Annotated in this window: 46 protein-coding genes and 3 tRNA genes (2 of these 49 cut by a window edge); 26 read left to right on the top strand and 23 right to left on the bottom strand. The window is 40.5% G+C overall.

The window, feature by feature from the left end; all coding sequences use genetic code 11:
- The 3 genes from EHW67_RS20900 to EHW67_RS11020 form a co-directional block, all read right to left on the bottom strand.
- A protein-coding gene (locus EHW67_RS20900) for a polysaccharide lyase family 7 protein (protein ID WP_126162431.1) crosses the window boundary here: on the bottom strand, positions 1-1,702 show its 5' portion. It extends 353 nt beyond the left edge of the window; 1,702 of the gene's 2,055 nt are visible here — the first part of the coding sequence; the start codon lies at positions 1,700-1,702; the stop codon falls past the left edge of the window.
- A gap of 566 nt (positions 1,703-2,268) precedes the next feature.
- Positions 2,269-3,039 (bottom strand): SDR family NAD(P)-dependent oxidoreductase, encoded by a 771-nt coding sequence (locus tag EHW67_RS11025; RefSeq protein WP_126162430.1) that lies wholly within the window; start codon positions 3,037-3,039, stop codon positions 2,269-2,271.
- Positions 3,040-3,140: 101 nt separating this feature from the next.
- Positions 3,141-5,450, bottom strand: coding sequence for a chondroitinase-B domain-containing protein (locus EHW67_RS11020; protein WP_126162429.1), 2,310 nt, complete (start codon positions 5,448-5,450; stop codon positions 3,141-3,143).
- Between the two features lie 138 nt (positions 5,451-5,588).
- Here EHW67_RS11020 and EHW67_RS11015 point away from each other — a divergent pair, with 138 nt between their 5' ends.
- From EHW67_RS11015 to EHW67_RS10985, 7 genes are all read left to right on the top strand, one after another.
- Positions 5,589-6,554, top strand: coding sequence for a sugar phosphate isomerase/epimerase family protein (locus tag EHW67_RS11015; protein ID WP_126162428.1), 966 nt, complete (start codon positions 5,589-5,591; stop codon positions 6,552-6,554).
- A 26-nt stretch (positions 6,555-6,580) separates the two neighbouring features.
- Positions 6,581-7,300, top strand: a complete 720-nt coding sequence (locus tag EHW67_RS11010) for a ribonuclease activity regulator RraA (RefSeq protein WP_126162427.1) — start codon at positions 6,581-6,583, stop codon at positions 7,298-7,300.
- A gap of 462 nt (positions 7,301-7,762) precedes the next feature.
- On the top strand, positions 7,763-8,815 hold the full coding sequence (locus tag EHW67_RS11005) for an exo-alpha-sialidase (protein WP_126162426.1): 1,053 nt from the start codon (positions 7,763-7,765) through the stop codon (positions 8,813-8,815).
- 3 nt (positions 8,816-8,818) lie between these two features.
- Entirely contained in the window at positions 8,819-9,997 is a 1,179-nt protein-coding gene (locus EHW67_RS11000; protein WP_126162425.1) for a sialidase family protein, read from the top strand.
- A 42-nt stretch (positions 9,998-10,039) separates the two neighbouring features.
- Entirely contained in the window at positions 10,040-11,803 is a 1,764-nt protein-coding gene (locus EHW67_RS10995; RefSeq protein WP_126162424.1) for an arylsulfatase, read from the top strand.
- Between the two features lie 132 nt (positions 11,804-11,935).
- The gene (locus EHW67_RS10990) at positions 11,936-12,559 is read left to right on the top strand and encodes a YkgJ family cysteine cluster protein (protein ID WP_126162423.1); all 624 of its coding nucleotides are present in this window, start codon (positions 11,936-11,938) and stop codon (positions 12,557-12,559) included.
- A 178-nt stretch (positions 12,560-12,737) separates the two neighbouring features.
- Positions 12,738-13,550, top strand: coding sequence for an alpha/beta hydrolase (locus EHW67_RS10985; RefSeq protein ID WP_126162422.1), 813 nt, complete (start codon positions 12,738-12,740; stop codon positions 13,548-13,550).
- Positions 13,551-13,611: 61 nt separating this feature from the next.
- On the opposite strand, the gene EHW67_RS10980 is transcribed toward EHW67_RS10985, so the two are convergent.
- Together EHW67_RS10980 and EHW67_RS10975 are read right to left on the bottom strand one after the other, a co-directional pair.
- A complete protein-coding gene (locus EHW67_RS10980; protein WP_126162421.1) occupies positions 13,612-15,249 on the bottom strand; it encodes an ABC-F family ATP-binding cassette domain-containing protein in 1,638 nt (545 codons plus the stop codon).
- A 210-nt stretch (positions 15,250-15,459) separates the two neighbouring features.
- A complete protein-coding gene (locus tag EHW67_RS10975; protein WP_126162420.1) occupies positions 15,460-16,170 on the bottom strand; it encodes a hypothetical protein in 711 nt (236 codons plus the stop codon).
- Positions 16,171-16,355: 185 nt separating this feature from the next.
- On the opposite strand from EHW67_RS10975, the gene EHW67_RS10970 reads away from it, so the two are divergent.
- On the top strand, positions 16,356-16,790 hold the full coding sequence (locus EHW67_RS10970; RefSeq protein ID WP_126162419.1) for a hypothetical protein: 435 nt from the start codon (positions 16,356-16,358) through the stop codon (positions 16,788-16,790).
- Between the two features lie 90 nt (positions 16,791-16,880).
- Here EHW67_RS10970 and EHW67_RS10965 read toward each other — a convergent pair whose 3' ends face one another.
- Positions 16,881-17,420 carry a DUF2911 domain-containing protein gene (locus EHW67_RS10965; protein ID WP_126162418.1) on the bottom strand — a complete coding sequence of 180 codons (540 nt, stop codon included), beginning with the start codon at positions 17,418-17,420 and terminating at the stop codon, positions 16,881-16,883.
- Between the two features lie 240 nt (positions 17,421-17,660).
- Between EHW67_RS10965 and asnB the strand changes: the two genes are divergently transcribed.
- From asnB to EHW67_RS10950, 3 genes are all read left to right on the top strand, one after another.
- The gene (gene asnB, locus EHW67_RS10960; RefSeq protein WP_126162417.1) at positions 17,661-19,331 is read left to right on the top strand and encodes an asparagine synthase B; all 1,671 of its coding nucleotides are present in this window, start codon (positions 17,661-17,663) and stop codon (positions 19,329-19,331) included.
- Positions 19,332-19,751: 420 nt separating this feature from the next.
- Positions 19,752-21,713, top strand: coding sequence for a DNA topoisomerase (ATP-hydrolyzing) subunit B (gene gyrB / locus EHW67_RS10955; protein ID WP_126162416.1), 1,962 nt, complete (start codon positions 19,752-19,754; stop codon positions 21,711-21,713).
- Between the two features lie 73 nt (positions 21,714-21,786).
- Positions 21,787-22,797, top strand: coding sequence for a DUF6588 family protein (locus EHW67_RS10950; protein WP_126162415.1), 1,011 nt, complete (start codon positions 21,787-21,789; stop codon positions 22,795-22,797).
- Positions 22,798-22,834: 37 nt separating this feature from the next.
- Here the strand turns inward: EHW67_RS10950 and EHW67_RS10945 are convergent, their stop codons facing one another.
- Positions 22,835-23,206 carry a hypothetical protein gene (locus tag EHW67_RS10945; protein ID WP_126162414.1) on the bottom strand — a complete coding sequence of 124 codons (372 nt, stop codon included), beginning with the start codon at positions 23,204-23,206 and terminating at the stop codon, positions 22,835-22,837.
- A 297-nt stretch (positions 23,207-23,503) separates the two neighbouring features.
- Here EHW67_RS10945 and mdh point away from each other — a divergent pair, with 297 nt between their 5' ends.
- Positions 23,504-24,430, top strand: a complete 927-nt coding sequence (gene mdh, locus EHW67_RS10940; protein ID WP_126162413.1) for a malate dehydrogenase — start codon at positions 23,504-23,506, stop codon at positions 24,428-24,430.
- A gap of 170 nt (positions 24,431-24,600) precedes the next feature.
- Entirely contained in the window at positions 24,601-27,567 is a 2,967-nt protein-coding gene (gene secDF, locus EHW67_RS10935; protein ID WP_126162412.1) for a protein translocase subunit SecDF, read from the top strand.
- A 51-nt stretch (positions 27,568-27,618) separates the two neighbouring features.
- On the opposite strand, the gene EHW67_RS10930 is transcribed toward secDF, so the two are convergent.
- The 7 genes from EHW67_RS10930 to folE form a co-directional block, all read right to left on the bottom strand.
- Entirely contained in the window at positions 27,619-28,857 is a 1,239-nt protein-coding gene (locus EHW67_RS10930) for an ATP-binding cassette domain-containing protein (protein ID WP_126162411.1), read from the bottom strand.
- Positions 28,858-28,896: 39 nt separating this feature from the next.
- The gene (locus EHW67_RS10925; protein WP_126162410.1) at positions 28,897-31,080 is read right to left on the bottom strand and encodes a carbohydrate binding family 9 domain-containing protein; all 2,184 of its coding nucleotides are present in this window, start codon (positions 31,078-31,080) and stop codon (positions 28,897-28,899) included.
- Positions 31,081-31,184: 104 nt separating this feature from the next.
- Entirely contained in the window at positions 31,185-31,676 is a 492-nt protein-coding gene (locus EHW67_RS10920; RefSeq protein ID WP_126162409.1) for a DUF192 domain-containing protein, read from the bottom strand.
- A 45-nt stretch (positions 31,677-31,721) separates the two neighbouring features.
- Complete coding sequence (lgt, locus tag EHW67_RS10915) at positions 31,722-32,687, bottom strand: prolipoprotein diacylglyceryl transferase (RefSeq protein ID WP_126162408.1); 966 nt, start codon at positions 32,685-32,687, stop codon at positions 31,722-31,724.
- A gap of 149 nt (positions 32,688-32,836) precedes the next feature.
- The gene (gene yidD / locus EHW67_RS10910; protein ID WP_126162407.1) at positions 32,837-33,058 is read right to left on the bottom strand and encodes a membrane protein insertion efficiency factor YidD; all 222 of its coding nucleotides are present in this window, start codon (positions 33,056-33,058) and stop codon (positions 32,837-32,839) included.
- A gap of 131 nt (positions 33,059-33,189) precedes the next feature.
- Positions 33,190-34,671: a cysteine--tRNA ligase gene (cysS, locus tag EHW67_RS10905; RefSeq protein ID WP_126162406.1), complete on the bottom strand. Its 1,482-nt coding sequence runs from the start codon at positions 34,669-34,671 to the stop codon at positions 33,190-33,192.
- A 14-nt stretch (positions 34,672-34,685) separates the two neighbouring features.
- Positions 34,686-35,366, bottom strand: a complete 681-nt coding sequence (gene folE, locus EHW67_RS10900) for a GTP cyclohydrolase I FolE (protein ID WP_126162405.1) — start codon at positions 35,364-35,366, stop codon at positions 34,686-34,688.
- Positions 35,367-35,503: 137 nt separating this feature from the next.
- On the opposite strand from folE, the gene EHW67_RS10895 reads away from it, so the two are divergent.
- Both EHW67_RS10895 and EHW67_RS10890 read left to right on the top strand, forming a co-directional pair.
- Entirely contained in the window at positions 35,504-37,309 is a 1,806-nt protein-coding gene (locus tag EHW67_RS10895) for a T9SS type B sorting domain-containing protein (RefSeq protein ID WP_126162404.1), read from the top strand.
- A 232-nt stretch (positions 37,310-37,541) separates the two neighbouring features.
- Complete coding sequence (locus EHW67_RS10890) at positions 37,542-38,957, top strand: T9SS type B sorting domain-containing protein (RefSeq protein WP_126162403.1); 1,416 nt, start codon at positions 37,542-37,544, stop codon at positions 38,955-38,957.
- A 193-nt stretch (positions 38,958-39,150) separates the two neighbouring features.
- Here the strand turns inward: EHW67_RS10890 and EHW67_RS10885 are convergent, their stop codons facing one another.
- The 3 genes from EHW67_RS10885 to EHW67_RS10875 form a co-directional block, all read right to left on the bottom strand.
- On the bottom strand, positions 39,151-41,424 hold the full coding sequence (locus tag EHW67_RS10885; protein WP_126162402.1) for a DUF7133 domain-containing protein: 2,274 nt from the start codon (positions 41,422-41,424) through the stop codon (positions 39,151-39,153).
- Positions 41,425-42,016: 592 nt separating this feature from the next.
- A complete protein-coding gene (locus EHW67_RS10880) occupies positions 42,017-43,525 on the bottom strand; it encodes an OmpP1/FadL family transporter (protein ID WP_126162401.1) in 1,509 nt (502 codons plus the stop codon).
- 45 nt (positions 43,526-43,570) lie between these two features.
- Positions 43,571-44,797, bottom strand: a complete 1,227-nt coding sequence (locus tag EHW67_RS10875; RefSeq protein WP_126162400.1) for a hypothetical protein — start codon at positions 44,795-44,797, stop codon at positions 43,571-43,573.
- Between the two features lie 99 nt (positions 44,798-44,896).
- Between EHW67_RS10875 and proS the strand changes: the two genes are divergently transcribed.
- From proS to EHW67_RS10850, 5 genes are all read left to right on the top strand, one after another.
- A complete protein-coding gene (gene proS / locus EHW67_RS10870; RefSeq protein ID WP_126162399.1) occupies positions 44,897-46,372 on the top strand; it encodes a proline--tRNA ligase in 1,476 nt (491 codons plus the stop codon).
- Positions 46,373-46,451: 79 nt separating this feature from the next.
- A tRNA-Glu gene (locus EHW67_RS10865) sits at positions 46,452-46,523 on the top strand.
- A 71-nt stretch (positions 46,524-46,594) separates the two neighbouring features.
- Positions 46,595-46,666, top strand: a tRNA-Glu gene (locus EHW67_RS10860).
- Positions 46,667-46,715: 49 nt separating this feature from the next.
- Positions 46,716-46,967, top strand: coding sequence for a 30S ribosomal protein S20 (gene rpsT / locus EHW67_RS10855; RefSeq protein WP_126162398.1), 252 nt, complete (start codon positions 46,716-46,718; stop codon positions 46,965-46,967).
- A 171-nt stretch (positions 46,968-47,138) separates the two neighbouring features.
- Positions 47,139-48,644 carry a purple acid phosphatase family protein gene (locus EHW67_RS10850; protein WP_238389898.1) on the top strand — a complete coding sequence of 502 codons (1,506 nt, stop codon included), beginning with the start codon at positions 47,139-47,141 and terminating at the stop codon, positions 48,642-48,644.
- Positions 48,645-48,658: 14 nt separating this feature from the next.
- On the opposite strand, the gene EHW67_RS10845 is transcribed toward EHW67_RS10850, so the two are convergent.
- A complete protein-coding gene (locus tag EHW67_RS10845) occupies positions 48,659-49,504 on the bottom strand; it encodes an AraC family transcriptional regulator (RefSeq protein ID WP_126162397.1) in 846 nt (281 codons plus the stop codon).
- 135 nt (positions 49,505-49,639) lie between these two features.
- On the opposite strand from EHW67_RS10845, the gene EHW67_RS10840 reads away from it, so the two are divergent.
- The 4 genes from EHW67_RS10840 to EHW67_RS10825 all read left to right on the top strand — a co-directional run bounded on the left by EHW67_RS10840 (position 49,640) and on the right by EHW67_RS10825 (position 54,607).
- Positions 49,640-50,566 (top strand): dihydrodipicolinate synthase family protein, encoded by a 927-nt coding sequence (locus EHW67_RS10840; protein WP_394343588.1) that lies wholly within the window; start codon positions 49,640-49,642, stop codon positions 50,564-50,566.
- Between the two features lie 211 nt (positions 50,567-50,777).
- On the top strand, positions 50,778-52,304 hold the full coding sequence (locus EHW67_RS10835) for an aldehyde dehydrogenase (NADP(+)) (protein WP_126162396.1): 1,527 nt from the start codon (positions 50,778-50,780) through the stop codon (positions 52,302-52,304).
- A 28-nt stretch (positions 52,305-52,332) separates the two neighbouring features.
- Positions 52,333-53,340: a 4-hydroxyproline epimerase gene (locus EHW67_RS10830; RefSeq protein WP_126162395.1), complete on the top strand. Its 1,008-nt coding sequence runs from the start codon at positions 52,333-52,335 to the stop codon at positions 53,338-53,340.
- Between the two features lie 22 nt (positions 53,341-53,362).
- Positions 53,363-54,607, top strand: coding sequence for an NAD(P)/FAD-dependent oxidoreductase (locus EHW67_RS10825; RefSeq protein WP_126162394.1), 1,245 nt, complete (start codon positions 53,363-53,365; stop codon positions 54,605-54,607).
- A gap of 344 nt (positions 54,608-54,951) precedes the next feature.
- On the opposite strand, the gene EHW67_RS10820 is transcribed toward EHW67_RS10825, so the two are convergent.
- A tRNA-Arg gene (locus tag EHW67_RS10820) sits at positions 54,952-55,025 on the bottom strand.
- Positions 55,026-55,109: 84 nt separating this feature from the next.
- Between EHW67_RS10820 and EHW67_RS10815 the strand changes: the two genes are divergently transcribed.
- Positions 55,110-55,622 (top strand): adenine phosphoribosyltransferase, encoded by a 513-nt coding sequence (locus EHW67_RS10815; RefSeq protein ID WP_126162393.1) that lies wholly within the window; start codon positions 55,110-55,112, stop codon positions 55,620-55,622.
- Here EHW67_RS10815 and EHW67_RS10810 read toward each other — a convergent pair.
- Complete coding sequence (locus EHW67_RS10810; protein ID WP_126162392.1) at positions 55,619-55,771, bottom strand: SsrA-binding protein; 153 nt, start codon at positions 55,769-55,771, stop codon at positions 55,619-55,621. The two genes, EHW67_RS10815 and EHW67_RS10810, sit on opposite strands and share 4 nt — an antisense overlap.
- A gap of 205 nt (positions 55,772-55,976) precedes the next feature.
- Between EHW67_RS10810 and EHW67_RS10805 the strand changes: the two genes are divergently transcribed.
- Entirely contained in the window at positions 55,977-56,396 is a 420-nt protein-coding gene (locus EHW67_RS10805; RefSeq protein ID WP_126162391.1) for a nucleoside-diphosphate kinase, read from the top strand.
- A gap of 74 nt (positions 56,397-56,470) precedes the next feature.
- Here EHW67_RS10805 and EHW67_RS10800 read toward each other — a convergent pair whose 3' ends face one another.
- The 3 genes in view from EHW67_RS10800 to recF are tightly spaced (at most 2 nt apart) and all read right to left on the bottom strand, a layout consistent with a single transcriptional unit that may run on beyond the window.
- Entirely contained in the window at positions 56,471-56,767 is a 297-nt protein-coding gene (locus EHW67_RS10800) for a DUF721 domain-containing protein (protein WP_126162390.1), read from the bottom strand.
- A 2-nt stretch (positions 56,768-56,769) separates the two neighbouring features.
- The gene (locus EHW67_RS10795; RefSeq protein WP_126162389.1) at positions 56,770-57,186 is read right to left on the bottom strand and encodes a hypothetical protein; all 417 of its coding nucleotides are present in this window, start codon (positions 57,184-57,186) and stop codon (positions 56,770-56,772) included.
- 1 nt (position 57,187) lies between these two features.
- On the bottom strand, positions 57,188-57,671 hold the final stretch of the coding sequence (recF, locus tag EHW67_RS10790) for a DNA replication/repair protein RecF (protein WP_126162388.1). Its footprint extends 596 nt past the window's final position; 484 of the gene's 1,080 nt are visible here — the last part of the coding sequence; its start codon lies off the right edge, out of view; the stop codon is at positions 57,188-57,190.

The following is a 57,671-nucleotide window of genomic DNA, read 5'->3' as shown; positions in this document are numbered from 1 at the left end:
CCTTGTAAACATTTACCTCATAGCTGAATTCTTCACCAAGTTCAATTCCATTGGTAGGCTCAGTGGGATAGTCGTTTTTGGTTTTTCCAATGACAGACATATCGTGTCCCCAAACAGCATAGGAATATTCCCACCTGTCAGAATTGTCGTCCCCTTCTGGATTGATTTCATAATTCCAAAATACGGAACCTTTTGTGTGACCAGGAAATTTTTTGTAGAATATTTTTAGTGGTTCATTTTCATGTCCTTCACCACTGTGAATTTGCCCAACAACAGTTGAATAGGAGGCAGCAACCCTGGCATCCCCAGAAATGGAGACCTGCATTACCTTGCAGGTGCCTGTTAGTTTACCACCATCTTTAGGGAGCCATTCTCTTTTTTCATGTAGTTCGGTTCTTGTATTACTTGAGTTTTTTGAAGTGACACCTGAATTTGGGGTTTTGTAAACTACCCAACGCCTGGTACCGTCAATCACGGTATAAAAGAAATCTTTGTGTTCAAACTCCGTGATATCTTCCACATGGGTTCCGTCACCCAACAATATTTTAAATTTATCCATAAAGGGAATCACTTCATGTGGATAAACAGTTTTCGCACTTAAGCCATCATTGGCTTGGAAATAACCTGCATTGGAAATGGCATCATCGCTGATGGTGATATCTGCCGATTTAAACCACACCTCGGCGTAATTGCCATCGGCATATTGCTTTTGTATATCACCGCCATGGGTTTCGGCACCAGAACACCAGACTTTATTGACCTTAGGGTCTTTTCCGTTGGTTTGGTTGTACGTGCCCAATTTAAAAAAGAGGCCCTCACCGGCATATCCTTCTTTACGCTCAAGGCCATCCTGACCAATGGGTACAAATAATTTTTTGGTTTGCTCTGGCATGTCTGAACGATTCGCATATTCAGAGGAAATAAGATTTTTAGTAAATTTTTTGGTCTCATGGCCGTCACTAGTAAATGTAAGATACATAATACCGTCCTTAATAACCACTTCGTAACTAAACTCTTCACCTAAAGCAATTCCATCTACTGGTTCTGGGGGATAGGTATTTGCATCAGTACCAACAACAGAAAAATCATGTCCCCATACGGGAGTGGAGTAATCCCATCTTTTTGAATTATCATCACCTGCGGTATTTATTTCATAATGCCAAAAGACAGAGCCGTTTTTATGGCCAGGAAATTTTTTGTAAAATATTTTAAGCGGTTCGTTCTCGTGCCCATCTGCACTGTGTATCTGACCAACTACTACGGAATAGGTGGAAGCAACACGGGCATCGCCCGTTGATGAAACGTTCATTATCTTTAGGGTGGCTTTCATTTTAGCTTCGGTCATTGGTGACCACTTCTTTAATTGGGCCAATTCGGTTCTCGTATTATTCGAAGTACCATGGGTATTTCCTGCATTTGGAGCTTTAAATACTACCCAATCCCCACCATCATCACTCGCTGTATAAAAGAAATCTTTGTTCTCATAGTCCATAGCCTTGCCTACATTGGAACCATCACCTAAGATCAAATTCCAATGTTGGAAAAATGGTATGATGTCGTTTGCAGAAGGACCTATCGCTACATTTTTAGTGTTGTCCGTAGATTTTTGTTTTTTGTTTTCCTTACAGCTAAAAAATAGCAAGATGGTACCTATCATGAATAAATGCCGTACAGAAACCGAATGGAATACTTTAGAGTTCATATTATGTGGGTTATGTTTACAATAAAAATCGTATAAAGTCAATGCTTTTATCGGTTATGATAATTTCTTCTACAATCTAAACAAAACCTTCTACTAGATGGTTTTAGCCGTATTTATGCGATAACGAAAGCCGCGAAAAAACATATCGAAATTGAATTTATAAAATTGGTTAACCAGATTGGTTGACCAAAAATACACAAATTTGTGGAACTGCCAAATATTTAACAATAATTACTTCCATTTTATTTATAATTAATAATTGGTAAGGGGGTGAATTGATAATTTGGCAAATGTGTATTTTGGCGTAAAACGAAGGAGGTGTTGGGGTACTTAAAAAATGAATTTATAAATAAGGTCATTTCGTCTAAGATTCCTTTTTCTTTTACCATTTTTACGATACCCACCTTAGTATTTAATTAGATAAGGGGAGCTGGTCACCTATTAGAGTAATTAAAGTGGTGGCAAGATCCCTCGTTTTGTCGTAGAAAGACCATCGTTTTATTCCGATCCACGAAGTTTCATCCAGTAATTTTAAAACAATCATTTATTTATGTTTCAACAAGAAACTACATATTGTAAACACCCCCATTAATGTCTAGTGTTGCCCCAGTAATAAAGCCATCGTATTCTGACGCCAGATACAAAACAGCTCGTGCTACATCAGATGCATTACCAGCTCGTTGGATTGGAATGCCTGCTGTTGTTGCAGCTGCTGATTCTTTAGTTGTATGGGTGTTGTGAAATGAGGTGCCCAGGATAAGCCCTGGGGCAACGGCGTTTACACGTATGCCTTGAGGCCCTAATTCTGACGAAAGCGCTCGTGTTAGTGTTAGAATCGCACCTTTGCTGGTAGAGTAAGCCAATGACCCGGGGTGACCGCCTTTACGTCCTGCTAGAGATGCCAAATTAACAATGCTACTGTTGTCATTTTTAGCTAGGTATGGAGCAGCGGCCCGTGTTACAAACATCATGGATGTAAGGTTTATATCCATTACCTTGTGCCAGAACTCGGCCTTAATTTCGCCAAGCATTTTACGTGCAACAAGTGAACCTGCGTTATTAATAAGTATATCTAGTCCACCAAATGCTTCTATTGTTTTTTCGACCATTGCATTTGCATCGGCTTCGTTTGTTAGGTCACCAGCTATGGCAACCGCTTTTTGTCCTTTGCTGGTTGAGTATTCAACCAATTGGTTGGCGGTATCTGCACTGGAAAAATAATGGATGGCTACATTAGCTCCATTATCAATAAAGTGTCTTGTGATTGATTCTCCAATTCCTTGGGCACCAGCAGTTACGAGAACATTTTTGCCAGCTAATTTATTCTTGTTTTTCATTTTTTCTCTGAAATATAGGTTTTCAATTTTGCTTAGTTCTTTTTTATTGTAATCATTGGACGTAGTCCATGTAGGTCGGTTTAGGGACGGGAGAGATGGATTTAATACATTAATTTCATTTCTAAATTTTCTTCAACCCTGATTTCTCCTGAATTGTTAAATTCATTGTTCCCGTGTGTATTGTTTTTTGCTCCCCAAAGTAAGGCCACTAGTTTTACCGGATTGTTGTTAAAAGTGTTTTTGGAAATATCAACATTTACAATGCCATGGGAGTTGATCAAAATTCCATTTCTTTTTTCTGATCCACAATTGGTAAAGGTGCTATTGGTGACCAATAGATTGCCGCCAATGGTAGATTCGTCATAGCCCCCGCGATAGTAATCTATCACATTGCTTTTTACATTGTGAAACCTGCAATGGTCTATTGTTAGATATTCAGTGTTATAATCTCCTTTGTCATTGGTTTCTTCCGATAGTTCCAAACCATTTTCACAATTGGATATGGAAGTATTTACAAAAGTAATACGCTCTGCAAAGGACTCTTTATAGACCTTTAGGACATATTTAAAATTACTGATGTCACAATTCGAAACTGTTAACCCGAAATGTGTATACATATTTTTCTTTAAACTGGCGAATGCAAATTGGGAATTACTTCCTTTTAAGTCGATATTTTTCAGATTTAAAAAACCCTTAGGTTGAAGTTGGAATAGGGGTGAATTTTCTACTCCTGAATAATTTAGGATAACTTTGGACTTATCAGAGGACTGAATGGTCAACTTTTTATTTATTATCAAAGAATGGGGGATATCATAATTTCCTGCTTCCAGCGAAATGATATCCCCATTTTCCGCTTCATCTATTTTTGTTTGAAGGTTTTCTGCCTTCTCAACAATTTCCGTTTTAGGCTCTTGAACTGCTGTTTCGGCCATATACCAACTTGGACCGTATTGGGATCTATCCATTATATTCGGGTCTTTAAAATCGGTATAAGTGAAGGCTCCAATGGAATTGTTGTGTGCTCTGGGATTTCCAACTAAATCTGTAGATATATTTTCAAATTCGAACCCTTGATAAGGTTCAATATCCAACTTGGACGAAGGGATATATATATATTCTTCAATTTCCTTGATATCAAAATTTATAGCCTCCAATCCGTCATTAGCTTTAAAATCCAAACCTTGATTGTTGATGGCATTACTTTTAAAGCTCACACCATCCGCCTTATCGTGTTCCACAATTGGTGACGCATCACCTTTTTCATTGTAAATTACATTGTTTGCAATAATGGTCCTTATAGGTCGTGCAGAGCGAATTTCGGAGGGTGGCAAAACATCTTGCTGATTTAAATTTTGACCAACCCCAAATTGAAAAGGGGAATCGCAATTTATGTAGGTATTGTATGCTACCACTACATCTGTAACCTGATTGTATCTGTTGAGGGGCGATTTTGGAATTCCGTTCATTACGGCCAATGCACTTCTAAAATTTTTTCCTTTTATATTGTAGAAATAATTGTTGGTTACCCAATGTCCAGTATTGATAATTCTGATACCTCCTATATTTTCGTTTTTACCATCTCCAATAAAGTAATTGCCATCTATAGTGCAATAATTTCCGTGTCTTGTTACCAAAGAACCTTCGCTTTTATAGAAGACATTATTTCTGAACTCGTTGAAGTTTGCTTTACTGGAAATAATTTCAACTTCTCCATTGCAGGCTTCAAACAAATTATTGGCAACCTTGGTATAACTGGGAGACATTGAAGTATAACTATTGCCAATTTGAATGGTCTCCGCACTAGCACCACCTTTGGGAGGTCTTGGTCCAAAATGGTTCTTAATTATTTGATGGTGATTATTTATGCTCTCATTGCCCTCTAAGTCAACTCTAATAGTTGGTCCGCGATTGGTTTTTCCGGCAATGTAACTGTTACTAAGCGTATTATGTCTTCCCCAGAATTGAACCCAAAGATCTGTATCATCACGTTGCATTTTATTAAAATCTTCAATTACGCAATTGGTAACGGTACAGTGATTTCCTATTGTTTTTTCGTCAATTCTAAATTCCAATACGGCATCACTCGGCGAATAGCCATTTCTAAAGTGTAGACCCTTGACCACTAAATACTTTCCCCCTAATTTTAAATCGGACACTCCTTCTATAATGACTTTTCCAGGGGTTTCAGCTTTAATAACTATTGGATTGTCTTCCGTTCCTTCACCTATAAATTTAATTTGAAGATCTTTCCATATACCGTTGGCCATAACAATATTGTCTCCGGCCTGTGCCTTTTTTATAGCTGTTTCCAATTCTTCAGGTGTGTTAACCATTTTGGTATTCTGATTGGTCTTGTCCGTACAAGCGCTTAGAACAAATAAAAAGTACAGTAGCGTTACTTTTCTCCTCATAATTAATAGATTTTTTAGGGCCACTTATAATTACAAACTGGTTAACCAGATTGGTTGACCAAAAATACGTATATTTGTAAGACTAACAAATTTTTAACATAAAAACTGTTAATTAATAAATTAACCAACTTGTAAAAAATGAATAATACTGTAAATTTTTCTAGAAGAGATTTTGTTAAGCTTTCAGCAATGGCAGGCCTAGCCTTTCCGCTGATGGGATTTGAACAATACAACTTAAATTCCTTTTCCAATACACCTGGAAACTTAGAGGTGCATTTATTTTCCAAACACCTGCAGTTCCTGAATTATAATGACATGTCCGAGGTGGCCGCCGAAATGGGGTTTAATGGTCTGGATTTAACGGTTAGGCCTAAGGGGCATGTGTTACCAAGCCAGGTGGATGAGGATTTGCCCAAGGCCGTTATGGCTATGAAAAAATATGGTCTAACTCCTAGGATGATGACCACCAACGTTGTAGACGTTGAAAACAAGGAGCATAGGACGGTTTTGGAAACGGCAAGCAAGCTGGGGATTACTCACTATCGTACTGGCTGGTTAACCTATCCCGAAGATAGGGAAATCTCCCAGAGTCAGAATATATACGGTCAACAGTTCAATAATTTGGAGGAGTTTAATAAGGAGCTTGGACTAATAGGGTGTTATCAAAATCATGCAGGCAATCATGTAGGGGCTCCTATTTGGGATTTGCCCCCAATTCTCAAGGCTACCAAAAATGTGCATATGGGGTGCCAATATGATATAAGGCATGCTGTTGTGGAAGGTGGAAGCAGCTGGGAACTTGGACTGCGGTTGATACAACCGTTCATAAAATCTATAGTTATCAAAGATTTTAAGTGGGGAATCGTGAAAGGAAAATGGAAGCCAGTGAATACCCCCTTGGGAGAAGGGATGGTAGATTTTGACCGCTACTTTTCCTTGCTTAAGAAATATAAGATCAATGTGCCCGTATCCCTTCATTTAGAATACGGTTTAGGAGGCGCGGAGCACGGGGCATCTACTATTACAATTGATAAAAAAGAGGTCTTTAAGCAAATGAAAAAGGACTTGGCCTTTGTTCAACAGGCTTGGCAAAAAGCTGAATAAATTAAAGATAACCAATAAACAATACTATGGATTACAATACCCATTCCACAATAGGAAAACTAAAGGGAGTCAGTACAGCTACCATAGCTACCTGTCTTTTTAAAAAAGGATTGAAAAAACAATTTATACAGGATGTTAAGCCATTAAAAATGGGAAAACCTACCATGGTAGGGGAGGCCTATACCTTGAGGTACATACCGGCCAGGGAAGATTTAAACCCGATAGAAGTTTTCAAGGACCCCAAGCATCTGCAGCGGGTGGCCGTTGAAAAATGTCCAGAAGGGGCTATTCTGGTCATCGATAGCAGAAAGGATGCCAGAGCGGCCTCGGCAGGTTCTATATTGGTTACTAGATTAATGGTAAGAGGGGTAGCAGGAATTGTAACCGATGGCGGTTTCCGGGATTCGGCGGAAATTGCAGAATTGGATTTGCCCTCCTACCACAACAGACCGTCCGCACCCACCAACCTGACCCTTCACCAAGCCATAGCCATTAATGAACCTATTGGGTGCGGCGATGTGGCAGTATTTCCCGGTGATATTTTGGTAGGTGACGATGATGGTGTTATGGTTATTCCGGCCAGAATTGCTGCTGAGGTGGCCGATGAATGTTTGCAAATGACACTGTTTGAGGAATATGTGATGGAAGAAGTGAAAAGTGGTAAATCTATAATCGGACTTTATCCCCTTGTCGACGAAAAGATTAGACTAGCGTTTGAGAACTGGAAGGAAACTAGGACTGTTTAGTGTCATATGTCAAGGTTTTGAAAGATCTATTCCATTGTAGGTTAAGGCTTTATAGGGTGCGGCCGCATTTGTTGATTGGAATAGATTTTGCTTACGCTTCTATTGGGCCATGGCCTATGGGGATATTCCAATAGACCGGAAAGTGGTACACAAAGATTATTTTTTTCCTTATGTTAAATTAGTTTAACTTTAGGCAACAGATTTTGATCCAAAAGTGTGTAGTATTGGTGTCCGCTGCCAGGGAAGATGTGCGCGTTTTTTTGTCTTTTTAAACATGATGGAGCAATGGTCAATACCCAAGCTAGCCTTAAAATATCATCAATTGAATTTTGGCAGGGATATAATGGAGGTTTAAAAGGAGATATCATAAATCTGTCCCCATTGATTTTGATGGGATTATAATACTTGATGTAATATCGCCTTTTGGGCGACTATGACCACAGACCATAACCAAACCAAATAATGAGAAAACACAAAATTGTGGGTGCTTTATGTCAGCTATTTTTTTTGATGCTGCTTTATACCAATGCAACCGCCCAGTCTACCGCCAAGGATATTAAGGTGTCCAAAATCTATTCTGATGAAAATTATAATGCATTTACTTCCCTTATTAAGTTTAAGGGTAAATTTTACTGTGCCTTCCGCGCTGGGGAAAAGCATGTACATGGTAAGGATGGAATTATAAAAATAATAGCTTCCAAAGATGGTAAGGTCTGGAAAGAAGTGGATCAAATTGTCCTCAACGGATTCGATCTAAGGGACCCCAAATTGTCGGTTACGCCCAATGGGCTTATAATGGCCACTATGGGAGGGTCTATTTATGAGGGCAAGACCTTGTTGGGGGGAATACCCCATATAGCATTTTCAAATGAAGAAGGAACAAAATTTTCCAATCCCCAGCCCATTAATTTGGAGAAAGGGTTAAAGGGTAAGTTTGATTGGCTTTGGAGTTTAACATGGTTTCAAGGGGCTGGTTATGGCGGACTCTATTCCAGGGAGGAAATTGGTGATGGTAAAAATAAGACTACTATTAAATTGGTGAAGACTACTAACGGGGTGGATTATTCACTGCTTAGCAATTTGGAAATTGAGGGCAACCCCAATGAATCTACCATTAGGTTCAATGACAAGGGTGAGGCAATTATGCTCATAAGACGGGAAAATGGGAATAAAAGAGCGTACTTAGGGCACAGTTATCCTCCCTATACCAAATGGACCTTTACCGAATCGCCATATTTTATAGGAGGGCCAGATTTTGTGTCGGTAGGAAAGGAGCAATATATTGGCGGGGGAAGAATAAACAGGGAGTATACCGGACTGCTTTCTTTTAATAAAAATGGTAATTTTAAAGAGGTACTAAAATTACCTTCCAATTCTGATAGTAGCTATCCCGGCTTTGTCTTTGAAAATGATACCCTGTACATGAGCTACTATTCTTCCCATGAAACCGAAAAAACGTCTATTTATTTTGCAGAAATACCCTTGAGGGAACTGAACCAAGCTTTGAAAAATTAAATTATGAAGGCAAAAGGTAAGACCGTTTCATTAAAATATGTTGTTTTTGGAATCTTATTATTTTTATTGATTGGAAGCATTGCTTCCTGTAAATTGAAGAAAGATTATACGGGAGAAAAGGTGCAAGGGGTAAAGTCTCCAAGGACGGTGCTGCGATTGCCTCCTAACGATGATAATCCCCGCAATAGCGAAGGTGATTTTATAATGCTCAATAACGGGAAACTACTTTATGTCTACACCCATTATAGCGAGGGATCCGGTACAGATCATGACCCTGCCCATCTGGCTAGCAGATATTCTTTGGATGGGGGTATAACCTGGAGTGTGGAAGATGAGGTAATTGTCCCCAATGAAGGGCAGATGAATGTGATGTCGGTTTCCCTTTTGCGATTGCAAAACGGTGCTATAGCCCTATTTTATCTTAGAAAGAATAGTACCTTAGATTGTGTGCCCATGATGAGATTATCTATGGATGAGGCGCAGAGTTGGAGCGACCCCATAGCCTGTATCACGGACAAGAAAGGGTATTTTGTATTAAATAACGACCGGGTGATTCAGTTGGCAGATGGGCGATTGCTGTTGGCGGTGGCGGAACATCCCACAACCGAAGAGGGCTTTAGGGCCAAGGGTAATCTATATAGTTATTATTCGGACGACAATGGTAAAACATGGTCTTCCAGTACAAGAGTACCCAACGATTCAGATATTATTACCCAAGAACCTGGGGTAATAGAGATGGAGGATGGCCAAATTATGATGTATATTAGGGCAAGTGGAGGTGTTCAACACTTGTCCTATTCCCAGGATAGTGGGGAAAGCTGGAGCCCACTTACGCCTAGTAGTATATATTCGCCGCTTTCCCCTGCTACAATCGAAAAAATTCCGGGAAGCAATAATTGGATAATGGTGTGGAACAATAATGATGGTTCCAATCCTGCTACAAAGAATAAGAGAACCCCTTTAACAATGGCAATCTCCAAAGATGAAGGGAAAACATGGACAGCAATCAAAAATATTGAAGAGGACCCCAATGGGTGGTATTGCTATACAGCCCTATACTTTGTAGATCCGCAAAATATTATTATGGCCTATTGCTCAGGCAATAGGACTTCAGGGAACGGATTGGAGACCAGCAGTATCACCGTTTTATCCAGAGAATGGGCCATGACACCCTTAAAATAAGAACCTAATAAAATATTTATCAGAAAAAATAAATGCCAATTTATGATATTCAATAGAAATACTTATTTCCTTCTTTTTGCAACTTTAATAATGGCCGCAACTGTTGGGGCACAACAAAAGCAAAGGCCCAATGTAATTCTGATTATTACAGATGACCAAGGATACGGGGATTTGGGGGTCACTGGGAACCCACATGTTCAAACTCCTGTTATAGACGCTCTGGCCAAGGAAAGTATCCGTTTTAATAATTTTTATGTTTCTCCGGTATGTGCCCCCACCCGTTCCAGTTTAATGACGGGTCGCTATTCCTTGCGTACGGGTATGAGGGATACCTATAATGGAGGAGCTATTATGGCTTCCAATGAGGTCACAATAGCAGAAATGTTGAAGCAGGCCAACTACAGGACGGGTGCTTTTGGGAAGTGGCATTTGGGAGATAACTATCCGTTTAGGCCTACCGATCAAGGTTTTGATGAATCCGTAATCCATCTGTCCGGAGGGATGGGACAGGTAGGGGATATCACCACCTATTTCCAGGGAGATAGGAGTTATTTTGACCCGGTACTTTGGCATAATAACCAACAGCAAGCTTACCAAGGTTATTGCTCAGATATCTTTACGGACCAAGCTATCAATTTTATTGATGAAAATAAGGAGAAGCCATTTTTCTGTTACCTGGCCTTTAACGCTCCCCACACCCCTTTACAAGTTCCTGATTCCTATTATCAAAAATACAAGGATATAGATCCATCCTCGGGTTTTGTTGGGGATGATAGGCCTTTTTCTCCAATGAGCGAAAAGGATAAGGAAGATGCGCGAAAAGTATATGCCATGGTCCATAATATTGATGATAATTTAGGGCGCCTCTTTCAAAAATTGGATGAACTAAAGCTATCCGATAATACGCTTGTTATTTTTATGACCGATAACGGGCCACAGCAAACAAGGTATGTAAGCGGAATGCGGGGGTTAAAGGGAAATGTTTACAACGGCGGTGTAAGAGTGCCGTTTTTTCTAAAATATCCTTCGCTTACCAAGGGTAATAAAGATATAGAAACGATGACGGCCCATTTGGATGTACTGCCAACCCTATCTGAGATATGTAAGGTAGAAATGCCCAAAGATAGGGTAATAGATGGCAAAAGTATGGTGCCTCTTATCAAGGGTAAGACTGTGGATTGGGAAGATCGTTCCCTGTTTTTTTATTGGTCCCGTCGCTATCCCGAGTTGTACAACAATATGGCCCTGCAAAAAGGAGGCTATAAGTTGGTGGGGAAGACAGATTATAATGCGAATATTGAGGGTTTTGAATTGTTTCACCTAAGGCAGGATCCTTATGAACAAAATAATTTGATAAGCGACAAGAAAGAATTGGCCATGGATCTAAAAAAGGAATTGGATGATATTTATAAGGAATTGGTATTTTCGGAGAACCTTGTAAATCCCCCTAAGATCATAGTAGGCAATCCCCATGAAAACCCCATTATACTTAATAGGAACGATGCGGGAGGGGAGCGCGGAATATGGAATCAAGAAGAGGTTTATGGCAATTGGGAGGTAGATATAGAAGAGGGGTATTATGATATAACCTATAAATTTGTAAAACCTATAAAGGCAAATGGCCGAATGGTTTTGGAAGCCAATACGCTGGTTAGGCAAATGGTAAATAAAGAGGATAACACCGATGTTGTTCAAATGAAGCGGGTTTACTTCCCCAAAATGACGGGCGAGCTAATACCATTTTATGCCGTAAACAATAAAAACATCTTCCCTTTTTGGATGGAATTGAAAAAGTTGGATCAGTGACGGCCTTAGGCTGTAATCCTTGGTCTTAGTTTATTTGTTTTGAGGATTTTAGGACGTACTTGTTTTTGGTTTTATAAGGGGTGTTTGTTAAAGGGGGGCTTTATTAGCGTACATTCGTGTAAAATAAAATATATGTCCATAGAGCGGAGGGTAAATGCAGTTGAGGAGTTGTTTGCAGGTTTAGACCAAGAAATTAAAACTTTCCAGTCCCATTCTGGCCTAAGTTGTTTGGCAGGTTGTGGAAAATGTTGTGCCCACCCGGATATTAATGCTTCTCCCTTGGAATTTTTACCTTGGGCCTTCCATATTTTTTTAAATGGAACAGCAGAAGCCACCCTCAGCGACTTGCAAACCAAACTGGGATCCAGCTGTTTTTTGTATCGGCCACATTCAGCATCGGACACTAGTAAGGGTAGCTGTGGACATTATAAGTATCGTGGATTAATATGTAGGCTCTTTGGATATGGTGCCAATAGGGATAAATTGGGGTCACTCCGTTTGGCAACCTGTAAGATTATAAAAGAAAATCAGCACGACCTTTATGAGAGTGCACAAGAAGCCATGAAAAATGGGCTGTATGTCCCCGTATTTACCGATTATTACATGAAACTGAATCAAATCGATTTTAGGTTGGGCAATACCATAGAACCTATTAATAAAGCCATGGTACTTGCTATTGAAGAAGTGCTCCACTACTATGCCTATCGTCCATTACCAGAAAGTTATAAGGGATCTGCCAACCCATCCCAATTCTAGAGCAATAACTACTTTTTATAGGGACAAAATTCATTGGTCGCTGAGGTGAACTTAATTTAATTTGGAAACCAATATTGGGATAAGTATGTTTACTAAATAAAGACCATACGCTACAAAAGCTCAATTTTATATTATAAAGAACACCTTGATAAAGGTATAACCAGATAGCCCACAACCTATGAGATTAATATTGACCCTACTTTTTGTTTTTGCCAATCTACCTAACGTATTAGCTTCCCAGATAGATACCCTAATGGTAATGAGTAGATCCATGAACAAACAGATTGCCAACGTAGTTATTTTACCCGATGCTTACAGCGCCCAAAACCAACGTTTTCCCGTTTTGTACTTACTGCATGGGGCAGGAGGCGACCATACAGATTGGGTGTCCAAGGTTAGCTCAATAAAGGAATATGCCGATGAGTTGGGAATGATTATCGTATGCCCTGATGGCAATAAAACAAGCTGGTATCTGGATAGTCCTATAGAAAAGGAGATGCGTTACGAAACCTATGTTTCCCAAGAATTGGTAGCCGCAGTGGATAGGACGTACAAGACAAGGGCAGAAAGGGAATCCCGGGCCATTACAGGCCTGAGCATGGGTGGCCATGGAGCATTTTATTTGGCCTTTAAACATCAGGAAGTATGGGGTGCTGCGGGAAGTATGAGTGGTGGACTGGACATAAGGCCTTTTCCAGGGAATTGGGACCTACCCAAAAGATTGGGGGGTTACGCCCAATACCCGGAACATTGGGAAGAAAATACCGTAATCAATATGGTACATTTATTAAAAAAGGATAATTTAAAACTGATCTTTGATTGTGGGGTAAATGATTTTTTTTATGATGCCAATAAGCGTATGCATCATAAATTGTTGGAAAGAAATATACCTCACGATTATATAGAGCGCCCAGGAAGTCACAATTGGGACTATTGGGCCAATGCCATTACATATCAATTAATGTTTTTTGATAAGTTTTTTAAAGGCTAGGGGTACTATTTTTTGGGGGATTTTATGCTCCTGTACCTTAGTCTTTTGATGTAGCTATGGCTTATGCCTTTAAGTCTATTTCCTTTAGATTTTCAATTCGGTTTCGTACTAAAAAGGCATCTATAGTCTCAAAATGTTCTATAACACGCTTATCCTTGAATTCGAAGACCTTATGGGAAAGTCCTTGTAGAAAATCCCTATCGTGAGAAACCAAGATCAAAGTACCGTCAAAAGCCAATTGGGCCTCCTTAAGCACATCTTTGGATTTTAGATCCAAATGGTTGGTGGGTTCATCCAGGATCAATAGGTTTACAGGTTCCAATAATAATTTCACCATGGCCAAACGGGTTTTTTCTCCTCCAGAGAGCACCCCTACTTTTTTCTCCAGATCATCGCCACTGAACATAAAGCGGCCAAGTATATTCTTTATCTGTGTGCGAACATCCCCTTCCGCTACTTCATCCACCGTCTGAAAAATTGTTAGATTGGGATCCAATAAGGAAGCTTGGTTTTGGGCAAAGTACCCAACCTTTACGTTGTGTCCAAGGCTACATTGGCCTTCTACCTCAATTTCTCCCATTATGGCTTTGATCATGGTAGATTTACCTTCGCCGTTTCTCCCTACAAAGGACACTTTTTCTCCCCTTGAAATGGAGAGATTGGCATTACTGAATACCGTGTGCTCCCCATAACTTTTGGTAAGTCCCTCTACGGTTACCGGGTAATCCCCGGAGCGTATGGACGGCGGAAAACGCAGTTTCAAGGCAGTGGTATCTATTTCATCAATCTCAATGATCTGCAGTTTCTCCAGCATCCTCTCCCTGGAGTTTACTTGATTGGTCTTGGAATAGGTTCCTTTAAATCGATCTATAAACGCCTGGTTATCGGCTATAAACTTCTGCTGTTCCTGATAGGCCTTGATCTGATGGCTGCGACGCTCTTCCCTTAATTGAAGGTAGTGGGTGTAGTTGGCCTTATAATCATAGATACGGCCCATGGTTACCTCAATTGTCCTATTGGTAATATTATCTATAAAGGTCTTATCGTGTGATATGACCAGTACGGCCTTGGCCTTATTGATCAAGAAGTCTTCCAGCCAAATTACCGATTCAATATCCACATGGTTGGTGGGCTCATCCAATAGGATAAGGTCTGGCTTTTGCAATAATATTTTGGCCAATTCTATTCGCATGCGCCATCCACCACTAAATTCGCTGGTAAGCCTATGGAAATCCTCACGTTTAAACCCCAGTCCCCTCAAGGCTTTTTCTACTTCGGCCTCATAGTTTATTTCTTCAAGGGCATAAAATTTCTCTCCTAGATCGGACACCTTTTCGATGATAGACATATAGGCATCCGATTCATAATCCGTACGGGTTTCCAATTCTTTGTTCAACCGCGCCATTTCATCGCGCATTTCAAAAATGTCCTTGAAGGCCTTGGAGGCCTCTTCAAAAACGGTACAGCTGTCATCGGTCAATAAATGCTGGGGCAAATAGGCAATTACGGCATCTTTGGGAAAGCGAACATGACCACGACTGGCTTTTTGCTGCCCGGCTATAATCTTCATCATAGTAGATTTACCGGCACCATTTTTCCCCATAAGGGCAATCTTGTCGTTTTCGTTTATAACAAAGGAAACATCACTAAACAAGGTATCGCCACTAAACTCTACTGCTATTGCATCTACTGAAATCATATTCGGATTTTAAGTGTGCAAAACTATAAAAAAGGGCAATACCAAGGAGGTTTAATTATGAGCAAATGAAGTTTTTAATATGGCCACTTTGGTAATACTATAATGTATTCTTAACCAAGGCCATGAATTGGAGGAAAAGCGTGGAAGACATGTAATGGGTAGATATGGTTTGCCAAAACGTAATACCTACGGCAGACTCAAACTGATCCATCATTTGGTCCTTGTGCGTTTTCGGAGCTTTTTGATCCTATCTTTATAATATGCTTTCAACTCATCTAAAAAAGACATAGGGTTGTCGTATTCCATAAGTACCTTGTAGGTGTATTTGTTTTTGGCAAGATCCAATTCCTCTTTTATGTTTTTCAATTCCATTTGTAAATAGGCTAGGCCCGAACCCGTTTCGGCCTTAGGGGTGATGTTGGTTCCCAACAGATTGGGGGTATTGAAGATGTGCGCGTGATAGGCCTCCAAGCTGGCAAGGTCCCCAGAACGATAGATTTCTATTAGTTTGGTGGTTATTTGGGTGGCCATGTCCAATTTATCACTTTGCATTGAAAATTTGTCAGGGTGTACCTGCAGCATTGCTTCTCGGTACAATCGTTTCTTTTGTTCTTGTTCCTTTGGGCTTTTTTCGGGAACGGAGGTCTTGTGAACAGTTTTGATGCCAGTAGGCTCCTTATAGTTTTTTCCACGTCTTTTTTGGGCCAGCCTTTTTTCTTTCTTTGCTTTTTTTTGTTGTTTATAGAGAATAATTAGTTCCTGCTCTTCAATGAGCTCATCCTCTAATTTTGATCGAAGTATATTTTCAAAAGCAGTAGTTTTTTCATTTATTCCAGTGAGTTCCTGTTGTATTTTGTTAATCTCCTCTTGTAGCAATATAGCCGGGTCGTTGGGAGGACTGGGAAGTTGTGGCTCGCTCATGGGGGTGTATATACGGGATTATCTTGGATGCGAATTTAAACATTATTGCTAGTGTTCCACAAAAGCTTCGTTTTTATGTAGGTATATAAGACTATCCAAATTAAATTTTTTATTGGCCACAGCTTAAATGTTTTTTTTAGTACATTAGGTGAAGTAAATGATTGTAAATCAATAATTATTCAGCAATGAAGAAAATTAATGCTTTTTTAAAATTAGGTTTGGCTATGTTCGCTTTGTTATGTGGATTTACAGCAATGGCCAGTACATCTTTTAATTCGGGTAAGGATAGTCCTGTTAAAATATATAAATTCTATGGGGAGGAAGATTTTATTGGAAATTGGAAATATTCGGCAGAAAATGTTCCCTATGAGTATGCTAATGGAATATTGTTTATTACCAAAGAGAAGGGAGATCTAAATGTAGTGGTTGCCTTGGCTGGTGGTGAGCGAAAAGCCAAAAATGTAAAGGTAGACGGTAAGACCTTGACATTTAATCTAGACCTTGAAGGCGAGCTGGTTTCGGTGACCATTAAGGTAGATGGCGATAAAATAAGTGGAGAGGCCAGTTCCTACGATGGGGTGTTTGCATTGAAAGGCGAAAGAAGATTGGATCCTGAATAACGGGTAATCAATTTCCTTTTTTTTTAGGCAGTACGATATAAAAAAAGCCCCGCTATTACGGGGCTTTTTTATGGGTTTGCTGTAATGGTCTTAAAAGCTAATAGGAAGGGATACTCTTGTTGTTCCCCATCCAAGAACCATATGTGCGCCATTGTCGGCATCTTTATAGGCTATAGAAAAGGCTTCCAAGGATTCTGAGCCTTTGCTAACGCTGGCCGGAACCCTAACAACATCTGCACTTTCTTGATAGGAATAGGCTCCCCATTGGTTTAAGTTTTTGTTTAAAATCACTGTCCATTCGCTTTTGCCAGGTATAGTGAACAAGGAATATGTACCGGCAGAAACCGATTTTCCTCCTACCGTGGCATCCTTGTAAAAGGTAATTTCTGGTGCTTCGTTTGCACCGGTCCTCCATACTTTCCCGGCTGGGGCCAGTTCTGAAATAGACCTACCTTTTAATTGTGGTCTACTATAGGTTATACGGACCAATTTTTCTGAAACTTTATAATCTGATGGGTAAGAGGCAATATCTGCAGGACTCTTATCCAAGCCGCTGAATTTTTGAGCCATCGCTTCCGTGCTGAAAGTCAAGGCAATGACCATAAGGGTAATTGTAAATAAATTTTTCATTTTAAATGTTTTAGTGATTTTCAAATTTAATGAGTATTCCTTTTAATTAATATAAAAAGTCGGTAAATTTTATACAACTTACAAAATAGTGTATTATGCTAAGTAAATTCCTTTATGTGCTTTCATTGTGTATGCAATATGTCTCAAATAGTTTCATATTATAATTAAAATAGTATTATGTGTTTCGTTATGTAGATATTAGGCGGATATTTGCTTTAAAATTGACATAAATATTATCGTATGTGTGGAATTGTATGTGCCTTTGAGGTAAAGGAGAGTACCGAGGTTTTAAGGCCTCAGTTGTTGGAGATGTCCAAGAAAATTAGACATAGGGGGCCGGATTGGAGTGGAATTTATGCGAATGATAAGGCTATTTTGGCCCATGAGCGTCTGGCGATCGTAGATCCAGCTTCTGGAAAGCAACCGTTGTTTAGTGAAGATGGTAAGTTGGTGCTGGCTGCCAATGGTGAAATATATAACCACAGGGAGTTGCGCAAGCAATTTGACGGGACATATAATTTTCAGACCGAGTCGGATTGCGAAGTGATATTGGCGCTATACCAAGAAAAAGGGGTCGATTTCTTAGATGAGATGAACGGTATCTTTGGTTTCGCTATTTATGATTCTGAAAAGGATGAATATTTTATTGCCAGAGATCATATGGGGATCATTCCATTGTATGTGGGATGGGATATTAACGGTACCTTTTATGTAGCTTCCGAGTTGAAAGCTTTGGAAGGCACTTGTTCCAAAATACAGTTGTTTCCTCCAGGACACTATATGCACAGTAAGGATGGGGAGTTTAAGAGATGGTATTCCCGGGATTGGATGGAATACGATGCGGTTAAGGAAAACGAGACCAGTATACAAGAGGTGAAAGAGGCATTGGAGGCAGCGGTTCACAGACAATTAATGTCAGATGTGCCTTATGGCGTATTGCTGTCCGGCGGATTGGATTCTTCGGTAACCTCTGCTGTTGCTAAAAAATACGCGCAAAAAAGGATAGAATCAGATGATACCAAGGAAGCTTGGTGGCCTCAATTACATTCTTTTTCTGTTGGATTGGAGGGTTCTCCAGATTTGGCGGCTGCACAAAAAGTAGCAGATCATATCGGTACTGTGCACCATGAAATTAAATTTACCATACAGGAAGGTTTAGATGCCATTAAAGATGTGGTGTACAATTTGGAAACCTATGATATTACTACCATTAGGGCTTCTACTCCTATGTACCTTATGGCTAGGGTGATAAAGTCTATGGGTATTAAGATGGTACTTTCCGGGGAAGGGGCCGATGAACTTTTTGGTGGCTACCTATATTTCCACAAGGCGCCTAGTGCCAAGGATTTCCATGAAGAAACTGTGCGTAAATTGGATAAGCTCCATATGTACGATTGTCTAAGGGCCAACAAGTCATTGGCTGCTTGGGGAATTGAGGGCAGGGTGCCATTCCTGGACAAGGAATTTATGGACGTGGCCATGAGGATTAACCCAGAAGATAAGATGATCAACGGAGAACGCATGGAGAAATGGGTGGTGCGTAAAGCTTTTGAGGATATGTTGCCAGAAAGCGTTGCTTGGAGACAAAAAGAACAATTTTCGGACGGTGTAGGGTATAGTTGGATCGATACGCTTAAGGAGATTGTGGAGAAGGAAGTTACGGATGAGCAACTGGCGAATGCCAAGTACAGGTTCCCGTTACAGACACCAACCTCCAAGGAGGAGTTTTATTATCGTGCTATTTTTGAAGAGCATTTCCCTTCAGATGCGGCGGCATTATGCGTGCCTCAGGAGCCTTCTGTGGCCTGTAGTACCAAAATTGCCCTGGAATGGGATGAGGCCTTTAAAAACATGAACGATCCATCTGGTAGGGCTGTGTCAAAAGTCCACTCGGATGCCTATGTAAAATAATCTGTCTTGGTACAAATAATAAGTTCGGTTTATTAAGTTTATTTTAGTTTAGAAAAAGCACCCTGTTGAGGGGTGCTTTTTTTTTTTGTTTAAGGTCCTTGGTTTGTAAATTTTAAAGGATCCACTTCGGTGTTGTGTTCCTTAGGGAGTGCACAAAGACCGAGGTATGGTTGGTTAGATGTAGGTGGTTTTTCCATTTTATACTTCCGTAGGCAGGCTTACATACCATTATTTTTTTGAATGTTGTCCTAAAACAAAGCTTGAATCGGAGATGCGGATTGCGGTCTGAATATCACTTGGATTTTTCCACAATTTTTGTTGATAACTTACGAACTAATATGGCTTACGAACCCTATATTTAATAGGTATTGCGTATATTTGTAGGATTGCTAAAATTACAATGAAATAAGTATTTAATTTATGAGCGAAGAAGCAAATAAAGAAGAGCAAAATAAAGGTGGGTATTCTGCCGATAGTATTCAGGCCCTTGAAGGGATGGAGCACGTACGTATGCGGCCATCGATGTATATTGGAGATGTTGGGGTACGTGGATTGCACCATTTGGTGTATGAGGTAGTGGATAACTCCATAGATGAGGCTATGGGGGGTCATTGTGACGAAATAAAAGTTACCATTAACGAAGATAATTCTATCACTACCGAAGATAATGGTAGGGGTATTCCTGTAGATATTCATAAGAAGGAAGGGGTTTCTGCCTTGGAGGTGGTTATGACCAAAATTGGAGCTGGTGGAAAGTTTGACAAGGATTCCTATAAGGTTTCCGGTGGTTTGCACGGTGTTGGTGTATCCTGTGTGAATGCCTTGTCCAAACACTTGAAGGCTACCGTTCATAGAGATGGTAAGATTTGGGAGCAGGAGTATAGTAAAGGTAAGGCCCTTTATCCCGTTAAGAGTGTAGGGGAGACGGATGTTAAAGGTACTATTGTGACTTTTACACCGGATGAGACCATATTTACCCAAACGGTTGAATACAGCTATGAGACCTTGGCCAATAGAATGCGCGAGTTGGCGTATTTGAATAAAGGTGTGGCCATAACCCTTACAGATAGAAGACAGAAGGATGAGGAAAGTGAAAGCGGATTTGTTTCCGAGCGATTCTTTTCGGAAGAAGGACTAAAAGAATTTATCAAGTTCTTGGATGGCAATAGGGAGCCACTTATTCGTAGTGTGATTTCCATGGAAGGGGAGAAGAACGATATTCCTGTAGAGGTAGCCATGGTCTACAATACTTCCTATACGGAAAACCTGCACTCCTACGTAAATAATATAAATACCCATGAAGGAGGTACCCACCTGTCCGGTTTTAGGCGTGGACTTACTTCCACATTAAAGAAATATGCCGATGCCTCTGGTATGTTGGAAAAACTGAAGTTTGAGGTTCAAGGAGATGACTTTAGGGAAGGTTTAACGGCCATTGTTTCTGTTAAGGTGTCCGAACCTCAATTTGAGGGTCAGACCAAAACCAAATTGGGGAACAGAGAGGTGTCTTCTGCAGTGAGTCAGGCTGTTTCTGAAATGTTGAGCAATTACTTGGAAGAAAATCCCGATGATGCCAAGACAATTGTCCAAAAGGTAATCTTGGCAGCCCAGGCCCGTCATGCCGCGACTAAGGCTAGGGAAATGGTGCAGCGTAAAACAGTTATGAGTATCGGAGGTTTGCCAGGGAAATTGTCAGATTGCTCCGAGCAGGATCCTACACTTTGCGAAGTGTTTCTTGTTGAGGGAGACTCGGCAGGTGGTACGGCCAAGCAGGGTAGGGATAGGAATTTTCAAGCTATTCTGCCATTAAGGGGTAAAATCCTTAATGTGGAAAAAGCAATGACACATAAGGTGTTTGAAAATGAGGAGATCAAAAATATTTATACTGCATTGGGGGTTACCATTGGTACCGAAGATGACAGTAAGGCCTTGAACTTGGAGAAGCTGAGATATCATAAGGTGGTTATTATGTGTGATGCGGATGTCGATGGAAGCCATATTGAAACTTTGATATTGACCTTCTTCTTTAGGTATATGAGGGAATTGATTGAAGGGGGGCACGTGTATATTGCTACACCTCCACTTTATTTGGTTAAAAAAGGAAACAAGAAAAGATACGCCTGGAGTGATAAGGAGCGCGATGAAATTGCGGCTACTTTTAACGGTAGCGTTGGGATTCAGCGTTATAAAGGTCTTGGGGAGATGAATGCGGAACAGCTGTGGGACACCACTATGAATCCTGAGTTTAGAACCTTAAGGCAGATTACCATAGATAATGCTACGGAAACAGATAGGGTGTTCTCTATGTTGATGGGCGATGAGGTTCCCCCAAGAAGGGAATTCATTGAGAAAAATGCCGTTTATGCCAACATTGATGCATAAAAAATAGTGTTTTCACAACAAAAACTCGCGCCATTGGTGCGGGTTTTTTAGTTTTAACAAAAATCTATAAGCTATGAAGTATATATATATTACAGCTCTTTTGTTCTCAAGTGTATTGGGGTATTCCCAGTCCAATGTGAATGAAGTGTTTGCGGCCGGTGTAGAAGATGCGGAGCGATTTTCCGATAGTTATTTTGGCCCTGTGTCCGAAGGTGCTATCTACAGTCTTGCAAACGGCTGGTACAATTCTGCCGATTCCAAACCCCTCGGAGGGTTCGAAATTTCCATAATTGGGAATATGACATCATTTAAAAATAAAGAAGATAAGAAGCAATTTGTTTTAAACACTGCCGATTACGAGAACCTTCAATTTGTTGATGGGAGTACATCCAAACCTGTTTCCACTGCCTTGGGAGACTTGCAGGGAATAAATGTATTTGTGGAGGGGGGTATAGGGCCCATTCCTATAAAGGAAGAATTTGAATTGCCAACAGGATTGGCATCGGAAAATATAAATTTTATTCCTACGGGTTTTGTTCAGGTTGGTGTGGGCCTTGTAAAGGGCTTGGAGCTAAAGGCTAGATTTTTACCTAAAATAGACACAGAGGATGTAGGTTTCGGCTTGTATGGTGCCGGATTGCAATATGATTTTACAAAGCTATTGCCTGCCGATAAACTTTTGCCAATAGCACTTTCGGCTGTTGCTGGGTATACCCACATGGATGCTAGCTATGATTTTACCAATTCAAAAATAGTGGATGGTAGTGATCAACGGGTGGAAGTAGATATGAATGTGTGGTCTTTTCAGGCCGTGGCCTCTACCAAGCTTCCTGTAATTAATTTTTATGGAGGATTGGGATATGTGTCCGGGAATTCCACTACAGACGTATTGGGAACCTACCGTGTGCAATCAGGACCTTTTCAAGAGACTTATACCGATCCCTTTTCCCTGACTAGAAAGGCCAATGGGGTAGTGGGGACGCTAGGCGCCAAGTTGAAAATAGGTTTCTTTAGATTAAATGCAGATTATTCATTTGCGGAATTCAATAACCTTACTGTAGGAGTGAATTTTGGATTTAGATAAATCCAAAATTCACTTTCCAGTTGTGCTGTTGCTGGTTTTATTCGCGAATAGCTAAAATATCACCATTCTCATTGGTGAGTATGGTCTCGTTTTCGGATTGTGTCATGATTACGACATCCTCTTCTTTTTCCAGTCCAGGGTAAGAAATTGTGTAAACACTGTCTTTGTGGACCCATTTAAAATCCGATATAATATCCAGTTCGTTGTTTTGATAGGTGTGGTATCTGCCTAAATAGGCATCGTTAAAGATCCACTCCTGTTTAATGGTTGTCTGTTTTTGAGTGGTGCCTCCTTCTGCGGATATGTGTGACCATATGCCAATGACAGGATCGTTGTTCTCTGTAATTCTAGTGCAATTACTGCCAAGTAGGATGCCAATAATAGCTAAGAATGAAAATACTTTTTTCATTTTGTAGGAATTTTCTGAATTTGGGTACTTAGTATTGAACGCACTATTTCATCTTTCTATTATATTAAATCGATGTATGGTATCATATTTTAACTTTTTTCGATAAAGAGTGTTAAAACGGCGTTAAGTGTGCGCGGTGAATAGGGTGTTTTTAGACCTTTAATTTTGGGTTTGGGACCTTTTGGACAGAATTCCCACATATTAAAAAATTAAGGGGTTTTCTTGGTATATGGTGGTATTGTTCTGTTAAAATTCTGTATTTTTGGACGATAAAATTTAATTTAAAATAACCTTATAATGAAAGTTACCGTTGTTGGGGCAGGTGCTGTGGGCGCAAGTTGTGCAGAGTACATTGCTATAAAGAATTTTGCATCAGAAGTAGTTGTGTTGGATATTAAGGAGGGCTTTGCTGAAGGTAAGGCCATGGATTTAATGCAAACGGCTTCGTTAAATGGTTTTGATACCAAGATAACAGGAGTTACCAATGATTATAGCAAAACCGCTGGAAGCGACATCGCTATTATTACTTCTGGTATTCCTCGTAAGCCTGGAATGACCCGTGAAGAATTGATTGGAATAAACGCCGGAATCGTAAAAACGGTATCCTCCAGTCTAATAGAGCATAGCCCTAACGTAATATTGATAGTGGTAAGTAACCCTATGGATACTATGACGTATCTAGTGCATAAGACCACTGGGCTGCCTAAAAATAGAATTATAGGAATGGGTGGTGCTTTGGATAGTGCCAGGTTTAAATACAGATTGGCCGAAGCATTGGAAGCACCTATCTCTGATGTGGATGGTATGGTAATTGGGGGGCATAGTGATACCGGAATGGTACCGCTTACGGCCCATGCCACAAGAAACAGTATTAAGGTATCCGAATTTTTGTCAGAAGAAAGATTGGAGCAAGTAGCAGCAGATACCAAGGTAGGTGGTGCTACCCTTACCAAATTATTGGGCACAAGTGCCTGGTACGCTCCAGGTGCTGCTGTATCGGGATTGGTACAGGCCATAGCCTGTGATCAGAAGAAAATGTTCCCATGCTCTGCCTTGTTGGAAGGAGAGTACGGTTTGGACGATATTTGCATTGGAGTGCCAGTACTTTTGGGTAAAAATGGTATCGAAAAAATTGTAAATATAGATTTGACCGAGGCTGAAAAGGCAAAAATGCAGGAAAGTGCAGAAGGAGTAAGAAAGACAAACGGTCTCTTATCCCTTTAAGAATCAGTAGCTAACATGTAAAAAGGGCATCCGTCCAAAATGTTTCCGATCAGTATCGGAGCGGGACGGATGCCCTTGTTTTATAAAACTTGTAAATAAATTGTTAGTTCCTATGGGAAATAATATATTTGCACGCTATTTAAGAATACCATTTTAAAATAATATAACCAATGCAAAATAAAGGACTTATAAAGCTTTTCGCTTTTTTGTTTGGGTTAGTTAGTATTTATCAGCTATCCTACACTTTTATTACCAGTAAAGTTGAAAAGGAAGCAACTGTCTTTGCTGCCAACAGTGTTTCGGAATCCGAAGAAGATTATTTAGAGAAGAGGGAGGCGCTGGAAGCTAAGTATTTAGACTCCATAGGTAATGAGCCTATCCTAGGTTTTACCGACTATAATGAAGCGAAAAAGAAGGAGCTTAATAAGGGTCTGGATTTAAAAGGGGGTATAAACGTAACCTTACAAATTTCTGTAAAGGATATATTGAAAGGTTTGGCCAACAATTCCAAAAACCCGGTTTTTAACAAAGCCTTGGCCGATGCGGATGCCGCTTCCAAAAATAGTGATGCAACGTATATAGACTTGTTTTTTGAGGCATTTGACAATATAAAAGGGGATACCAAATTGGCCTCTCCAGATATTTTTGCAAATAAAGGCCTTAGTGATGTCATTAATTTTCAAATGACCGATGATCAGGTTAAGCCAATAATAAGAACTAAGATAGATGAATCCATCGTTTCCGCTTTTGAAGTACTTCGTGAGCGTATTGATGGTTTTGGTGTTACCCAACCCAATATACAGCGTGAAGGGAATTCTGGTCGTATCTTGGTAGAACTTCCTGGTGCAAGGGATATAGCTAGGGCTCAGGACCTGCTTTCCAGTACGGCACAATTGGAGTTTTGGGAAACATACAAACAGAGCAATCCAAGTTTAAGCAACTTTTTACAGGCTGCCAATGAAAAATTAAAGACCTTGGTAGAGGTTGAAAAACCTCAAGAGGAAGCCAAGCCAGAATCGGAATTGGATTCTTTGTTGTCTGATGTGGCTCAGGATTCATTGGATTTTTCCCAAGATGTAAATCCTTTGTTCAGCTTGTTGTTGCCAGCTAATCCTAACGGAAATGCATTGGTAAGTGCCGCAATAAAAGATACTGCCCAAATAGGGGAATACCTTAGAATGAAAGAAATCCGTAGATTGATTCCTGCGGATATACAATTTGTGAAATTTGTTTGGGAACGCCCAACCGAAGGTTCTGAAATTGTTGAATTGTACGCTTTAAAATCAAACCGCGACAATACACCTAGAATTAGCGGGGATGTGGTTTCTGATGCTTCGGATACCTTTGACCAATATAACAAACCTGCGGTATCCATGACCATGAATACCAAAGGCGCCAAGGAATGGGAGAAATTAACTGGTGATGCCTTTAATAATCAGACCGGAATTGCCATTGTATTGGATAATAAGGTTTATACTGCCCCTGGAGTTTCCTCCGGTCCAATTTCCGGTGGTCGTTCCGAAATCACAGGAACATTTACCGTTAACGAGACCAAGGATATTGCCAATGTTCTTAGAGCTGGTAAATTACCTGCTTCGGCAGAAATTATTCAATCCGAAATTGTTGGTCCTTCACTTGGGCAAGAGGCTATTAGCAGTGGTTTTTCTTCCTTTATGATCGCCATGGCAATAGTATTGATATGGATGGTATTCTATTACGGAAAAGCGGGTGGGTTTGCAGATGTGGCCCTTCTATTGAATATCTTATTGATCTTTGGAGTACTAGTAAGCTTAAATGCGGTATTAACCCTTCCTGGAATTGCCGGTATTGTGTTGACCATTGGTATGTCTGTGGATGCCAACGTTCTTATATTTGAACGTATTAAAGAAGAATTGGCTAAAGGCAAGGGTCAGGCCCAGGCTATCTCCGATGGTTTTGGAAATGCACTTTCCTCTATCTTGGATGCCAACATAACTACAGGTCTTACCGCTTTGATACTTTTTGTATTTGGTTCTGGACCCATTAAAGGATTTGCAACAACCTTATTGATAGGTATTGTTACTTCCTTGTTTACCGCTATTTTTATTACCAGATTGTTGGTAGATTGGTATCTTGGAGGAAAAGGAAGAAGATTGGATTTTTCTACTCCTGTGACCAAAGGCTTGTTCAAGAACATAAATATAAACTTCTTGGCCAAAAGAAAGATAGCTTATATCATATCGTCCATATTGGTGGCCATAGGTTTGTTCTCTTTATTTACCCAAGGTTTGCAACAGGGGGTAGATTTTGTAGGAGGGCGTTCCTATACCGTTAGATTTGAAAAAATGGTAAGCCCTTCTGAAATAGCTTCGGAATTAAATACGGTCTTTGGTAGTGGTACCAATGTTAAGACCTTTGGGGAAGCCAATCAAATTAAGATTACCACTCCTTATAAAGTAGATGTGGAAGGAATAGAAGTGGATAACGAAATCCAGGATAAGCTTTATACTTCCCTTCAAAAATATTTGCCGGATGGTACCACCTTTGACGATTTTGTTATTGGAAGTGGAGAAAAATCAATTGGTATCCTTCAATCAGTGAAAGTAGGACCAACCATTGCCGATGATATTAAGAAGAATGCCTTTTTGGCCATTATTGGTTCCTTGGCAGTTGTCTTCCTATATATTTTGCTACGATTCCGTAGATGGCAGTTCTCTTTGGGAGCGGTTGCTGCGGTATTCCATGATATTTTGATTGTATTGGGTGTTTTCTCCATTTTTGGAAAGCTAATGCCTTTCAACATGGAAATCGATCAGGCTTTTATTGCGGCTATTCTAACCGTTATTGGATATTCATTGAATGATACGGTAGTAGTATTTGACCGTATTAGGGAAATTATAAGTGAAAAAGGATGGAAAGCCGGTCAGAATACAAACTTGGCACTTAACAGTACTTTAAGTAGAACATTGAATACGTCTATGACTACCTTGGTAGTGCTATTGGCCATCTTTATTTTTGGTGGTGAGTCTTTAAGAGGATTTATGTTCGCAATGATCGTTGGTGTTATTGTGGGTACCTATTCTTCATTGTTCATTGCAACACCTGTAATGTTCGATACATTGAAAGGTAAAACGCAAATTGGAGAAGAAGAGAAATAAGTCTCTATTCAACTATATAAAAAAAGGCCGCTAATTAGCGGCCTTTTTTTGTTATATTCTTTTGCCAATGGAGCCTTGAGGAGACTGAATTAATTCGTAGGTGTGTTGGGGTTCCAGGCCTTCTTCTTTTCTGTGGGATACAAAGACAACGGCTGTTTCGCTCTCCTTGGCTATTTTATTTACCAAAGCTATAAAAAGGCGGGCATTCCCATCATCAAGACCGGCAGTAGGTTCATCCAATATAAGCAGTGGTGGATGTTTTATCATGGCACGGGCGGTCATGATCATTCGTTGTTGTCCTGTGCTCAATTCTGCAAAATAAACGTCCCTAAGATGCCAAAGGTCCAAAATGGTCAACCATTCCTTGGCTAGTGCCTTTTGGTTCTCTGTAGCCCTTAAATAGAGTCCTATGGAGTCGTTCATGCCTGAGATTACCATGTTCATTGCAGAATGCAATCCTGAAAATTTATCGGTCATGGCTGGGGTGTAGTAGCCAATTCTTTTCTTTATGTCCCATACACTCTCACCGCTTCCCTTGCGTTGGCCAAATAGGTATAGCTGTTGCCCGTATCCTTTATGGTTGTCTCCTGTAATCATGGACAATAAAGTAGATTTTCCACTTCCGTTTTTACCAATAAGTTGCCAGAATTCCCCTTTTTTAATGGTCCAATTTATATTTTGAAGTATTTTTTTCTCGCCATAGGCAACGTTTATGTTCTTGAATTCTATCAAGACGGTACCCTTGTAGTCTGTTGGAGTCAGTGGTAAAGGGATCCTTCCTGAAAAGTTGATGCCTGTATTGGCGTCTTCCTTTCCTATACTTTGAGGCTGTGGGCGTAGTGTAGACTTATCTAATAGCATTAGATTGGAAATAAAGGGCAACATATCTGCTTTTCTACTGATGAGCTGTATGATAGAAGTAGTCTTGGATATATTTTGAAGGGAAACCTTTAGGTCCTTTTGGGAATCAGTGTCCAAATTGTCAAACGGATTATCCAATACAATAAAGTCGGGCTTTAATTGAAAAATATAGGCGAGCAAGGCTTTCTTTTGTTCCCCGCTCGACATGGTTTTTAGTTTTTGTGCCGTATTCTTGTTTATGATCTTGATGTCATGCCTTTCTTCTTCATCTATAAATTTATTCAAGGTAATTTTTGAGAATAGTAGCCCTTTCTTATGCTCTAGGCTTTTAAATTCCAAGGGGGTAGGCCCTTCTAGAATATTTTTTATAAACAGTGACTTTCGGGAATCGTTATTTATAAATATGGCCCAGTGTTCTTTTTTATTCATAAATGTGGTGTTGTAATCTTTAAGTGTTTTTGTATTGTTTTAATTGTTGAACCAGTAGGTAAATTTTAAAGTAAGCGCCCAGTTTCTGCCTTCCAAGGGGTCTATGAGGTAATTGTTGGTATACACCAGGTAAAGATCTGAGGCGGGTTTATAGCGCCATTGAAAACGGGAGTTTAGGTTAAAATTTTTGGATTGTTCGTTGTATTGACACAGGGTCGCAAAGAATAACTTATTGGTAAAGGTGATGTCCACCTCGGACCCTATAAGCCAAAATTCGGTATTGTTCCAGGGTGCAGGAAGGTGAATATGGTTATAGCTAAGAGTAGAGCTGAGGCTTACAAATGGCTGAAACCTATAGCCAAGTTCGCTGATAAGACTGGTTCTGTTTCCGCCTTCGTAGTATCCGCCAAAGCGGCCTCCCAAGCTATAGGTGAACATGCTTTGTGGCTTGGAAATATAATCGAACATATAAGCGTTCCAGTGGTGTGTGCTTCCTGTTTCTAAAGTTTTCTTTCCGGACCTAGTAGGGTCAAAAGGTGATAACAATTCTACGTATTCATCCGATACGGATAAACTTAATGAGGATCTATTGCGGTAGTCCAGTAGGTATGAAAATACATTCGCATTATCTGTTCGTTGCATTTTTTCATTGAAGAAATAGGTGGAACTAATTTTTGGACCGTGACTAACTACTTTGCTTTTTTTGGGAAAGAATAGGTGCCCTACATGGGAGGTTATATTAACGTAGCCATTCCTGGGTACAAAACCCACTTCGGCCCTGTAGTCGTCCTCAACCATTTCTTCCTGTATTCTCCAATTCCATTTTCGACTCTTATATTCTAAATGGGCAGCTTGGCTAATGCCCTTGCCTTTCTTGTCCGGGGCAAAGGACTGTAGTAAGAAAGCTTTTCCGGTCCATTGGTTGTTGGGAGAGGCTAAATTGTATTCCAGTCCCAAGTTTCTATTGTATTTAGGGAAAAGGGTCTTAAGGGAATCTTGTTCATTGGGGTAATGGGTAGACTCCTTGTTTACGAACATTAATCCAATACTGGAACGGGAGAAGACTTTCCGCTGTAGGGAGAGTACTCCAAAATTTTGACCGGGGCGCCCTGTTTCCTCAATACTGGCGGTCTGCATATCCATGAGTCCCATGCGCCATTTATTATTGAGGTTGCCGCTTACACGGGCTCCTGCTCTTATGGGTACCCCCAAACCTATTCTTCTTGAAAAGAAAGGCCGAATGGTGGAATATCCAAAATTGGCGAACAAATCGGCATTTTCCAGGAAAAACTGTCTTTTTTCCGGGAAAAAAAGTTCAAAGCGGTCAAGGTTGGTAACCTGTCTGTCTACCTCTACTTGGGAAAAATCTGGATTAATGGTCAAGTCCAGGTTCAGGGAGGTACTCAGGCTTATTTTAGCGTCCCCACCAAATTTTTTGTCGTATTGGGTGTCCAGGTTGTTTTCTTTGTCCCCATTCATGCCAGTTAGGACATAAGGGATAATAGAAAAATTGGTTTTTGGGGAAGGTGGAGGGGAGTCCCAGACCAAGGTGCCGGTATAGGCCAAAGAAGCGGTTGGAAACTGCCGGGGAATAGGGGTCCAACTCGATTTTTCTCCTGCTTTTAAATCCAATCTGCTAAAATTAATTCCCCATTCCATCACTCCATCTTCATATCGGATAGATTTAAAGGGAATGGCCATTTCAACAATCCATTTATTCTCATCACTGCTTACTTCGGAAATCCATTTGCTATCCCAATTCAGGTCCACGCTGCCCCCACCGTACATGGTGCCGTCCCATTGGGCCCCAGCGGCATTGGAGCCAAAGGAATAACCGGTTGTCTGATTGTTGAAGGGGTCCATAAACAACAGAAAATTATCATTTTTACCAAATGAAAAATCCCTTCTTAGCGACTCTACATAGTAGGGACCCTTGGTGCCTTGGTAAAAAATGGCCAATAGGTACAGCATTTCATCATCATAGGTCATCCTGATTTCAGAGGGTTCATTGGCTTTGCCCTTGTCCATGGGCAACACCATAAAGAAATCTTTGGCTACATCTGTATGCTGCCAAGCCTTATCATCACCATAGCCATCTATGGTGATTGGCCCTGTAGTCTTCCTGATATTTAGTTTGTAGTTTTCGTTTTTTTTCTGGGAATGGACAGAAAGCGCAAGAAGGCTGATGATGAAGCTTAGAAATGCTGTGCGGTTGGTTGACAAGGGATGTTATTGTTGGTTCTAAGCACTAAAATACGGAATTAAATAGTATGGGAGGCCAGGGTTGCGACTTCTTGAGGTCCGACGGATGGCAGATAGAAGCTGGTTTAAGGGTTTTTTTGGTATGTAATGGAATCCCCTATGGCCAAGGCCCATTTATCTGCCAAACCTGCATTGACTTCCAAAACGTATTTTACAGGTACCTTGGAGGATAGACTGCTTTCGTTCATTGGCTGGGCATTTTTTTGAAAACTGGCAATTTTCATATTTTCGTCCAGGTAAATGAGGTCTAACGGAATTTTGGTATTCTTCATGTAAAAGTAATGCATAGACAGGTCTTCAAAGACAAATAGCATTCCCTGATTAATTTCCATGGCATTACGGTACATAAGGCCTGTTTCCCTTTCGTAATCAGTATCGGCTATTTCTATATCCAAATGCGCTAGAATAGAGTCGGTATCCTTTTGTAGAATTTGGAGTGTTCCTTCTTTTTTAAAGGCAACCGTGGTGGTTTTTATTTCTTTTTTGGAACCTTCCTTACACGAGATTTGAAGTATAAAAAAGGCTATTAAAAGGATATAAATGCTATTACTTCTCATAGTGTGGTTTTTCCAATGCGGTTCAATACTTTTGGAATGACTAGGCTATTTAACCGTTCCTTTGCTAGGTCTGAACATATAATATAATCCTACCAAAATAAAAGGGACGCTCAACCATTGTCCGGTAGATAGCAGCCCTAAGGACTCCTCAAAGCCACCCTGACTTTTTTTGACAAATTCTACAAAGAAGCGAATGGTCCACAGCAGTACCAAGAAAAGGCCAAATAGATACCCTAGCTTTTCTTTTTTATCTGTTTTCCAATAAAGGAAATACAAGAGGGCAAATACAAAGATATAGCATACCCCTTCATACAATTGTGCAGGATGCCTGTAGGGGATAGCTTCCAGGTATTCGGAAAACCTAGGGTCTTTTTCAATAAGGTTATAGGCCGCATTAACCGTTTTTTCCTTGGTTATGGACAAGGCTTTATAGGCGGGCATATCATCGGAATCTCGTATAAATTTTGTGGCAAAGGCAAAAGATTTCTCTACTGGTTTTCCATTGATTTCCGAATTGAAAAAGTTACCCAAGCGTACGCAAAAGGCGCCAATGGATACGGGGATAACTATTCGGTCCAAGATCCAAAGGATTTTAAATTCGGGGAATTTTCTTGTATATAGGTACATGCTTATGATAATTCCGATGGCCGCACCATGACTGGCCAAGCCTGTAAAACCTGTAAACTCGTAGCCTCTGAAAAGACCAAATAATCTACCATCTGCGTTTTCTCTAATAGGAAGTAAAATTTCCAGCAAATGGTTTTGATAATAGGGCCAATCATAGAAGAATACGTGGCCTAAACGTGCTCCCAACATGGTGGCCAAGACGGTATATATGAAAAGGGAATCCAATTGTTCCAAAGATTTGTTCTCCTTTAAAAAAATCTTTTTCATAAGGTACCAGCCCAAGGCAAAGGCTATTATCCAAAGAAGATTGTAATATTTTATCTGTAATACCCCAATTTTGAAAAGTGTGTCGGCAGGGTTCCAAGTAAAACCTAAAAAGTACATCAAGAATTTATTTTAAGGGACTAAGATAAGTAAATAGTCTAAAGAAACGGGTTTAGGTAAATAGGAATTATTCCCTGTAAATATTAAACCTACGTTAATTTAACGGTCTTCGCCTGGCTGTAGTAACCAATGGAGTGTGTATACAGGGATTAGGGTACTGGGTCATAACCACTTCCGCCCCAAGGATGGCAGCTCAAAATTCTTTTTATGGCCAGCCATCCGCCTTTAAAGAGTCCATGCTTTTGAAGTGCTTCCAGGCTATATTGAGAACAGGTGGGGGAATAGCGACAACTGGCAGGGGTGAGTGGCGATATGAAGTTTTGGTAAAACTTAACCAAAAGAACAAAAGGAGCTATTAAAATTTTTTTCACCTGTTTACTGTTTTGGTTCCACTTTAAGACAACTTAAAAAAAAACGCTCGTCAAACCCTGGGCCTATTTATAAGGGGCATTAGGTATGGGGGGCATTTATTGCCGTATATGTTAATTCCTGAAGGCGACTATTAGGAAAGACTAAAAGTAGTACCCTCCTTGCCGTCCTTAAGCTGTATTCCCATTTCGGCCAATTGGTCCCTGATCTTGTCAGAGGTAGAAAAATCCTTATTGGCCCTAGCCTCATTTCTCAGTTGTATTAAAAGTCCAATTACATTGGACAACTTATCAGAATTCTGTGAAATACTATCTTGATTTTCCAGGCCTAAAATTTCAAAAACAAAAACCTGCATGGCTTCTTTAAGGAGGTCTTTATCCGCTTTGGAAATGGTTTCCCTGCCTTCCTTAATTAGATTGATGTGTTTTACCCCTTCAAATAAATTCGCTGTTAACATGGGGGTGTTAAAATCATCGTTCATGGCATCATAGCCTTTTTGCTTCCAGGCTTCTACATCAAAATTGGATGTTGCAGCGGTTGGTAGTTTATCTAGACTGTTCAGGGCATCCATTAATTTGTTATAGCCTTTTTCAGAAGCGGAAAGGGCTTCATCACTTAAGTCCAATATGCTGGTATAATGCGCCTGCATCATAAAAAAACGGACTACAGCGGGTGCGTAAGGCTTGCTTAAAATGGTGTTTTCTCCAGAAAACATTTCATTGGGCAAAATATTGTTGCCCGTAGACTTGGCCATTTTTTTTCCGTTTAATGTCAGCATATTGGCGTGGAGCCAATATTTTACGGGAGCATGCCCGTTGCTGGCTTCTGCCTGTGCAATCTCGCATTCGTGATGGGGAAATTTAAGGTCCATTCCCCCTCCATGAATATCAAAGGTCTCCCCAAGATATTTTGTACTCATAGCCGTACACTCCAAATGCCAACCAGGAAAACCGTCACCCCAGGGTGAAGGCCATCTCATAATATGCTGACTTTCGGCTTTCTTCCACAAAGCAAAATCCTGCGGATTCTTTTTTTCGTCCTGAGCGGTCAATTCACGGGTGTTGGCTATCATGTCCTCTAACTTTCTGCCACTTAGCTTGCCGTAATCATTGGTTTCGTTGAATTTTTCTACATCAAAATAAACCGATCCATTAATCTCATATGCGTACCCCTTTTCCAGGATATTTTTTATAATCTCTATTTGCTCTATTATATGCCCAGTGGCAGTGGGTTCTATACTAGGGGGTAGAAAGTTAAATTTCTCCAGGATGCTGTGGAAGTCCAAGGTGTAACGCTGAACCACTTCCATAGGTTCTAACTGCTCTAACCTGGCTTTTTTTGCAATCTTATCCTCGCCGTCTTCCGCATCGTTCTCCAAATGCCCAGCGTCTGTTATGTTCCTAACATAGCGAACCTTGTACCCCAAATGTTTTAAATACCTAAAGATCATGTCAAAAGACATAAAGGTCCTGCAGTTTCCCAAATGTACATTGCTATACACCGTAGGTCCGCACACATACATGCCCACATGGCCTTCATTAAGCGGTTTAAAATCTTCTTTTTTTCCGGTAAGGGAATTGTAAACTTTTAGTTTTTGGTTTTGGTACAATGGCATTTTTTAGCTGACAATTAGAATTTAGTGTCAATATTTATATAGTCCAAGAATTCTCGTCTAACGGCCTCATCCTTAAATTTTCCACCATATTCGGCCGTAACGGTACTGCTTTCTATATCGCGTATACCTCTGGAATTCACACATAAATGTTTGGCATCTATAACACAGGCTACATCTTCGGTACCCAAAACCTCTTGCAGTTCCCTGACAATCTGGATATTTAGTCGCTCTTGTACCTGTGGTCTTTTGGCGTAATAATCTACAATCCTGTTCATTTTGGAGAGTCCCACTACAGTACCCTTTGAAATATAGGCTACATGGGCCTTACCAACGATGGGCAATAAGTGGTGTTCGCAAGTGGAGTATAGGGTGATGTTTTTTTCAACCAACATTTCACCGTACTTGTATTTATTGCTGAATGTAGATGATTTCGGTTTACGTTTTGGGTGCAGCCCAGCGAAAATTTCCTGGACAAACATTTTGGCAACCCTGTTTGGGGTGCCTTTAAGGCTGTCATCCTCCAGGTCAAGCCCCAAGGTTTGCATTATCTGGGTGACATTTCCCTTTATACTTTCAATTTTTTCTTCATCGCTTAGCACAAATGCATCCTTACGTAAAGGCGTATCCTGGGCAGCAGAAGCGTGATCGTCTCCCAACTCTTCAAAATGCTTTTCCAACGCGTTGTTAATTTTCATTAAGATATGACTTTTTAAGGGTGCAAAGATATACATTATATGCCACTTTATACCATGTTTACTTCGTTACACAACATAAATTAGTGTTAAGGAAACTAGGGGCTTATTTTTGAATTACCCTAATTATGTAGCTATTTATGAGAAGGTTGGTCATGGTTTTTGGAATTGTGTGGTTAATGGGTACCGCTTTGATATTGGCCCAAGTTGCCCCAGATTGTGCCAATGCCGTTCCTATATGCAACAATACTCCGGTTAATGGGGGTACCAATGGTTTTGGGATTGATGATTTTAATAATGAGGCCAAATCTGGTTGCTTGGAAAAAACACTTTCTGGGGCTATTGAGTCTAATGCGGCTTGGTATAGGTTTAGGACCGGTGCATCCGGGCAATTGGGTTTTGATATAGGTTTTGATGCCAATGAGGATTGGGATTTTGCCCTGTACAAGGCAAGTGATTGTGGTTCCCTGGGAGACCCCATAAGATGCAACTTTTTTGATAATAGGGACGGCAACAACTATATTGGTGTTGGGGAAGATCCACAAGGGGCGGAGGACAATGTGCAATATGAGGCATGGCTAGAGGTACTGCCCGGAGAAGATTATTACCTCTTGGTAAATAACTTCAGTAATGTTAATTCTGGATTTTCAATACAGTTTACAGGTCATATTTTTGTTACCAATCCTTATGATGCCTTGGATTGTTCCATTGTTAGTAATCTACTAGGGCCGCCCATTGCTGCCTGTGACAATGAAAATGTGGTGCTTGATGCTTCCACTCCCAATGCGATAAGTTATTCCTGGTATAAGGATATTGGGGGTGGCTTTGCCGTAATCCCTGGAGAAAGCGGTGCTACTTTAACGGTTATGGAAGAGGCTTTTTATAGGGTAGAAGTAATTGTGCCATCCTCAAATAATATTATTAGTGATGTGCAAGTAGGATTTTCCACGGCACCCTCATCCTTTGCGGTGACCGATGAGTATCTCTGTGCGGATATGGAATTTTTTGACTTGACCTCTAAGGATCCTTCGGTTTTGGGTGGTCAATCTTCCCAAGAGGTTCGTGTTAGTTATCATAACAGTAATGCCGATGCGGAAGCGGGAATAAATCCATTGCCGGGACAATATGGCCTGGTGGAAGGGGAGCATACAATTTATGTTAGGACAACATCGGTACTAAACCCTAAATGCTATGATGCATCCCAGCGTTTTAATATAGAGGTGTATCAGCCTTTGGTACCCAATTTTCCTCTTGAAGTGTTTTTATGTGAAGGAGAACTCAATGCTTTTATTGGGGAGTCATCTCCAAACCCGGATTATGATTATCAGTGGAGTAGTGGTGAGAATACTTCGGGCATAACGGTAAGTACGGGGGGGCAGTATAAAGTAGTTATTAACGATAGAATGGGAAGACCGGTTTGCGACAACACCTTTGTGGTGCAGGTATACGCTTCCAAAACACCACATATTAAAGAAGTGGTTATTGAGGATTTACAGGCCCAAAATACCGTAACTGTAATTCCCGATAGGGAAGGCGATTTTGAATATTCCCTTGATGAGGGCAGCTTTCAGTCCGATAATGTTTTTTATGAGGTATTGCCTGGAGCCCATAAGCTAAGCATGTTAGATCTAAATGGTTGTGGAACTGCTACCGAAAGCATAGTGGTGGTAGGGTATCCAAAATTTTTTACGCCTAACGGTGATGGGGTAAACGACAGTTGGCACATTATAGGGCTTTCAAGTTTGGAAGACCCAATGGTGCTGGTATATGATAGGTATGGAAAATTGCTAAAACAGTTGTCCCAAAATAATTTAGGTTGGGATGGTACCTATAATGGCAAATCCTTGCCTTCGGACGATTATTGGTTTAAACTGAGTTATTTGGATAAAGATGGGCAGCGGACAATGGCCAAATACATAAATAATCATTTCTCCCTAAAGCGATGATGGTATATAGATGAGGTTCCTGTATTGCTCAAGGGGCATCAAAATTGTAGGTGTACATCTCGGGTATTGTTATTTTTTGTTAAATCATTTTTCATGCTTGTTATGGGTAGGTGTCCGGTTTTTGATGTCCAATTCCAGCTTTTTTAGGTGTAATATGTAATGGAGGGAATACTAAATCTATTGCAATAGAGTTATTATATTTGACTTAATAATGTATTTAGCCCCAATGTCTATGCGAGCATTTAGCTGTTCACTGTGTTTTATTTTGTTGATTTTTAGTGGTGTAAGTGCGCAAAATTCCCCGGATTGTAGGTCTGCTATTCCTGTTTGTGCCGATGAGACTATAATGGGTACCGCTGACGGTTCTGGAATTGATGATTTTGACCCCGATCAGGTTAGGCAGACAGGCTGCTTGGAAAAAGGGAGTAATATTTCTGCCAATATAGAAAACAATACCTCCTGGTATGTATTTAGAGCGGGAACGGACGGCCAAGTGGGCTTTGATATTGAAGCATTGCCTGTGAGCGGTAATACAATTACTGCGGAATGGGATTTTGCGGTATATGGCCCGGATATAGATTGTCTGGAAATAGGTACGGCAGCGGTAGAGCCAATTCGTTGTAATTATGAGACCAATAATACCCGTTATACCGGGGTAGGGGTTAATCCTGAGAATGGAGAGGTAGGCGCCCCCTTTGTTAAGCAAAGTCAGAATACCTATGATGAATGGTTGGATGTTAAAGCAGGGGAAATTTATTATATCCTTATTAATAACTGGAATACCAATTTTGATGGGGACCCAGAATCCTTTATGTTGACGTTTACAGGAAGTAGTGTGGATGCCGATCAGGATAATGCATTGGATTGCACCCTTAGGGATGAGTTTTTAGGCTTGGATATTGTGGCCTGTGAGGACGATCCGGATATCACTTTGTCTGCGTTGAACTCCCCCTTTGGTCCGGATATTGCCAGTGCAACATGGACGGTAGACTATGATGATGATGGCACCATAGATGCTACTTTGCCAGGATCTGGGCCATCGGGAGCAGAATTGGTAGTACGTAGCCCTGATTCTGGGCGTTACTTTGTTGAATTGACCAATAGTTTCGGAAATAATGTTGGGGATGACATATTGATAACCTATTTTGGAACACCCGTACTGCAAGAAGTTATTGTTAGGGATGATCTCTCGGATAACAACATAGTGGAAATTGTGGTGGCCAATCCCGATGGAAAGTATGAATATGCGCTTAATGGAGGGGAATTTCAGGATGACCCCGTTTTTAATAACGTACCGCCAGGTCTCAATACGGTAATTATTAATGATAAGAATGGATGTGGGACTACAGAACCTATCGAATTTTTGGTGGTGGGGTACCCCAAGTTCTTTACGCCCAATGCAGACGGTATCCACGATCGTTGGAATGTATATGGCATCTCTACACTAACTGATCCCGTAGTGTTTATTTTTGATCGCTACGGAAAGCTTCTCAAACAAATAGATGATACAACCATTGGTTGGGACGGCACCTTTAATGGTAGGCCTATGCCCGCCTCCGATTACTGGTTTAAAATGGACTATTCCCAAAATGAGGGCGGAGTAATAGTGGCCAGATCCGTAAGGAGTCACTTTAGCTTAAAGCGATAATCCCTTAAAAAGGGACTGCCTGTAACCAATTATCCGTGATTTTATAAAGTAAAATACCCCACCCCTTCCAAGGGCATAGCCTTGATTTGGATTATCTGTAATGATGCGCAACAAGAAATAGATGCATGTAATCTGCATTAAAATAGGTCAATGGTGGTACTAACCCATTACAGAAAATATGTTAAATCCTTTCTTATTTGTAATTCTTTAATTCTTCTTCGGTCCAGTATTTTTGTCTGTCCTTGGTCTTTTCCCTGACCTTCTGCACTGTTTGTGGGTTAATTATTCCGGCCTTATTGTCCAAATTGGTCCGTATATAACTTAGAACCGAAGCTATATATTCATTGGTCTGTCCTTTAAGTGAAGGCATTACATCTGAGTACTCTTTACCGTTTATGGGACCAGTTAGTCCGTGGAGAAGAATACTGATCAATTTTTCTTGATCTCCATTCACAAATGCCGATCCGGATAGTGGTGGAGCCAAATACCCACCATCTTCTACCGGTACGCCTTTTCCGTTTTTACCATGACAGGTAGCGCATAATTGAGAAAAGTTTTTGGCACCATTTATGACCATATCTCTATAGTATGGGTGTTTGTCCACAAGCTTTGCCCTTAAGTCTTTCCACGGGTCACTATTGCTTCCCAGTAATTTTCTATTGGCAAAGGCCAATAGATTTTCATTGTTTTCTTTCGCTTTAAGATCATTTAATAGGTCATTTCCACCTTTGGGTTGTGCATATTGCAGGGAGAGGATAACTTGTTTACGTACGTTTATATTGGAAGTGTTGGCTAATTTTTTAAACTTGGCCAATACTTCAGTGTCGTTATTTTGAAGATAGGGCTCTCCTAGTTCCAAAGCTACCTTTTGCAGCTGTGGATCTTCATCGTCCATTACTGAAAGAATCACAGATTTGTCTAGCGCTCCCAATCCTTCCAATGTCCATAGCGCGTGTATACGGCCAAGATGGGATGCTGGGTCTTTCCAAAACATGAGTTTGTCGGCAATAGAAGATTTTCCTAAGACCAACTCCTCCAGTTGTGGAACAATAGATTTGTCTTCCCGCAGAATAATTAGTTTTTGGGCATTGTCCCGCCACCAACCATTAGGATGGGATAAGTATTGCAGTAGTTGATTGGTGGGTGTGTCCAATAATTGTGGTTTTGGTGTCTGCTGATGATCTTTTTTAACAAGTCTATAAATACGTCCACGCCCAATATTCTTGTCCAACCCATGTTCCACGATCACGGGTCGTAAATAGCTCCCCTCTTTTGTCCAGTTGCTTTCCTGGATAATTCCTCGGTACATATCTACGATATATAGGGATCCATCTGGCCCTGTGTAGGTGTTTACCGGCCTAAAATTCATATCGTTGGAGGTTATGAACTCCTGTTGGTCATAAGCGTTTTTTAGTACAATTTTCCCATCCTTGTCGGTTACCTTGGCCCTTCTAATGAGTCGGCCTACAGGCTCACAGACAAACAGGTCCCCTTTCATGCTCTCTGGTAAGGTATCTCCTCTATACACCGTTTGCCCACAGGGCGCTGTAAAATGGTTTAGGGTTATGTTTTCCCTCAGTCGCTTTTGCCCACCTTGTACATCGGGAGTGGTTACTCCTGGCCAAGTAGCTTCGAAGCCTTTCTCTAACTGTCCTTCAAGGTCTAGGTTACCGTATTTAGGATTTAATTGAAAGCCATTGGCTGGTACTTCCCGTCCTGCTATAGAAAAGAAAAGGCGACCATAGTCGTCTTTGCCAATGCCCCATTGGTTAAACGGAGCATCCATTAAGGTGTCTGCTACCATTTTGTTGTCTTTAAATTTGAACCTAACAGGGGACCGGGCCATATAAATCCAATTATCCAAGTTCCAAGCAAGTCCACTACGTTGGTGTTCCAGGTTTCTTGTATCCCTTTTGGGGTTATTGTAAACCAGTTTTTTTTCATCGGCTTTACCATCACCATTGGAGTCGCTATAACTCCAAATGTTGTTCGTATATGTTTCCCCAACCAAAAGCCTATCGTCTAATGCCAAAATGATACGTGGAAGTAAAAGACTGTCAATAAATACCGTGCTTTTGTCCATTTTGCCGTCCCCATCAAGGTCTTCCAGCATGGAAATCCTGCTAACAGGTTCATTGGTGCCGGTTCCATCCACATCCTGCATATAGGTTCTCATTTCAGCCACAAATAATCGTCCGTTGGGATCCCAGGAAATAGCCACAGGCTCCGATATCATTGGTTCGCTGGCTACTAATTGCAATTCAAACCCCTCGGGTACTGAAATTGATTTTATGGTCTCCTCAGGGCTTTGTGGAGTGTAAATGGGCTTGGTCTCAGCCACGGAGGGTCTTGGAATATGTCCTAGAACATCTACTGTATTTGTTTTTGGTTGTTGTTTACAGGATAAAATCAACAAAGTGAATAGTAATACGGCAAAACGAAGGGGGTGGCATTTTAAGTGACTCATTCTTTGGGTTTAATGATTTTAGAAAAAATAAACAACAGTTGTCTACTTTTTAAAGGTTTCCATTTGCAACTTTAATAGGTATTCTTTTTACAACCATCCTGTACTGTACTGTTTTTGTCAAAAATTATCAGTGACATTTTTATTCATTGTTTCATTATCAAATTAATAGAATGTCACGGCAAATTTATAGGTATTCCCAACCCATTTTTTGGGATATTGTGACTGTAAAAAACTATTAAGATTTAGGATAGGTGCATTATTGATTGATCCTAGGGCTTTTTCAGAAATGTTGTCTATTAATGGTGAAATTAACTTATCCAAGGGTACCAATAGCAGATGGTAACGGACAGATGTAGCTACAATACTTAGGGTGGGTAAGCTGGCCTATAGTGGATGATGTGTTCGTGGGGTGTATGTTATTTGGGGAGTTGGCCTTCTGCCTATGCATTTGTATTATTGGTGTCCGGTTGAAATAGCGGACTGCAAGAGTGGGTATTGGTAAAAAGTCCGGCTTATGGTCTGCACTGGCCATAATAAAAAGCCGTCCCAATATTATTATTGAAACGGCTTCTTGTTTATAAAGTTTTCAGCGCTAAAAGTTTAGTGTATACCCTAAGCTTACTACTGTATTTTTGTTGGTGATGGCCGCCGCTGTAGGCAGGCCAGTGTCATATAAATGTTTGTCTGTGTCTTGGGTGGCATAGTTGTAGGATAGGTCTAATCTGCTTCCGCCAAAATTATAACCAATACCTCCTGAATAACCGTTTAGGTCGCCTATGGTCCCACCGTTGGCATACGGACTTTGTTCAAAGCGGTATCCTGCTCTTAGGCTTACTGCTTCAATGCGGTATTCGCCACCTAATTTAAAAGTGGAAACGGCGCTTAATTTGTCGGAAATATAATTGTTTTCTGCAGCAAAACTAGGGTCTGAATTAGGTCTTAATTCTGCTTTGGACATATCTTGATAACTGTAGTCGAAACTTAAAAGGCCTTGGCGCCCAAAGATAATGGCCAAACTACCGGTAAGTTTTTCCGGTATTTTAATGGTGTAGTCTTCATATATGTTAACGACATTGAAATTGATATATGAAATATCGTTGTCGGCCAGGTCCGAATTAATCTTTTGGGACGTTTCGTCCGTTAAGTTGTACCAAGTGGGAGACTGATAGCTACCACCTATTCTAAAGTTTTCATTGAGTTTGCCTATGGCTCCAAGACTAAATGAAAAACCGCCACCTTCTGTTCTTAGAAGATTGTCAAAGGTTATGGTTTGTATTTCAGAATCCGAATCAAAGCCCCTTTCTGTAAGTTGGCTGAGTTTGTCGAAAAATACGCTGTGAAAATTTAAAGAGGCACCAAGGTATAGGTTGTCACCATATTGTGATGCTAGGTTAGCGGTAAATTTACTATTGTAACCAGCGGTACTTTGGGAGTACTGCTGATTTACACTACTGTATTTTGCGTTGGATATATAATCTGTATTATTATCGTCCGAGAAATCTACCGGGTCTATGATACCGCCGTAGTAGCCTAAAAATGCTTGTTGGTCTACAAAGCCCAGGGTGTTTCCAATATCCAGGTAGGCCTCCTCAATGTACTCTCCGTCCTTTATCAGTAATGGACCAAAGGGCACTCCGTTGGCATAATCCAAAAAATAATTATCTATACCTTGATTACTGTTTCCGGTGATATACAGTTCGTCATCAAAATTCTTTACCAGATCGTAATTAAAGGCCAAGGATATTTTTTTCCATTCCGTATTGTTATTGGTACTTTTAAAAACAAATACACCACCTACTTGGTTAATGTCTACCGAATTTAAGGAAGCCTGGCTGGATCCGTTGAAGTACATCGCATCATTTTTTGCGTTGTAATTGGATCCGGTAACGGAAAAGAGGCTGTTGTTAAAAACGGCGGATCCCGCTGGATTTACATTTAAGGACGACATATCGCCGCCCAGGGCACCGAAGGCACCATTTAAACCTTGAAAGCGCGCCGTGCCATAAGAGTTCTCTCCGCTATACCGCAAAACATCATTAATGTTCTGGCCGCTGGCAAAAGCACATACCAATAGTAGTATGAAAGTGTAGTTCCTTATCATTGTAAAATTATTTAGAAAATATTCGTTGAATAATGGGCATAGAGTCTAGTTACGTCTTCCGCTACTTCTTCCACTGCTCGAGGACGACCTGCTGCTACTGGAGCTTCTCACACTTCCACTAGAGCTTCTAGAGCTACTGGAACTTCTATATGTTCCACTGGAAGAGGACCTTGTGGGAGAACTACTCCTATAGGTGCTGTTTGAAGATCTTGTAGAGGAACTCCTGTTGTAGGTAGAAGTTCTTGGAGTTGTGCTTTTGTACGTACTTCTGTTGGGAGAACTACTTCTATAGGTCTGATTGCTGCGTGTGCTGCTATTGTATTTTGGGACTGCCCTTGTGCTTCTACTAGTCCTGTAAGACCTGTTTCTTTCCATTGCATCTACCCCAACTTTGCTCCTAGAGGTAGTTCCTGTGTTGGACCTGCTATAGCGACTAGTGGTATTGCTTCTGTTTACATTGCTACGTGAAGGAGTGCTCCTATATCTACTGGTAGCTTGTTGTGCTGTGGTATTTTGATTGGACCTTCCCCTTAGGGCAGTGCTATTTAGGGTGCTACGGGAGTTGTAAGTGCCTCTTCTACTGGCGTTGTAAGCATAGCTTCTGTTGTAAAGGTTGCCATATCTACTACGGGAATAGTAGTAGGGATAATGGCGATAGGGTCTGTAATAATAGGGAGAGTAATAATAAGGGTGGTAATAGCCTCCCCAGCCGTAGTATCCATAACCTCCCCAGCCCCAATTGTTCCATCCGTAGCCGTAACGGTTCCATCTCCAAGGATTGTAGTGCCCGTAATAGCCTCCATAGAAGCCACCGTAAAATCCACTATATCCCCATCCAAATGGGTAACCGCCCCATCCCCAATTGTTATCGTATACGTTAATGTTTACATTGGTTGGGTTGTCTCCCCAAGCAGCATATCCGTTGTAATCGTTATTGTCGCCATTATATTGAAAACTTTGATCAACATATATACTGTCGTTCTCTACATCAGAATAATATCCGTCCACATCGGTAAATACTTCGCTCTCCAAAATTTCCCCATATTCGTTGGCCTTTTGATCAAAATAATCGCCAAAAGCATCCTGTTTGGGTGCAGGTTGGCTGGTCCTAGGCTGCTGGGTAACCCTAACCTGTTCCGTTCTATCCGTGTAAATACCATCGTTATCGTAATATGATGCTTGCTGGTAAGACCCGCAAGAACTCAATATTACACTCAGGAATACAACGGTTATCGCTATATGTATTCTTCGGTGGGGTAGAGAATGTATCATCGCTGTAAATTTAATTGTTGAACTTTGTAAAAATAGTTAGTTTTGCCGAACTATTTTATATTAATAAAAGGTCGCAAGTTTTGTGCCAAACTTACTAGTATGGGTAAAAAGTTAACGAAAAGAGAAGAGGATTATTCTAAATGGTATAATGAACTTGTTGTAAAAGCGGATCTGGCTGAGAGTTCGGGGGTTAGGGGCTGTATGGTTATTAAGCCTTATGGTTATGCTATATGGGAAAAGATGCAGGCCCAATTAGACAAGATGTTTAAGGAAACAGGTCATGAGAATGCTTATTTTCCGTTGTTTATACCCAAGTCATACCTTAGTAAGGAAGCCAGTCATGTTGAAGGTTTTGCCAAGGAATGCGCTGTAGTTACCCATTATAGGTTAAAAAATGCCGAAGATGGAAGCGGTATTATAGTGGATCCTGATGCCAAGTTGGAGGAAGAACTTATTGTGAGACCAACCTCTGAAACCATTATTTGGGACACCTATAGAAGGTGGATACAATCTTACAGGGATTTGCCACTACTGGTGAATCAATGGGCCAATGTGGTTAGGTGGGAAATGAGAACGCGCTTGTTTTTAAGGACCGCGGAATTTTTGTGGCAGGAAGGTCATACGGCCCACGCTACGGAAAAGGAAGCTATAGCCGAAGCAGAACAGATGATGCATGTGTATGCCGAATTTGCTGAGGAGTATATGGGGGTTCCGGTTATAAAAGGAACCAAAACGGCCAGTGAGCGTTTTGCAGGTGCTGTGGAGACCTATTGCATAGAGGCCTTGATGCAGGATGGAAAAGCCCTGCAGGCAGGTACTTCCCATTTTTTAGGCCAGAATTTTGCCAAAGCCTTTGATGTTAAGTTCGCAAATAAAGAAGGAAAGCAAGAGCATGTGTGGGCTACCTCATGGGGGGTTTCTACCCGCTTGATGGGGGCTTTGATTATGACGCATAGTGATGATAACGGATTGGTATTGCCACCAAAATTGGCGCCCATACAAGTGGTGATCGTTCCTATTTATAGAGGGGAAGATCAGTTGGATGCCATTTCGGAACGAGTAGCACCATTGGTAAAAGAATTGCGATCCAAGGGCATATCGGTTAAATATGACAACAGGGATACCCATAAGCCCGGCTTTAAGTTTAATGAATATGAACTAAAAGGAGTTCCGGTGCGTTTGGCCATAGGTCAAAGGGATATGGAAAATGGTACTTATGAGGTGGCACGTAGGGATACTTTTGAAAAAGAGACTGTAGCTGCCGATGGAATTGTTGGGAAAATAGAGTTTTTATTGGAGGATATTCAGAAGAATATTCACAAAAAGGCTTTGGAGCATAGGGAAAATCATATTACCGAAGTTAATTCCTATGAGGAATTTAAAGAGGTATTGGAAAATAAAGGAGGTTTTCTTTCGGCTCATTGGGACGGTACCCCGGAAACTGAAGAACGTATCAAAGAGGAGACAAAAGCCACTATACGTTGCATTCCCATTGATGCGGAAGAGGAGGAAGGAAGCTGTATGGTAAGTGGAAAGCCTTCCCTAAAAAGGGTGCTTTTTGCCAAGGCGTATTAAAAATTTTAAAAAAAATTATTTTGCTCTTGCGATAGTAAAAAATAATTGTATTTTTGCATCCGCAATTAAGCAATATAATGGTCCGTTCGTCTAGGGGTTAGGACGCCAGGTTTTCATCCTGGTAACAGGGGTTCGATTCCCCTACGGACTACAAGAGTAAATTTGAAATTTTGGAGTATTGACAAGAAGGTTATATTTTTGTTCAATAGTTAACCAAATAATGGTCCGTTCGTCTAGGGGTTAGGACGCCAGGTTTTCATCCTGGTAACAGGGGTTCGATTCCCCTACGGACTACATAGTGAATGTAGGGAGATATCCCGATAAAAAATTAATTAAATAGAAAATGGCAAATCATAAGTCAGCATTAAAGAGGATTAGAAGGAACGAAGCGGTTAGGTTGCGTAATAGATACCAGCATAAAACAACTCGTAACGCTATTAGAAAATTGCGTTCAGAGGAGGATAAGAAGGCTGCTGAAACGTTATTGCCAAGTGTAGTTAGTATGATTGATAGGTTGGCAAAGCGAAATATTATTCATAATAATAAAGCTGCCAATTTAAAGAGCAAATTAACTAAGCAAGTAGCTGCGCTTTAAGAAATTTGAAAATTCATTATAGGAAACGCCCATTCGCAAGAATGGGCGTTTTTTTTGTAATATGTTTTTTTGATTGCCAGGGTGTAGGTGGACTCCGGTAGGTAAGTGTGATCCTGTTATTAAAATATTGTAATGATTAATGTTGGTTGTTTTTGAGTTTAGGTAATTACAATGATTCCTATTATATTGGGGGTTGTATTATTTCTGGATTTAAACTTTTTAAAGGTGAAGCTAATGGGATTATTGGGCATTAAACAAAAATGGGGTTTAATTATATTGGTATTTTTTATTGCTTGCAAGACGCAACATGAAAAATTGGATAGTAAACAGTTGACCGAAGTGGAACATGGGCATTCCCATCCACATTCGCATTCACATTCACATTATCCAGTGTACGATTCCATTGCCGCCCATAAGTTGATATTTCCTTCCCAAGTGCCCGATAGGGTTATTGCTAATTTAACAGCAGATCCAGCGCATAGTTTTGCGGTTAATTGGAGAACGGACCAACATGTTAAATCGGGGGAGCTCCAGATAGCCCTTGCCACGGATGGTCCAGAGTTTTTATTGGAAGGGGTAAGGAAGATCAGGGCCAAAAGTCAAATATTTGAGAACCAGAATAGAAAGGAGCCTCTCGTAAAAGCGGTTTATCACTCAGTTGTGGTAGATGGTTTAAAACCAAAGACCACCTATGTCTATAGGGTTGGTGATGGCAAGGATGGTAATGATGGGTGGAGTGAATGGTTCCAGTTTACTACGGCCAGTGCTGCCCCGGATGAGCCCTTTAGTTTTATATATTTTGGCGATGCCCAGAACAATGTAAAATCGCTTTGGTCAAGGGTAATTAGAAATTCTTATAGAAAATTTCCGGAGGTAGATTTTATGCTTCATGCCGGAGACCTTATCAATGATAGGGATGCCAATCTGGAATGGGGAGAATGGTTTTATGCCGGTAGTTTTATTCATGCAACGGTTCCTAGTGTGATGACCCCGGGGAACCATGAATATAGGGATGGTGTACTAACCTCTTTATGGAAACCACAATTCACTTTGCCCGAAAATGGCCCCATTGAGGAATTGCAAGAAACGTGCTTCGTAATTGATTATCAAGAAATGAAATTGATTTCTATTGATAGCGAAGGTTATGATGAAAGTATGGAAGCACGGTCGGCGCAGATAAAATGGCTAGATTCCGTTTTACAATCGAACACTAAAAAATGGATAACCATTTTCACGCATTATCCGGTTTATTCAACCAAAGAAGGGCGGGACAATTGGGAGTTGAGAGAAGGTATAAAACCTTTAATAGATAAATATAAGGTGGATCTGGTACTGCAGGGACATGATCACACCTATGCTCGCGGCTATGCGGATAATAAAGGCAAGGGGTTAACCTTGGTTGATGATGCGGGTACCGTGTACGCAGTTTCAGTAAGTGGTCCTAAAATGTATGAATCCCAGGATCAGGACTGGATGGTAAGGAGGGGTGAGTATACCCAACTGTTTCAAATTATTACCGTGGCCCAGGATACGGTAAAGTATGAGGCCTATACACCTATAGGTAATTTGTACGATGCCTTTGATCTTGTTAAAAAAGATGATAAAAAGCAACTTATTAACAGGGTGCCGGAAAGCCCGGTTCGTCTAAGGAAAAATTTTTTGAAAGAAGATAAATAGTAGTGTATTAGGAGTCAAAACCTCTTGGTACGGTATTGTCTAGGGGTTACGCCTTTTATTTCCTTGAATTTTCTGTTGAAGTTGGCAATGTTCTTAAATCCACATTGTTCGGAAATGATAGAGATGGATACATCTGGGTTTTCATAAATAATTTTACAGGCATTTTCGATACGAATTTCAATTAAGAATTGAAAAAAGGTTTTGTTGGTTCGCTTTTTAAAATACCGGCAAAATGAATTTTTGCTCATATTTGCCTTGTCTGCTATTTCATCCAGGGTGATGGGTTCAAAATAGTGTTCCATTGCATATTTAAAGACTGTGTTCATTCGTTTCCCTTCATCATCCGTATATTTCTTTTTGTAAACAAATGAAGAAAGAGGTCTGGTTTGGGCCTCGCTGATCAAACTGATGATTTTAAGCAGTGAAGCAATGCGTTCTATTTTATTTTGTTGGTTTAGTTTGTGGAAATGCTTAATGATTTTCTTTTTGTTGGTAAGCACCTTCATGCCATATTCCGAATCTTTAAAGAATTCACGGATATCGGCCATATCACTCAATTCAAAAAAAACGTTTCCGAAGGATGTTTGTGTGAAAAATAGGCTGTACATAATGGATTCTTCGGTTTTGTTTGGGTCGCTTTTAAAAACATGGGGCACATTGGCACCCAATACCAAGATGTTGTTCTCCTGAAATTCATTTATGGTGTCCCCAACTATAAAGGATCCGCGTCCTTTTATGATAAGGCTTATTTGTATCTCACTGTGTTGGTGAAGTTCGTCATAAAATATCCTTCCCCGGTCTTCTTGGTAGACCAAGGCTTCGTTTTTAGGCTTGGGTATTTTAAAGGGTAAAACTTTCAAAGTTTAATTTTTTGTAAATATTACTTAAAAATATCACTTAGGTCATATAATTTGGTAATATAGTATGATATTAGGCTAATTTATGTAGCTTCCTTTATTGAGGTAACATATACTTTTGTGTAAAAATATATGATCATGGTAAATTGGAAAGGCGTAATGCCAGCAGTAACTACGCAATTCACCTCTAAAGATGAATTGGATTTAGATTTGTTCAAAGTGAACATTGAGGCGCAATTGGATGCCGGTGTTCATGGGATTGTTTTAGGCGGTACGCTAGGTGAAGCAAGTACCTTAACAGATGAAGAAAGACGTGTTCTTACAAGGGAAGCGGTTAAATTGGTAGAGGGGAAAGTCCCTGTGCTAATGAACATTGCGGAACAAACTACCAAAGCGGCTATAAATTTGGCAAAAACTGCTGAAGAAGATGGCGCCAAGGGGTTAATGATGTTGCCGCCAATGCGTTATAAAGCCACGGATGCCGAAACGGTAGCCTATTTTAAGGAGGTTGCAAACAGTACTTCCTTGCCTATAATGATTTATAATAACCCGGTTGATTATAAAATTGAGGTAACACTTGATATGTTTGCAGAATTATTGGAGGCATGTCCAAATATCCAGGCGGTAAAAGAATCTACCCGTGATACTACAAATATTACCCGTATTAAGAACAGGTTTGGGGATAGGTTGGCTATAATGACTGGGGTAGATACCTTGGCATTGGAGAGCTTGCTTCTTGGAGCCGATGGTTGGGTAGCTGGTTTGGTGGATGCTTTTCCTGAAGAAACTGTAGCTATCTATGAACTTCAAAAAGCAGGGAGAATCAAGGAGGCCTTGGATATTTATAGGTGGTTTATGCCTTTGTTGGAGTTGGATATTAGTCCTCAGTTGGTGCAAAATATTAAACTTGCCTCTGTCTATACTAAAATTGGATCTGAATATGTTAGGGCTCCTAGGAAACCTTTATCGGGTAAAGAGCGCGAAGCAGTGGTTAAGATTATTGAGGATAGCCTTGAAAACAGACCACAATTGCCAGATTATAAGGCTTTGAGCGTTACCGCTTAAAAACGTTCTTCTTTTTAAGAATACATAATAGTAGTCCTCAATTAAAATGCATGGCGGTACAGTCTTTATTTCTGTGCCGCCCTGTGTAGGGTTGGCGGACTTGGTACTATAATAATTGATAAATAGCCCCATCTTCCAATGGTAACTTTTTTAGGTTTGTTCTTTGTGGATAGATTGGGGTGTACTATATAATACAAAAGTTGTTAAGCAAATGATTACAGGAAAGAATTATATTGGTAACTCCCTACAAGCTTCGGGAAGCAATACACATAAGACAATTGACCCTAAGTTAAATACAGAGAATCCAACAATATTTGTAGAAGCTACGAATGATGAGGTTGACCAGGCCGTAGACTTGGCTTGGTCTGCCTTTAAGGAATACAGAAAAGTTTCTGGTGAAAAAAGAGCTGAATTTTTAAATGCCATAGCAGATGAGATCATGGAGTTGGGGCAGGAATTAATAGATGCCTATACAACAGAATCAGGTCTTCCCGAAGGTCGTGCCGTAGGGGAACGTGGCAGGACTATATTTCAACTTAGATCCTTTGCTACATTGGTGTCCAATGAGGATTGGAGGGGGAATACTTTTGATGAGGCCATTCCGGATAGGGAGCCATTGCCTAAAGATGACTTAAGAAAGACTTTAATTCCCCTAGGTCCTGTTGCTGTTTTTGGGGCCAGTAACTTTCCATTGGCTTTTTCTACTGCTGGAGGTGATACGGCTAGTGCCCTAGCTGCAGGATGTACTGTGGTGTCCAAGGCGCATGAGATGCATTCCGGAACGGCAGAACTGGTAGCTTCTGCCATTATAAAGGCGGCAGAAAAAACCGGTATGCCAAACGGAGTATTTTCCAATCTGGTAGGGAGGGGAATAACGGTAGGAACCAATCTTGTAAATCATCCTAAACTGAAAGCTGTTGGGTTTACAGGTAGTATAGTAGGAGGTAGGGCCTTGTTTGATCTAGCCTCGCAGCGCAAAGAGCCTATTCCTGTATTTGCCGAGATGGGAAGCGTTAATCCTGTGTTGATTACTCCTAATGCCATAGCTGCCAGATCTGAGGAAATTGCCAGTACCTATGCTGGTTCCATTACCTTGGGGGCCGGGCAATTTTGTACCAACCCTGGATTGCTATTGACCATAGAGGATGGTAATACCGGAGCTTTTATAAAAGATTTGGCGGAGAAGACCATAGCTATTGAACCCCAATGTATGCTGCACCCAAGAATTAAAAAGGGTTTTAAAGAAAACGGAACTGCTGTAGTGGCTCAAGATGGAGTGCAAGTAGAAGGTAAGGTAGAGGTAGGAGTTAAGGAAAATTATGCCGATTCACAAATTGTTAGTGTTAGTGGAGCAGAATTTTTGGCAAACCCCAAAATACACCAAGAAGTTTTTGGTCCTTTTTGCGTTGTAGTGAGAAGTAAGGATGAGCAGGAGTTGCTTAGTATAATAGAAGGTTTGGAAGGTCAATTAACCGGTACTATTATAGCTGAAGAAGAAGATTGTAACACCCTGGCAGATATTGTGGATGCACTTGAGAATCGTGTTGGGAGAATTATTTTTAACGGGGTGCCCACTGGAGTGGAAGTCTGTCCGTCCATGCAACATGGTGGTCCGTATCCGGCCTCTACAGATTCTAGATTTACTGCAGTTGGGACGGATTCAATAAAGAGATGGGTGCGACCTATTAGTTATCAATCTTTTCCAGAATCGTTGCTGCCATCTGCCTTAAAAAGATAAGTAAGTGTAATTAAGACTGGATCTTATAATGGGGAGAAAAACTTTTTTTTGTGTAGATGCCCATACCTGTGGTAATCCCGTTAGGGTGGTTGCTGGAGGAGGCCCAAACCTCCTGGGCAACAGTATGAGCGACAAGCGTCAGCATTTTTTAAAGGAATATGATTGGATCAGGAGAGGGTTAATGTTTGAGCCAAGGGGGCATGATATGATGAGCGGAAGCATATTGTATCCGCCCCATGACCCTGAAAATGATTTTTCTATCCTTTTTATAGAAACTTCAGGCTGCTTGCCAATGTGTGGGCACGGTACTATAGGTACCATAACCATTGCTATAGAAGAAGGTTTGGTTACACCAAAAGTACCCGGAAAGATTAGAATGGAGGCTCCCGCAGGATTGGTGGAAATAGAATACCAACAAACAGGGAAAAAGGTAGATTGGGTGAAATTGGTGAATGTTAAATCCTATCTGGCGGCCCAAAACTTAACTGTAGATTGTCCGGAACTGGGGGAAATAACCTTTGATGTTGCCTATGGTGGCAACTATTATGCAATAGTGGATCCCCAGGAGAATTTTAGTGGGGTGCATAATTTTACCGCTGCCAAGATTATACAGTATTCGCAGTTGGTTAGGAATCGGATTAATCTAAAGTACCCAGGTATGTTTGTGCATCCTGAAAATGATACTATCAGGAATGTAAGCCATATGCTGTGGACAGGAGACCCCTTGGATCCTTCCTCCTCTGGAAGAAATGCTGTTTTTTACGGGGAAAAGGCCATAGATCGTTCCCCTTGTGGTACTGGAACATCTGCCCGTATGGCTCAATTGCATGCAAAGGGCAAATTGAAACTTGGAGAGTCATTTGTACACGAGAGTTTTATAGGTAGTAAATTTACGGGTTGCATAGAAGAGGAGACCGTTTTGGATGGGAGAAAGGCCATAATCCCCAGTATTCAGGGATGGGCTAGGGTTATTGGTTATAATAATATTATAATAGATGATGATGATCCCTACGCACATGGCTTTCAAGTGATTTAAGGATGATGTAATATAGACTTGCATGAAAAAAGTAGTTGTTATTGGAGGTGGTATTTCTGGGTTGTGCAGCGCCTATTATTTGGTGAAGGAAGGATATTCTGTGACGGTTTTGGACCAAGGGGATATTACCACTGGAGCCTCTTTTATAAATGCGGGATATCTAACACCAAGTCATTTTATTCCCTTGGCGGCACCGGGTATTATTACTCAGGGCTTAAAATGGATGTTGAACAGTTCCAGTCCCCTGTATATTAAGCCCCGTTGGGATGTTGATTTTTTTAAATGGGCCCTGTTGTTCAAAAAATCGGCAACGAAGTCCAATGTACAACGCTCCATTCCTTTATTGAAAGAGCTAAACTTAAAAAGTCAGTTTTTGTTCGAGGAAATGCTGGGTTCGTTGGATTTTGCTTTTCATTATGAAAAAAAAGGGGTCCTAATGGCTTATAGTACGGCCAAGAGTGAAGAGGAAGAGCATATGATGGCAGAACGGGCAGCAGAAGAAGGTCTGGATGTGTCCTGCTTGTCAAAGGCCGAATTAAAGGAGTTGCAACCGGTTTTTTCCGATTATGTAAAAGGAGCCGTACATTATAAATGTGATGCCCATACCACCCCTAATCATTTTATGGGGCAAATGAAAACGTGGTTACGGTCCAAAGGAGTGACTTTTGAGCTTGGACAAAAAGTAGATGGCTTTGCCATGAAGAACAATAAGATTGTTGCCGCCAAGACCGAGAAAGCGGTTTTTGATGCGGATGAATTTGTATTGGCCTGTGGAAGCTGGACATCAAAATTAGCCTCCCTGCTCAACCTCAATATTCCAATACAAGGAGGTAAAGGCTACAGTATGGATGTTTATAGGCCAACCGGAATTACTATTCCAGCCATTTTATTGGAAGCTAAGGTAGCAGTAACCCCTATGGAGAACTTTTCAAGATTTGCCGGTACCATGGAGTTTTCCGGTAATAATACCATTGTGGAAAGACAGCGCGTAGAGGCTTTGGCAAAGGCCGTTAAAACTTATTATAAGGAAGTAGAGATTAATCAAGAAGAGAAAAACAAGGCTACTTCCGGCTTGCGACCTGTTTCTCCTGATGGCTTGCCTTTTATAGGGAAAACCAGTAAGTATGATAACCTGACCATAGCGGCAGGTCACGCTATGATGGGTTGGAGCTTAGGACCTATAACTGGCAAATTAGTGACCCAGGCAATAGGGAAAGAAAAATTTGCCGTAGATATGGGGCTGTTGTCGCCAGAGAGATTTAAATAGGGCATTGTGTAGTATGCCAAGACTAGACACGCCTTGATTTCTGACTTATCCTGTTTATTGTTCTTCTACCAGGTTAATTAGGTCTTGGTTTATTTATTGGGTTAATTGGGTAGCCATTAGTCTTTCTTGCAGCTCAAAATTGCAAATAAGAAACCCCCGCAGCTAGGGCTGCTTGTTCGTGAGACCTGTATTTTGAAAGCCTTAGGCGCATTGAAATGCGATAGTGGAACGAACCCCGCAAAAAAGGCGGGGTTCTGTATTTTATTTCAAAACCTCAAACTTTGTTTGGCTTTTTCCGTAAAAAAAAAGAACCACGCCTAAAAGACGTGGTTTCTTGAGTGTTGTGACCTCGACAGGATTCAAACCTGTAACCTTCTGAGCCGTAATCAGATGCGCTATTCAGTTGCGCCACGAGGCCATTTCTTAATTATGTTTTTCCCGTTTTACGGGCTGCAAATATATTTCTTTTTAAATTTACAGCAAAATTACAGTGGTCAAAAAAATGGATTTTAAGAAATATATTCGGGATATCCCTAATTTTCCGGAAGAGGGAATCAATTTTAAAGATATTACTCCCTTGTTGCAGGATGCCGACGCCCTAAAAAAAGCAGGTGAAGTCTTATTTGAATTTACCAATTCTATTAAGGTAGATAAAGTGGTGGGAATGGAAAGTAGGGGGTTTTTCTTTGCTCCTATCCTTGCAACCCGATTAAATGCCGGATTTGTACCCGTAAGAAAACAAGGTAAACTACCCTATAGGAAAATTAGTGAGTCCTATGAATTGGAATACGGTACGGATATTCTGGAAATACATGCAGATAGTATATTAAAAGGGGAAAAAGTCCTGATCCATGACGATGTGTTGGCAACAGGTGGTACAGCTCAAGCGGTTTGTAAGCTCATAGAGAAACTTGGGGGTGAGGTAGTACAGTGTAATTTTTTAATGGAGTTGGAATTTTTGAAGGGTAGGGAGAAACTATTGGACTACCAAGTAGTATCACTCTTGCAATACTAATCCAAAGCATTGGTTGTAATATAATAGCGCCATCCTATAACAGCCATCTGTAGCTTGCTGGCTTTGGATAGGTCCAGTTGCTTTTTGGAATAAGATGGTAATAGCCACCTGTTTATTTTTGCTAAAAGTTTAAAAATAGATTTTTTCATAATTCGGTTTTAGCGTTGGTCCACCCAAGCATTGTGTGAGATATACAAAGATAATGACTATTAGAGTATTAATTGGGGAATTGGGAATTGGTCAATTTTGCTTTACAGTCTTTGAAATGCAGCTAAATAGGGTTTAATTGTTTCCTAACCTATAAAGCTTGTGAGTTGTGGAATAAAGCGTATTTTTGCCCAAAATTTAATAGAAATGAGTACAAACAGAACATTTACCATGATTAAGCCCGATGCTGTTGAAAACGGACACATCGGAGGTATTTTGGATAAAATAACCTCAGCCGGCTTTAAGATCGTGGCCATGAAGTATACCCAGCTTAGTAAAAGGGATGCCCAAGAGTTTTATGCCATTCATAAGGAACGTCCTTTTTTTGGGGAGTTAGTGGAGTTTATGACCAGGGGCCCCATTGTTGCTGCTATTTTGGAGAAAGACAATGCTGTTGAGGATTTTCGTGCCTTGATCGGGGCTACAAATCCTGCGGATGCTGCGGAAGGTACTATTCGTAAAATGTATGCCACTTCGATAGGTGAAAATGCAGTACACGGTTCGGATAGTGATGAAAACGCTGCTATTGAAGGTGCTTTTCACTTTTCAGGAAGGGAGATTTTCTAAAGTTTCTTTCCAAATAGAGAACAAAAAAGCCCCGCATGACCGGGGCTTTTTTTATTCTATCCAATGGCCTAATCTTATCGCAACACTATTTTGGTGATGATGTCCTTGCCTAATTCTTCGTTCAATAATCTGATGATCTTGGATTTGCCATGACTTAGTTCCTCCCTTAAAACGGATGAGGAAAGGGAAACAAAAAGGGTGGTGTTGCGCAATTCTATGGCTGTTGTGTAGTTGTTGACCCCATTGCCCATTAATTTGGTCCATGCATCCCGCGCATTAACACGGTCCATGCCTTTTTGTAATTTGTTTTCGGTGATAAATTCTTGCAGGGCCTCGCCCAGACGAAGGTTGTCATGTTTTCTTTTTGCCATGGTTAATTTATGTTAATGGGTTCAAATCTTTTGTAATGGTATGTTATATTATCTTCACTCTTGAGGCTTAGGTTATTTTTGGATAGGCTTACAATTTTTTCCTGCCATTCGCTCAGCTCTGTTTTGTAATTCATAAAAAAGACACCATCCCTTTCGTAAATAGTAAACAATTCCGCGTCATTAGAGGTGTCGTAAGTGCCATTAAATTTAGGCTGTACCTTCTTTCGAAATCCCATAAGGTTGTTCACTTCCATATAATCTATACTTGTATTTACGGGATATTCCTTTTTTGAGCCGTCGGGCAAGGTAACTTTTTCAATCTCCCAATAGCCTGTGATGAAATTTAAATCGGATTTAACTATTTTATCCTTGCAGCCAAAAAGGGCCAGACAGAGGATCAGGGTATATAATGGTCGCATACTAAAGTTTGAAAATTTTATAAGATTGATGAATATTTTTCACAATGTTCTCTGTCCTATCGGCATGGGTGTCACTAAGAAATATCTGTCCAAAATTCTCTTCGTCTACCAAATGGATAATCTGTGCCACCCTGTTTTCGTCCAACTTGTCAAAAATATCATCCAATAGTAATAAAGGTGTTGTTTTTGCCTGTTTTTTTATAAAATAAAACTGCGCTAATTTTAGGGCTATCAAGAAGGATTTCTGTTGTCCTTGGCTACCAAATTTTTTAATGGGATGTTCGTTGATGCTAAAACTTAGATCGTCTTTGTGCGTGCCCACACTCGTATATTGTACGGCTCTGTCCTTTTCCAAGTTTTGTTCCAATAAAGTTAATAGATCGTTGTGTATTAACTTACTGTCATATGTTAAATCTACCGGTTCTTTTCCTCCGGAAATGGCCTGGTATTGTTCTTTGAATATTGGAATAAAAGATTCCAGGAAT

Origin of the sequence: Arenibacter aquaticus (assembly GCF_003957295.1) — a bacterium.
GTDB classification, from domain to species: Bacteria; Bacteroidota; Bacteroidia; order Flavobacteriales; family Flavobacteriaceae; genus Arenibacter; species Arenibacter aquaticus.
Note: the sequence above shows the minus strand (reverse complement) of the source record. Positions and strands in the feature narration are given on the sequence as shown.

Bases quoted from the DNA above. Each gene is read 5' to 3' on its own strand.
- EHW67_RS11025 (WP_126162430.1), bottom strand. From the start codon at position 3,039: ATGAAAAACAAGAATAAATTAGCTGGCAAAAATGTTCTCGTAACTGCT.
- EHW67_RS11020 (WP_126162429.1), bottom strand. From the start codon at position 5,450: ATGAGGAGAAAAGTAACGCTACTGTACTTTTTATTTGTTCTAAGCGCT.
- EHW67_RS11015 (WP_126162428.1), top strand. From the start codon at position 5,589: ATGAATAATACTGTAAATTTTTCTAGAAGAGATTTTGTTAAGCTTTCA.
- EHW67_RS11010 (WP_126162427.1), top strand. From the start codon at position 6,581: ATGGATTACAATACCCATTCCACAATAGGAAAACTAAAGGGAGTCAGT.
- EHW67_RS11005 (WP_126162426.1), top strand. From the start codon at position 7,763: ATGAGAAAACACAAAATTGTGGGTGCTTTATGTCAGCTATTTTTTTTG.
- EHW67_RS11000 (WP_126162425.1), top strand. From the start codon at position 8,819: ATGAAGGCAAAAGGTAAGACCGTTTCATTAAAATATGTTGTTTTTGGA.
- EHW67_RS10995 (WP_126162424.1), top strand. From the start codon at position 10,040: ATGATATTCAATAGAAATACTTATTTCCTTCTTTTTGCAACTTTAATA.
- EHW67_RS10990 (WP_126162423.1), top strand. From the start codon at position 11,936: ATGTCCATAGAGCGGAGGGTAAATGCAGTTGAGGAGTTGTTTGCAGGT.
- EHW67_RS10985 (WP_126162422.1), top strand. From the start codon at position 12,738: ATGAGATTAATATTGACCCTACTTTTTGTTTTTGCCAATCTACCTAAC.
- EHW67_RS10980 (WP_126162421.1), bottom strand. From the start codon at position 15,249: ATGATTTCAGTAGATGCAATAGCAGTAGAGTTTAGTGGCGATACCTTG.
- EHW67_RS10975 (WP_126162420.1), bottom strand. From the start codon at position 16,170: ATGAGCGAGCCACAACTTCCCAGTCCTCCCAACGACCCGGCTATATTG.
- EHW67_RS10970 (WP_126162419.1), top strand. From the start codon at position 16,356: ATGAAGAAAATTAATGCTTTTTTAAAATTAGGTTTGGCTATGTTCGCT.
- EHW67_RS10965 (WP_126162418.1), bottom strand. From the start codon at position 17,420: ATGAAAAATTTATTTACAATTACCCTTATGGTCATTGCCTTGACTTTC.
- asnB (WP_126162417.1), top strand. From the start codon at position 17,661: ATGTGTGGAATTGTATGTGCCTTTGAGGTAAAGGAGAGTACCGAGGTT.
- gyrB (WP_126162416.1), top strand. From the start codon at position 19,752: ATGAGCGAAGAAGCAAATAAAGAAGAGCAAAATAAAGGTGGGTATTCT.
- EHW67_RS10950 (WP_126162415.1), top strand. From the start codon at position 21,787: ATGAAGTATATATATATTACAGCTCTTTTGTTCTCAAGTGTATTGGGG.
- EHW67_RS10945 (WP_126162414.1), bottom strand. From the start codon at position 23,206: ATGAAAAAAGTATTTTCATTCTTAGCTATTATTGGCATCCTACTTGGC.
- mdh (WP_126162413.1), top strand. From the start codon at position 23,504: ATGAAAGTTACCGTTGTTGGGGCAGGTGCTGTGGGCGCAAGTTGTGCA.
- secDF (WP_126162412.1), top strand. From the start codon at position 24,601: ATGCAAAATAAAGGACTTATAAAGCTTTTCGCTTTTTTGTTTGGGTTA.
- EHW67_RS10930 (WP_126162411.1), bottom strand. From the start codon at position 28,857: ATGAATAAAAAAGAACACTGGGCCATATTTATAAATAACGATTCCCGA.
- EHW67_RS10920 (WP_126162409.1), bottom strand. From the start codon at position 31,676: ATGAGAAGTAATAGCATTTATATCCTTTTAATAGCCTTTTTTATACTT.
- lgt (WP_126162408.1), bottom strand. From the start codon at position 32,687: ATGTACTTTTTAGGTTTTACTTGGAACCCTGCCGACACACTTTTCAAA.
- cysS (WP_126162406.1), bottom strand. From the start codon at position 34,671: ATGCCATTGTACCAAAACCAAAAACTAAAAGTTTACAATTCCCTTACC.
- folE (WP_126162405.1), bottom strand. From the start codon at position 35,366: ATGAAAATTAACAACGCGTTGGAAAAGCATTTTGAAGAGTTGGGAGAC.
- EHW67_RS10895 (WP_126162404.1), top strand. From the start codon at position 35,504: ATGAGAAGGTTGGTCATGGTTTTTGGAATTGTGTGGTTAATGGGTACC.
- EHW67_RS10890 (WP_126162403.1), top strand. From the start codon at position 37,542: ATGCGAGCATTTAGCTGTTCACTGTGTTTTATTTTGTTGATTTTTAGT.
- EHW67_RS10885 (WP_126162402.1), bottom strand. From the start codon at position 41,424: ATGAGTCACTTAAAATGCCACCCCCTTCGTTTTGCCGTATTACTATTC.
- EHW67_RS10880 (WP_126162401.1), bottom strand. From the start codon at position 43,525: ATGATAAGGAACTACACTTTCATACTACTATTGGTATGTGCTTTTGCC.
- EHW67_RS10875 (WP_126162400.1), bottom strand. From the start codon at position 44,797: ATGATACATTCTCTACCCCACCGAAGAATACATATAGCGATAACCGTT.
- proS (WP_126162399.1), top strand. From the start codon at position 44,897: ATGGGTAAAAAGTTAACGAAAAGAGAAGAGGATTATTCTAAATGGTAT.
- rpsT (WP_126162398.1), top strand. From the start codon at position 46,716: ATGGCAAATCATAAGTCAGCATTAAAGAGGATTAGAAGGAACGAAGCG.
- EHW67_RS10850 (WP_238389898.1), top strand. From the start codon at position 47,139: ATGATTCCTATTATATTGGGGGTTGTATTATTTCTGGATTTAAACTTT.
- EHW67_RS10840 (WP_394343588.1), top strand. From the start codon at position 49,640: ATGGTAAATTGGAAAGGCGTAATGCCAGCAGTAACTACGCAATTCACC.
- EHW67_RS10835 (WP_126162396.1), top strand. From the start codon at position 50,778: ATGATTACAGGAAAGAATTATATTGGTAACTCCCTACAAGCTTCGGGA.
- EHW67_RS10830 (WP_126162395.1), top strand. From the start codon at position 52,333: ATGGGGAGAAAAACTTTTTTTTGTGTAGATGCCCATACCTGTGGTAAT.
- EHW67_RS10825 (WP_126162394.1), top strand. From the start codon at position 53,363: ATGAAAAAAGTAGTTGTTATTGGAGGTGGTATTTCTGGGTTGTGCAGC.
- EHW67_RS10815 (WP_126162393.1), top strand. From the start codon at position 55,110: ATGGATTTTAAGAAATATATTCGGGATATCCCTAATTTTCCGGAAGAG.
- EHW67_RS10810 (WP_126162392.1), bottom strand. From the start codon at position 55,771: ATGAAAAAATCTATTTTTAAACTTTTAGCAAAAATAAACAGGTGGCTA.
- EHW67_RS10805 (WP_126162391.1), top strand. From the start codon at position 55,977: ATGAGTACAAACAGAACATTTACCATGATTAAGCCCGATGCTGTTGAA.
- EHW67_RS10800 (WP_126162390.1), bottom strand. From the start codon at position 56,767: ATGGCAAAAAGAAAACATGACAACCTTCGTCTGGGCGAGGCCCTGCAA.
- EHW67_RS10795 (WP_126162389.1), bottom strand. From the start codon at position 57,186: ATGCGACCATTATATACCCTGATCCTCTGTCTGGCCCTTTTTGGCTGC.